General features: G+C 63.6%; 57 protein-coding genes (1 of these 57 cut by a window edge). 21 read left to right on the forward strand and 36 right to left on the reverse strand.

The annotated features are described in order from the left end of the window. A protein-coding gene (locus H6P80_RS05295) for an acetate--CoA ligase family protein (protein ID WP_328804935.1) crosses the window boundary here: on the reverse strand, positions 1-1,698 show its 5' portion. 429 nt of this gene lie to the left of the window's left edge; 1,698 of the gene's 2,127 nt are visible here — the first part of the coding sequence; it begins with the start codon at positions 1,696-1,698; the stop codon falls past the left edge of the window. Next, complete coding sequence (locus tag H6P80_RS05300; protein WP_185800269.1) at positions 1,688-2,539, reverse strand: p-hydroxycinnamoyl CoA hydratase/lyase; 852 nt, start codon at positions 2,537-2,539, stop codon at positions 1,688-1,690. The genes H6P80_RS05295 and H6P80_RS05300 overlap by 11 nt, the downstream gene beginning before the upstream one ends. 311 nt (positions 2,540-2,850) lie before the next feature. Between H6P80_RS05300 and H6P80_RS05305 the strand changes: the two genes are divergently transcribed. Continuing rightward, a complete protein-coding gene (locus H6P80_RS05305; protein ID WP_235973722.1) occupies positions 2,851-4,281 on the forward strand; it encodes an aldehyde dehydrogenase family protein in 1,431 nt (476 codons plus the stop codon). Positions 4,282-4,353: 72 nt separating this feature from the next. On the opposite strand, the gene H6P80_RS05310 is transcribed toward H6P80_RS05305, so the two are convergent. Continuing rightward, positions 4,354-5,295 (reverse strand): alpha/beta fold hydrolase, encoded by a 942-nt coding sequence (locus H6P80_RS05310; RefSeq protein ID WP_185800270.1) that lies wholly within the window; start codon positions 5,293-5,295, stop codon positions 4,354-4,356. Positions 5,296-5,828: 533 nt separating this feature from the next. Here H6P80_RS05310 and H6P80_RS05315 point away from each other — a divergent pair. Genes H6P80_RS05315 through H6P80_RS05325 form a run of 3 tightly spaced genes read left to right on the forward strand, consistent with a single transcriptional unit; the run spans position 5,829 to position 8,024 of the window. Then, positions 5,829-6,086, forward strand: a complete 258-nt coding sequence (locus H6P80_RS05315) for a Zn-ribbon domain-containing OB-fold protein (protein ID WP_235973723.1) — start codon at positions 5,829-5,831, stop codon at positions 6,084-6,086. Positions 6,087-6,093: 7 nt separating this feature from the next. Beyond that, entirely contained in the window at positions 6,094-7,239 is a 1,146-nt protein-coding gene (locus H6P80_RS05320) for a thiolase family protein (protein WP_185800272.1), read from the forward strand. After that, the gene (locus H6P80_RS05325) at positions 7,236-8,024 is read left to right on the forward strand and encodes an enoyl-CoA hydratase-related protein (protein WP_185800273.1); all 789 of its coding nucleotides are present in this window, start codon (positions 7,236-7,238) and stop codon (positions 8,022-8,024) included. Before H6P80_RS05320 ends, H6P80_RS05325 begins: the two co-directional genes overlap by 4 nt. Positions 8,025-8,030: 6 nt before the next feature. On the opposite strand, the gene H6P80_RS16465 is transcribed toward H6P80_RS05325, so the two are convergent. Both H6P80_RS16465 and H6P80_RS05335 read right to left on the reverse strand, forming a co-directional pair. After that, entirely contained in the window at positions 8,031-8,327 is a 297-nt protein-coding gene (locus H6P80_RS16465) for a DUF4286 family protein (RefSeq protein ID WP_235973724.1), read from the reverse strand. A gap of 182 nt (positions 8,328-8,509) precedes the next feature. Then, positions 8,510-9,868 (reverse strand): MFS transporter, encoded by a 1,359-nt coding sequence (locus tag H6P80_RS05335; protein WP_185800275.1) that lies wholly within the window; start codon positions 9,866-9,868, stop codon positions 8,510-8,512. A gap of 109 nt (positions 9,869-9,977) precedes the next feature. Between H6P80_RS05335 and H6P80_RS05340 the strand changes: the two genes are divergently transcribed. After that, positions 9,978-10,847: an amidohydrolase family protein gene (locus H6P80_RS05340; protein ID WP_185800276.1), complete on the forward strand. Its 870-nt coding sequence runs from the start codon at positions 9,978-9,980 to the stop codon at positions 10,845-10,847. Between the two features lie 18 nt (positions 10,848-10,865). Here the strand turns inward: H6P80_RS05340 and H6P80_RS05345 are convergent, their stop codons facing one another. Beyond that, positions 10,866-11,642, reverse strand: coding sequence for an EthD domain-containing protein (locus H6P80_RS05345; RefSeq protein WP_185800277.1), 777 nt, complete (start codon positions 11,640-11,642; stop codon positions 10,866-10,868). Between the two features lie 225 nt (positions 11,643-11,867). Here H6P80_RS05345 and H6P80_RS05350 point away from each other — a divergent pair, with 225 nt between their 5' ends. Genes H6P80_RS05350 through H6P80_RS05360 form a run of 3 tightly spaced genes read left to right on the forward strand, consistent with a single transcriptional unit; the run spans position 11,868 to position 13,937 of the window. Continuing rightward, a complete protein-coding gene (locus tag H6P80_RS05350) occupies positions 11,868-12,617 on the forward strand; it encodes an EthD domain-containing protein (protein WP_185800278.1) in 750 nt (249 codons plus the stop codon). Positions 12,618-12,656: 39 nt separating this feature from the next. Further along, positions 12,657-13,307, forward strand: coding sequence for a 4-carboxy-4-hydroxy-2-oxoadipate aldolase/oxaloacetate decarboxylase (locus tag H6P80_RS05355; RefSeq protein WP_235973725.1), 651 nt, complete (start codon positions 12,657-12,659; stop codon positions 13,305-13,307). A 27-nt stretch (positions 13,308-13,334) separates the two neighbouring features. Then, positions 13,335-13,937 carry a glutathione S-transferase family protein gene (locus tag H6P80_RS05360; protein ID WP_185800279.1) on the forward strand — a complete coding sequence of 201 codons (603 nt, stop codon included), beginning with the start codon at positions 13,335-13,337 and terminating at the stop codon, positions 13,935-13,937. Positions 13,938-13,943: 6 nt separating this feature from the next. Here the strand turns inward: H6P80_RS05360 and H6P80_RS05365 are convergent, their stop codons facing one another. The 5 genes from H6P80_RS05365 to H6P80_RS05385 all read right to left on the reverse strand — a co-directional run bounded on the left by H6P80_RS05365 (position 13,944) and on the right by H6P80_RS05385 (position 18,324). Beyond that, the gene (locus tag H6P80_RS05365) at positions 13,944-14,927 is read right to left on the reverse strand and encodes an amidohydrolase family protein (protein ID WP_185800280.1); all 984 of its coding nucleotides are present in this window, start codon (positions 14,925-14,927) and stop codon (positions 13,944-13,946) included. A gap of 2 nt (positions 14,928-14,929) precedes the next feature. Further along, positions 14,930-15,313, reverse strand: a complete 384-nt coding sequence (locus H6P80_RS05370; RefSeq protein WP_185800281.1) for a RidA family protein — start codon at positions 15,311-15,313, stop codon at positions 14,930-14,932. A gap of 11 nt (positions 15,314-15,324) precedes the next feature. Continuing rightward, positions 15,325-16,317 (reverse strand): DODA-type extradiol aromatic ring-opening family dioxygenase, encoded by a 993-nt coding sequence (locus H6P80_RS05375; protein ID WP_235973726.1) that lies wholly within the window; start codon positions 16,315-16,317, stop codon positions 15,325-15,327. Positions 16,318-16,451: 134 nt separating this feature from the next. Beyond that, positions 16,452-17,627, reverse strand: a complete 1,176-nt coding sequence (locus tag H6P80_RS05380) for a CaiB/BaiF CoA transferase family protein (RefSeq protein ID WP_185800282.1) — start codon at positions 17,625-17,627, stop codon at positions 16,452-16,454. Between the two features lie 22 nt (positions 17,628-17,649). Next, a complete protein-coding gene (locus H6P80_RS05385; RefSeq protein WP_185800283.1) occupies positions 17,650-18,324 on the reverse strand; it encodes a glutathione S-transferase family protein in 675 nt (224 codons plus the stop codon). Between the two features lie 111 nt (positions 18,325-18,435). Here H6P80_RS05385 and H6P80_RS05390 point away from each other — a divergent pair, with 111 nt between their 5' ends. The 6 genes from H6P80_RS05390 (at position 18,436) to H6P80_RS05415 (ending at position 23,319) form a co-directional block, all read left to right on the forward strand. After that, a complete protein-coding gene (locus H6P80_RS05390) occupies positions 18,436-19,185 on the forward strand; it encodes a GntR family transcriptional regulator (protein WP_185800284.1) in 750 nt (249 codons plus the stop codon). A gap of 186 nt (positions 19,186-19,371) precedes the next feature. Beyond that, positions 19,372-19,899 (forward strand): carboxymuconolactone decarboxylase family protein, encoded by a 528-nt coding sequence (locus H6P80_RS05395; RefSeq protein ID WP_221892877.1) that lies wholly within the window; start codon positions 19,372-19,374, stop codon positions 19,897-19,899. Positions 19,900-19,947: 48 nt separating this feature from the next. Then, on the forward strand, positions 19,948-21,252 hold the full coding sequence (locus H6P80_RS05400; protein ID WP_185800286.1) for an aromatic ring-hydroxylating dioxygenase subunit alpha: 1,305 nt from the start codon (positions 19,948-19,950) through the stop codon (positions 21,250-21,252). Continuing rightward, positions 21,249-21,902: a glutathione S-transferase gene (locus tag H6P80_RS05405; RefSeq protein ID WP_185800287.1), complete on the forward strand. Its 654-nt coding sequence runs from the start codon at positions 21,249-21,251 to the stop codon at positions 21,900-21,902. Before H6P80_RS05400 ends, H6P80_RS05405 begins: the two co-directional genes overlap by 4 nt. A gap of 71 nt (positions 21,903-21,973) precedes the next feature. Further along, entirely contained in the window at positions 21,974-22,645 is a 672-nt protein-coding gene (locus tag H6P80_RS05410; RefSeq protein WP_185800288.1) for an RraA family protein, read from the forward strand. Further along, complete coding sequence (locus tag H6P80_RS05415; RefSeq protein WP_185800289.1) at positions 22,642-23,319, forward strand: RraA family protein; 678 nt, start codon at positions 22,642-22,644, stop codon at positions 23,317-23,319. Before H6P80_RS05410 ends, H6P80_RS05415 begins: the two co-directional genes overlap by 4 nt. A gap of 44 nt (positions 23,320-23,363) precedes the next feature. Here the strand turns inward: H6P80_RS05415 and H6P80_RS05420 are convergent, their stop codons facing one another. The 19 genes from H6P80_RS05420 to H6P80_RS05510 all read right to left on the reverse strand — a co-directional run bounded on the left by H6P80_RS05420 (position 23,364) and on the right by H6P80_RS05510 (position 41,467). Then, a complete protein-coding gene (locus tag H6P80_RS05420) occupies positions 23,364-24,758 on the reverse strand; it encodes a class I SAM-dependent methyltransferase (RefSeq protein ID WP_185800290.1) in 1,395 nt (464 codons plus the stop codon). 4 nt (positions 24,759-24,762) lie between these two features. Beyond that, on the reverse strand, positions 24,763-24,984 hold the full coding sequence (locus tag H6P80_RS05425) for a hypothetical protein (RefSeq protein WP_185800291.1): 222 nt from the start codon (positions 24,982-24,984) through the stop codon (positions 24,763-24,765). 35 nt (positions 24,985-25,019) lie between these two features. Continuing rightward, entirely contained in the window at positions 25,020-25,247 is a 228-nt protein-coding gene (locus tag H6P80_RS05430) for a hypothetical protein (RefSeq protein WP_185800292.1), read from the reverse strand. Positions 25,248-25,394: 147 nt separating this feature from the next. Continuing rightward, complete coding sequence (locus tag H6P80_RS05435; RefSeq protein WP_185800293.1) at positions 25,395-25,922, reverse strand: cyclic nucleotide-binding domain-containing protein; 528 nt, start codon at positions 25,920-25,922, stop codon at positions 25,395-25,397. Positions 25,923-25,925: 3 nt separating this feature from the next. Then, entirely contained in the window at positions 25,926-28,421 is a 2,496-nt protein-coding gene (locus H6P80_RS05440; RefSeq protein ID WP_185800294.1) for an ATP-binding cassette domain-containing protein, read from the reverse strand. Beyond that, the gene (locus H6P80_RS05445; protein WP_185800295.1) at positions 28,422-30,557 is read right to left on the reverse strand and encodes an NHLP family bacteriocin export ABC transporter peptidase/permease/ATPase subunit; all 2,136 of its coding nucleotides are present in this window, start codon (positions 30,555-30,557) and stop codon (positions 28,422-28,424) included. Beyond that, a complete protein-coding gene (locus H6P80_RS05450; RefSeq protein WP_185800296.1) occupies positions 30,554-31,828 on the reverse strand; it encodes an NHLP bacteriocin system secretion protein in 1,275 nt (424 codons plus the stop codon). The genes H6P80_RS05445 and H6P80_RS05450 overlap by 4 nt, the downstream gene beginning before the upstream one ends. Before the next feature lie 71 nt (positions 31,829-31,899). Then, the gene (locus H6P80_RS05455) at positions 31,900-32,994 is read right to left on the reverse strand and encodes a hypothetical protein (protein WP_185800297.1); all 1,095 of its coding nucleotides are present in this window, start codon (positions 32,992-32,994) and stop codon (positions 31,900-31,902) included. A 72-nt stretch (positions 32,995-33,066) separates the two neighbouring features. Then, positions 33,067-33,297 carry a phage tail protein gene (locus tag H6P80_RS05460; RefSeq protein WP_221892878.1) on the reverse strand — a complete coding sequence of 77 codons (231 nt, stop codon included), beginning with the start codon at positions 33,295-33,297 and terminating at the stop codon, positions 33,067-33,069. A gap of 101 nt (positions 33,298-33,398) precedes the next feature. Then, the gene (locus H6P80_RS05465; protein WP_185800299.1) at positions 33,399-33,638 is read right to left on the reverse strand and encodes a hypothetical protein; all 240 of its coding nucleotides are present in this window, start codon (positions 33,636-33,638) and stop codon (positions 33,399-33,401) included. Positions 33,639-33,675: 37 nt separating this feature from the next. Beyond that, on the reverse strand, positions 33,676-33,852 hold the full coding sequence (locus tag H6P80_RS05470; RefSeq protein ID WP_185800300.1) for a hypothetical protein: 177 nt from the start codon (positions 33,850-33,852) through the stop codon (positions 33,676-33,678). Between the two features lie 99 nt (positions 33,853-33,951). Next, on the reverse strand, positions 33,952-34,197 hold the full coding sequence (locus H6P80_RS05475) for a hypothetical protein (protein ID WP_185800301.1): 246 nt from the start codon (positions 34,195-34,197) through the stop codon (positions 33,952-33,954). A gap of 63 nt (positions 34,198-34,260) precedes the next feature. Next, positions 34,261-34,422 carry a hypothetical protein gene (locus H6P80_RS05480; protein WP_185800302.1) on the reverse strand — a complete coding sequence of 54 codons (162 nt, stop codon included), beginning with the start codon at positions 34,420-34,422 and terminating at the stop codon, positions 34,261-34,263. A gap of 105 nt (positions 34,423-34,527) precedes the next feature. Continuing rightward, the gene (locus H6P80_RS05485; protein ID WP_185800303.1) at positions 34,528-34,737 is read right to left on the reverse strand and encodes a hypothetical protein; all 210 of its coding nucleotides are present in this window, start codon (positions 34,735-34,737) and stop codon (positions 34,528-34,530) included. A gap of 48 nt (positions 34,738-34,785) precedes the next feature. Continuing rightward, complete coding sequence (locus H6P80_RS05490; RefSeq protein WP_185800304.1) at positions 34,786-34,980, reverse strand: hypothetical protein; 195 nt, start codon at positions 34,978-34,980, stop codon at positions 34,786-34,788. Between the two features lie 67 nt (positions 34,981-35,047). Beyond that, entirely contained in the window at positions 35,048-35,281 is a 234-nt protein-coding gene (locus H6P80_RS05495) for a hypothetical protein (protein WP_185800305.1), read from the reverse strand. 70 nt (positions 35,282-35,351) lie between these two features. Next, positions 35,352-36,842, reverse strand: coding sequence for an efflux transporter outer membrane subunit (locus H6P80_RS05500; protein WP_221892879.1), 1,491 nt, complete (start codon positions 36,840-36,842; stop codon positions 35,352-35,354). A gap of 44 nt (positions 36,843-36,886) precedes the next feature. After that, positions 36,887-38,299, reverse strand: coding sequence for a sulfatase-like hydrolase/transferase (locus tag H6P80_RS05505; protein ID WP_185800307.1), 1,413 nt, complete (start codon positions 38,297-38,299; stop codon positions 36,887-36,889). A 93-nt stretch (positions 38,300-38,392) separates the two neighbouring features. Beyond that, on the reverse strand, positions 38,393-41,467 hold the full coding sequence (locus H6P80_RS05510; protein WP_185800308.1) for a TonB-dependent receptor domain-containing protein: 3,075 nt from the start codon (positions 41,465-41,467) through the stop codon (positions 38,393-38,395). Positions 41,468-41,617: 150 nt separating this feature from the next. On the opposite strand from H6P80_RS05510, the gene H6P80_RS05515 reads away from it, so the two are divergent. Next, complete coding sequence (locus tag H6P80_RS05515; protein ID WP_185800309.1) at positions 41,618-42,589, forward strand: LysR family transcriptional regulator; 972 nt, start codon at positions 41,618-41,620, stop codon at positions 42,587-42,589. A gap of 23 nt (positions 42,590-42,612) precedes the next feature. Here the strand turns inward: H6P80_RS05515 and H6P80_RS05520 are convergent, their stop codons facing one another. After that, positions 42,613-43,455, reverse strand: coding sequence for a beta-etherase (locus H6P80_RS05520; RefSeq protein ID WP_185800310.1), 843 nt, complete (start codon positions 43,453-43,455; stop codon positions 42,613-42,615). Between the two features lie 56 nt (positions 43,456-43,511). Continuing rightward, positions 43,512-44,420 (reverse strand): glutathione-dependent disulfide-bond oxidoreductase, encoded by a 909-nt coding sequence (gene yghU / locus H6P80_RS05525; RefSeq protein ID WP_185800311.1) that lies wholly within the window; start codon positions 44,418-44,420, stop codon positions 43,512-43,514. Between the two features lie 172 nt (positions 44,421-44,592). Here yghU and H6P80_RS05530 point away from each other — a divergent pair, with 172 nt between their 5' ends. Further along, positions 44,593-45,096 carry a DUF3237 domain-containing protein gene (locus tag H6P80_RS05530; RefSeq protein ID WP_185800312.1) on the forward strand — a complete coding sequence of 168 codons (504 nt, stop codon included), beginning with the start codon at positions 44,593-44,595 and terminating at the stop codon, positions 45,094-45,096. A 123-nt stretch (positions 45,097-45,219) separates the two neighbouring features. Here the strand turns inward: H6P80_RS05530 and H6P80_RS05535 are convergent, their stop codons facing one another. Further along, positions 45,220-46,155: an SDR family oxidoreductase gene (locus tag H6P80_RS05535; protein ID WP_185800313.1), complete on the reverse strand. Its 936-nt coding sequence runs from the start codon at positions 46,153-46,155 to the stop codon at positions 45,220-45,222. A 148-nt stretch (positions 46,156-46,303) separates the two neighbouring features. On the opposite strand from H6P80_RS05535, the gene H6P80_RS05540 reads away from it, so the two are divergent. Next, complete coding sequence (locus H6P80_RS05540; RefSeq protein WP_185800314.1) at positions 46,304-47,767, forward strand: carotenoid oxygenase family protein; 1,464 nt, start codon at positions 46,304-46,306, stop codon at positions 47,765-47,767. Here the strand turns inward: H6P80_RS05540 and H6P80_RS05545 are convergent. Continuing rightward, a complete protein-coding gene (locus H6P80_RS05545) occupies positions 47,764-48,819 on the reverse strand; it encodes an aromatic ring-hydroxylating dioxygenase subunit alpha (RefSeq protein ID WP_185800315.1) in 1,056 nt (351 codons plus the stop codon). The two genes, H6P80_RS05540 and H6P80_RS05545, sit on opposite strands and share 4 nt — an antisense overlap. 83 nt (positions 48,820-48,902) lie before the next feature. Between H6P80_RS05545 and H6P80_RS05550 the strand changes: the two genes are divergently transcribed. Then, on the forward strand, positions 48,903-49,445 hold the full coding sequence (locus H6P80_RS05550; RefSeq protein WP_185800316.1) for a TetR family transcriptional regulator: 543 nt from the start codon (positions 48,903-48,905) through the stop codon (positions 49,443-49,445). Positions 49,446-49,451: 6 nt separating this feature from the next. On the opposite strand, the gene H6P80_RS05555 is transcribed toward H6P80_RS05550, so the two are convergent. Beyond that, the gene (locus H6P80_RS05555) at positions 49,452-50,333 is read right to left on the reverse strand and encodes a hypothetical protein (RefSeq protein WP_185800317.1); all 882 of its coding nucleotides are present in this window, start codon (positions 50,331-50,333) and stop codon (positions 49,452-49,454) included. An 89-nt stretch (positions 50,334-50,422) separates the two neighbouring features. Here H6P80_RS05555 and H6P80_RS05560 point away from each other — a divergent pair, with 89 nt between their 5' ends. The 3 genes from H6P80_RS05560 to H6P80_RS05570 are packed head-to-tail and all read left to right on the forward strand — an operon-like array spanning position 50,423 to position 53,766. Beyond that, positions 50,423-50,812 (forward strand): nuclear transport factor 2 family protein, encoded by a 390-nt coding sequence (locus H6P80_RS05560; protein WP_185800318.1) that lies wholly within the window; start codon positions 50,423-50,425, stop codon positions 50,810-50,812. Positions 50,813-50,836: 24 nt separating this feature from the next. Further along, positions 50,837-51,598 carry an SDR family oxidoreductase gene (locus tag H6P80_RS05565; RefSeq protein ID WP_185800319.1) on the forward strand — a complete coding sequence of 254 codons (762 nt, stop codon included), beginning with the start codon at positions 50,837-50,839 and terminating at the stop codon, positions 51,596-51,598. Beyond that, positions 51,598-53,766, forward strand: a complete 2,169-nt coding sequence (locus H6P80_RS05570; RefSeq protein ID WP_185800320.1) for a PQQ-dependent dehydrogenase, methanol/ethanol family — start codon at positions 51,598-51,600, stop codon at positions 53,764-53,766. Before H6P80_RS05565 ends, H6P80_RS05570 begins: the two co-directional genes overlap by 1 nt. 3 nt (positions 53,767-53,769) lie before the next feature. Here H6P80_RS05570 and H6P80_RS05575 read toward each other — a convergent pair whose 3' ends face one another. Further along, positions 53,770-55,254: an aldehyde dehydrogenase gene (locus tag H6P80_RS05575; RefSeq protein ID WP_221892881.1), complete on the reverse strand. Its 1,485-nt coding sequence runs from the start codon at positions 55,252-55,254 to the stop codon at positions 53,770-53,772. Positions 55,255-55,278 lie beyond the last annotated feature (24 nt).

The following is a 55,278-nucleotide window of genomic DNA, read 5'->3' on the forward strand; positions in this document are numbered from 1 at the left end:
CTCGAAGGTCGCAGCGATGTCTTCCGGTTTTTCAAGCCCGAGCGCAACGGCGCCGATATCGCTTTTGTGCGACAGCGCGGAGGCCTGTGCCTTCATTGCAACCGGCCTGCCGATTTCTGCTGCTGCGGCGACGGCATCTTTGGCGGACGTTGCCAGCCGGCCTGCTGGGACCGTGAAGCCGGCCGATGCCAGCAGCGCCTTTCCGAGATATTCGGGCAGAACTCCGGAGGTATCGGGCAGAGCGATCTTGACGGCGTCGTTGCGACGGTCGGTCACTGGCGAATATCGCCCGGCCTCGTGCAGCCGGGCAAGTGCGCGCAACGCCCGGTCTGGCGACCGAAACAGCGCAATTCCGGCCTCGTGCAACAGGCTCGCAATCTCTGGTGCAATAGCGCTGCTGTCGCCCAGCATCGTATAGACAACCGGCTTTTCGGATCCGCGGATATGGGGCAGCACGGCTTCGGCCACCTTGAGCCCGAATTCCTGCGTACCCGGCATCAGTGCCATGAGCACCGAGCCGACATTGCGGTCGGCGAGCAGCGCAGCCGCCGCTTGCCCAGACAGATCTGGTTGCTGTAGCCCCTGCGCGGTGATGTCGAGCGGGTTCGATACATGGGCGAAGTCCGGCAGCAGTGCCGCGAGCTTTTGCCCGGTCGCGCCTTCCAATATGGGCAGGTCCAGCTTCAGCCGGGCGCACATATCCGCCGCTAGCCCCTTGAAGGCGCCGGATTCCGTCACGATCGCTGGGCCCGCCTTGGGCAATGCCGCGGATCGCAGCAAGAGTTCGATTACGTCGCCCATTTCATCGAGCGTTTCGACAAGAATGACGCCGGCTTCGGTGACAAGAGTCCGCATCACGGCATGGTCGGTGACGAGCGATCCGGTATGCGAGGCTGCGGCTTCCTGTGCACCTTCGCTTTCGCCGGGGTGGATCAGCACGATCTGCTTGCCGGATTGCCGGACGGCTTTCGCAAGGGCGAGAAAGCGCTGCGGATCGCGCAACTGCTCGGCGAACACCGCGATGACGCGGGTGGCATCGTTGGCAGCGGCAAATTCGACGAAATCGTTGATCGACAGCACCGCCTCGTTGCCGGTCGATATCGTGTAGGACACCGGGAGCTCGCGCGCCGCGCAGGACAAACGGATATTGCCGACCATGCCACCGCTCTGGCCAAGGATGGCTACTGCGGGCGCTGCGATCTCGGCCGGGCGCTGAACGCCGAAAGAAAGGGGCGTCCCGTCGATGAAATTGGTCAAGCCGATGCAGTTGGGCCCCAGCAGCGCCAGCCCGCCATCGCGCGCGATCTTCGCAATACGGTCTTGCTCGATCCGGCCTTCGGCGCCCATTTCGGCAAAGCCGGACGAATAGACGACGGCGGCGCCGATGCCGCGCTCGACGCAGCCGGCCACCGCATCGCCGATACCGGCGCCCGGAATGGCGAGGATGGCAAGATCGATGTCCGGCGGCAGATCCGTCAGGCTCGTCACGCTTTCGCGCCCGTCGATTTCTCCGCCTTTCCGGCTGACCAGATGGATGTCGCCGGCAAAGTCGAACCGCTGAAGATTGGCGAGCACCCGGCTACCCGTCGATCCCGGCTTGGCCGAAGCGCCGACAATCGCAATCGATCGCGGCCGCATTAGGCGCTGCAACTTGTCTCCCTGCGCATCGTCGATTCCGGCGAGGACATCAGTCTTCACGGTTATAGCCCTGCAGGCCGGGCTTATAGCTTTTATCGTCGAGGAACTGTTTGAGCCCCTTGTCGCGCCCGCCTGATTTGTCGGCGAACTTCGTCTGTCCGCCCTTGGCGACGAGATAATCCTCCGCGACATCCCAGCTCATATCCGCGACTTTTTTTAGCGCGATCTTGGCGGCATTCAGGACGACCGGGTTCTTCGACAGCAGCTCCAGCGCCAGAGCCCGTGTATGAACGCGCAGTTCGGACAGCGGCACGGCTTCACAGACCAGCCCCATCTGGGCTGCCTTCTCGCCGGTAAAGTTACGGCCGGTCATGACATAGAGCGCTGCGTCCTGGGGACGGAGCCTTTCCTGAACGGCCTTGGTCACATTGCCACCGGGGATGATGCCCCAGTTGATTTCGGATAGCCCGAACACGGCTTCGTTTGCTGCGACCGCGAGGTCGCAGGCCACGAGCGGCGTGAAGGCGCCGCCGAAGCACCAGCCGTTGACCATCGCAATGGTGGGCTTTCCGTAATGCATGAGCTTGCGCCATTGCCACTCCTGCGCCGTCTGGCGAATCTTGCGCACGCGCGCAGGTGGCAGGCCGTCGGTCTCCCGGAAATATTCCTTCAGGTCCATGCCGGCGGAAAAGGCTTCGCCTGCTCCGGTCAGCACGACGACCCCGCAACGTTCGTCGACCTCCAGCTGTTCGAGGATTTCGAGCATCTCTGAATTGAGCGTCGGACTCATCGCGTTGCGCTTTTCCGGGCGGTTCAGCGTTACCCAGGCGATACCTTCGTCAAAGGAAACGTCCACGCAGGACATCGACAAATTCGGACTATCGGCAGATGGGCTGCTCATGGGACGGCTCCGCTCGCTGGGTGAAAGACGCTGAAGTATCTATTCGATTTGATATGAAAGACTAGTATTATAGTCAATTGATCTCGACTTAAATGGCTGCAATTTGGCCCGATCTAATCCGGCCCGTGCCGCAGCGCTATCACTTGAGATCCGCCGCTGGCGGGATAATATGCCTCGATCCATACCCGCTTGCGAAATTGCAACAAGCCTGTTGAAAAGACATAAAAGTCATATATATGACTTTTGATAGCGCAAGATGCCCATCTATCGGAGATGGCGCGAGCATGCTGCAGTCGGGTGAGATTTCGTAAATGCAGGCACGATCGAAGCCAATTCCAAACTATGGCCACCTGATCGACGGAGCCGTTTCCGACGGCGAAGCTCAGATGGTCGTGATTTCCCCGGCGACCGAAAAGCCGGTCGCGACCGTGCCCGATGCAACGCGATCGGAGCTTAGGTATGCGCTCGCTGCAGCGGATAAGGCATTTGCTTCGTGGAGCGAGACGGACTTTGCATTCCGCCGTGAATGCCTTTTCAAATTTGCCGAAGCGGTCAGGCGCAATGAAGACGAGATCGCCGAAGCGCTGACTCGCGAACAGGGCAAGCCGCTTGCGCAAGCGCGCGGCGAGATAGCCAAGGCGATGGCTGCCGTCGAAAAATTCACGGCAATAGAGATCGAGCCGCAGATAATTCGCGACACTGCAGAGGACCGAATAGAGCTCCATTACCGACCGCTCGGCGTGGTCGCCGGCATTACGCCGTGGAACTTCCCCGTCATCCTTGCCGCGCAGAAAATCGCGCAGGCACTTTATACGGGCAACACGATGGTCCTGAAACCGTCGCCCTACACACCCGTTGCCACGCTGCTTCTCGGCAAGGCGTCTATCGGTGCTATCCCGCCCGGCGTCCTCAATATCGTGTCGGGTGGCAACGCGTTGGGGGCGTGGCTGACATCCGCTCCCGAGGTTCGAAAAATCAGCTTCACGGGATCCGGACGGACCGGGCAGGCCGTTCTCAAATCCGCCGCCGCGAATTTTGCGCGCGTCACTCTGGAACTGGGCGGCAACGATGCGGCGATAGTTCTTCCAGACGCGGATATCGACAAGGCCGTTCCGAAAATTTTCGCCGCCGCGTTCAACAATGCCGGGCAAATCTGCATGGCGATCAAGCGTTTATACGTCCATGCGGACATCTATCACGCCGTAGTGGCGAGGATGGCCGCCATGGCGGACGCGATCCAGTTGGGGGACGGGATGGATCCCGAAAGCGATATGGGGCCGGTGCAGAACCGCCCCCAATATCAGAAATTGCTCGGCATATTGGACCATACCCGTCGCTGGACCGAGGGTCGTATCGTGGCCGGGGGGCATGTGCTCGAACGGCCAGGCTATTTTCTCCGCCCGACGATCGTCGCCGATATCGCGGAGGGCAGCCGGCTTGTCGACGAAGAGCCCTTCGGCCCTATCCTGCCGATTATCCGCTTCGACGATGTGGACGATGCCATCAGGCGTGCCAATGCCAGCGATTTCGGCCTGAGCGGCTCGGTGTGGACGGCCGATACGGAACGTGGCGCCGAACTCGCAAACCGGCTGGACGTCGGTACGGCCTGGGTCAATCGTCATGGCGGCGCGGATGCCGAGAGGCCGTTCGGCGGCGCCAAGACGTCCGGCATAGGGCGCGAACATGGGTTACTGGGTCTCCACAGCTATATGGAGCCGCTGTCGCTCCATGTCGGCAAATAAGGCGGTCCGGGCGCCGAATTCCAATTCAGCGGCCCTTCCGGAAAGGATGTTGGGAATGCCGTCGGGGGCAAATCAGCCGCCGATAAATTCCAGTACAGCCCGGTTGAATGCCCGGGGCTGTTCCCAATAGGCTGCATGGCCCGCTTCGCCTATCCCGACCATCTCGGCGTTGGGCAGCCGGGCTGCCAGATCGCGCATGAGCGATGGCGGCATGTACAAATCGGCATCGCCGGTCATCAGCAGGATCGGAAAGGGCAACCGGGCGAGCGTATCGGGCGTGACCTCGACAGACCGAGGCTGGCGCACCGGATCTCCGGGTATTGCCGCGCGCTGCAATTCGATCCAGCGTGCCGTTCCTGCCGGATTTCCGGCGCGGTAGGATGGCCCAACCTCGCGGAATTCGGGCGGCAGATCGTGAAAACCGGGCGGTAGTATGGCCCTGGAAACACGAACGAAATCTGGGTCGGTAATGCCGCACCAGCTCGAGGCGATGGTCAGGCTATGCAGGCGATCGGGATGGAGAATCGCGAAGTCCGCCGCGGTGAAGCCGCCCGCCGCCGTGGCAACGATGTGGCAGCGGTTTATTTCCAGCGCGTCGAGCAAATGCCGAAGATCGTCGACGGCTGATCCCAGCGAGCTGCCGGCCGGGAATTCCGAACCCTGATGCCCCCACCGGGAATAGCCGATAACGCGATACCCGGCGTTTGCCATGACGGGTTGTTGATAGCCCCAGGTCATGGCGCTTCCGGTGTTGGCGTGGAGCAGGACGATCGCGGGTCCGTCGCCGCCGGTATCCCAATAGTAGAGCCGGCCTCCTTCGATTGCGATGTGGCCACTATGCGCCGGTGCCTGCGGCGGCTCGGCGTCCCATTCGGTTTGGGCGGGCAATCGATGGGGAGGGGCGCTCTTGGCGCGGGCGGGCAGGGAGATGGCGGCGCCCAGCCCGATAGCGCCGATTGTGGAGAGCAAGGTCCGCCGCTCGAGATTCCCTTGGCGATGATTTTTCTTGTCCATCCGTTTCGCTTTCCGCTTCGGTAGCTCTGGCCTGTAAATTGAGCGGGGTCACCCGGCGGCTTCCCCCCGGTTTTCAAAAAGACCGGTCCATGTATGATACTATCCGCTGTTCATAAAATCCATAAAGCTGGTTGATACAAGCCAGGTTTCTTGCTGCTTGCAAAGCGAGGCACGAGCTTGGCGCGGCCGGGAAGGCGCGCGATTTCTTCGAACAATTGCTGGCTCTCTTGGCCTTCCGATGGCGATTTCTAGGAATCGCGTAAAAGCAATCTTCGGTCACCGTGGCTGAAATAATTCGAGGATGAGGGAGTTGATAAAAACCATAAACCTGCTCTATTGAAATCAACCATAGCGTCGGGAGAATATCATTGGGAACGTCAGGAAGTTCAGTGCCACGGCCGGTGAGGGCCGGCTTGTTTGAGGGAGATATGACTGACCTGTCTAGGGTCGGTCTGGCGGGCAGTCGTTGCGGCCAATGCTCCGAAACGACGCTCGGCGAAAATGGGCGATGCCCGAATTGTGGGAGCGACGACATGGCTCCCGTACGCCTTTCGGACCGCGGTACGGTCTGGACCTATACGGTCGTGCGCCATCGCCCGCCGGGCGACTATAGGGGACCGGAGAATTTCGAGCCCTTTGCGCTTGGACTGATCGAACTGCCCGAAGGCCTTCGCGTCGTCGCGCCGATTGAGGGTGATCCGGCGGATGTGTCGATCGGCCTTGATGTCGAATTTACCCCGCGGCTGCGCCCGGACGACGTCGTCGAATTTGCATATCAACCGGTGAAGTGAGGCGGAAATGACAGACACAGTTATCATCGGGGCGGGCATTCATCCTTTTGGCCGCTTCGACAAATCCGCCGAAGATATCGGATCTTACGCCGCGGCAATGGCGCTCAAAGATGCCGGGGTTGCCTGGTCCGACATCGACGCATCCTATCTCTCGCGCATGTATTTGCCGGCGACCTCGGGCGCGCGAATCCTTCGCAAACTGGGCGCGACGGACATGTCGATCGTCGATGTCGAAGCGGCTTGCGCGAGCGGCGGCGTTGCGCTGCGCCAGGCCGTGCTGGCTATCAAGTCCGGCGAATGCGATGTCGTGATGGTTCTGGGCGCGGAAAAGATGCCGCGCGGCTTCATGGATCCACGGATGATCTATGCCGACTGGCAGATCGAAATGGGCATGTCGATGAACCCCTCCTATTGGTCGATGCGGGCGATGCGGCACATGCATGAGTTCGGGACGACCGAGGAGCAGATCGCGAAGATCGCCTACAAGAACCATCTCAACAGCGTGCACAATCCCAATGCTATGTATCAAAAGGAATTCTCGATGGAGGAAATCCTTGGATCGACCATGGTGTGCGACCCGATCCGCAAGCTGGAGATTTGCGCGCCGGATGACGGCGCGGCAGCCGTCATCGTCGCTTCAGAAGACTATGCCCGCAAGATCGGTGCGCGCGCGCCGATCAGGATTGCGAGCTGCGAACATACCGTCGCCCGCTATTCGGCGGATTTCCGCTGCCCGGCGGACAGCATGAGCGCGACCGCGCACAATGAGGGCCCGACGGAGGTCACCGCGCAAAAGGCCTATGACAAGGCCGGGCTCGGGGCCGAGGATATCGACTGTTTCGAGGTCCAGGATACCGACGCCTTTTGCGAGCTGGAGATTTACGAAGAGCTCAAGCTCTGCCCGCTCGGCGAAGGCGGCCGGCTGATCGACGAGGGCGTAACCACGATGACCGGCGCCCATCCCGTCAATATGAGCGGGGGCCTAATCAGCAAGGGCGAACCGGTCGGCGCGTCCCATCTCGGCCAGGTGCATGAACTGGTGCAGCAGCTGCGCGGCGAGGCGGGCCCCCGTCAGGTGGAGAATGCCAAGGTCGGCCTGGGTCATGTGCTCGGCGCCGGCGGCAATTGCGCGGTTACGATCCTGCAGAAATGAGCGACGCAAAGCCCGTCCGGCTGGAGCGGTCCGGAGCCGTTGCCTCGTTGATTCTCGATCGGCCCGAACGGCGTAATCCGATCAATGCCGAAGCCCATGCCCTGTTGCGCGAGGCGCTCGATTCCATCGCCGACGATCCCGGCGTGCGGGCGCTCGTCCTGACAGGAGCTGGCGGCTATTTCTGCAGCGGGCAGGATCTTGCCGAGCGCTATGGCATGCTGGCCGAAGGCGAGGTCGATCTCGAAGCATCGTTGCGTGAAAACTATAATCCGTTGATCCGTCGCCTGCTGGCGCTGCCCTTTCCGGTGATCGCAGCGGTCGAGGGCATCGCGGCCGGCGCCGGGCTCGGCTTGTTGCTCGCGGCGGATATCGTGTTGGCAGGCCGCTCGACGCGCTTTCAGTTACCGTTCAGCCGTGTCGGTCTCGGCCCCGATTCCGGGCTGAGCTGGACGCTGGCGCGGCAGGTTGGCGCGAACCGGGCGATGGCCCTGCTGCTGACCGGGGAGCGGTTCGATGCCGAGCAGGCCGAACGGTGGGGGGTCGTCTGGCGCGTGATGGATGATGGCGATTCCGCTGGCGAAGCCGAAGCCTTGGCGGCGCGACTGGCAAAGGGACCGCGCCTCGCATTGGCGGAGACCCGCCGCCGCGTGCACGAGGCCGCGAGTTTCGATATCGAAGAGGCGCTGGATGGCGAGGCGGCGATGCAGGGAAAGCTCGGCCTGCATCCCGATTATCGCACGGCGGTCAACGCCTTCATGGAAAAGCGCGAACCGGAATTCGAATAGCCGGCCCTAGGGCAGCGGTTCGAAAAGAAAACTGCGGTAATCGCGAGTGAAGCGCTTCATCCACGCCGTCCAGGGTGTGCGTGCGGCGGTCAGCCAGGCGTCGCCCTGCGCGACTTGCGCCTGATCGAGTTCATACAGCGCGAGATAGGCCGGTTTCTGCTCCGCAGAACGGTAGCGGCGTGCCCGCCGTACCCCCGGAAGGGCGGCCAAGCGCGGGACATGTTCGCTATCGTACCAGGCGTTGAACTCCTCTTCTGCGTCCGCCGGGATAGCGGTGAAGTTGCAGAGCAGAACGGACGACATATCCGGGTCTCCATCCTCTCCCGCTATGCACGCGCCTTGCCATGCAAAGCCGGCGGCGGTCCTGTCGGCAGGGCCGAGACGAAGGTCCAAAGGCGTCTCATCCGCGACGCCGCCACCGCCTTGCCGCCTTTGTCCGCGCCAGCGCGCGCCCGGCATCGGGGCGTCGGCAATCAGAAGCTCGATCATGCCGTTTCGGTAGCGGACGGCGCCTTACCCTCCGCGTATATGCGGGCCGCGAGAATCCCGACAATCGCGATGGCAGCGGCGCCCAGCGTGGCGGCTCCGGCATAGATGAGCATATAGGAGGACCGCTCCAGCCCCATGCCGATGACGATGCCCCCGATCGACGGACCGAGTATCGCCCCGAAGCGGCCGATGCCGACCGCGAAACCGACTCCGGTTGCCCGGATCGATTCCGGATAGAGCCGCGCGGCGGTGATCATCACGCCGGTAAAGGTCGCCTCGATCGAGAACATCGCAAGCAAGGCAAAGGCAACCAGCGCCTCCGGGCTATCGAACACGCCGAACCCGACCATGGCGACGGCGGCCATAAGGAATGTCACGCACGCCGTGCGCGGTGCCCCGAAGCGCGTCGCGAGAATACCCATGGCAAGCACGCCGAGCGCGGACGCGAGGCTGGTTGATATGCCCACGGTGGCCGCCGTTTCGGCGTCGAATCCGGCGAGGACCAGCATTTGCGGCTTCCAGCTCGTCAGGAAATAGCTCACGAAATAGCGCAGGAACGCGGCCATCCAGAGGAACAGGGTGGCGAAAAGAAGCGGCTTTGCCAGCAGGGCGGCGATGGCGATGGGGGAGCGCCGGTGCGCAGTCGTTTTCGGCGGGAGTTTTTCGAGTGGCGCGACCTTCAGCCTTGCAAGCAGCTTGTTGGCTTTCGGCAACGCGTTGCGCGGTTGGCGGCTGGTAAGGAAGTAGAGAGATTCCGGCAGCAATATCGCAGCGGCAAGCGAAACCAGAGCGGTGATACAGCCGGCCGCGAAGAAGATTCCGCGCCAGCCATATTCGTCCAGCATCGTTGCGCCGAGCAGCCCGGCCAGCGCCGCGCCCGCCGCGAAGCCGATATGCACCAGCGCGAGGAAGAGATTGCCGCGCGCCTCGTTCGAATATTCGATGACCATGACGCTGAGCGACGGCAGCAGCGATCCGACTGCGATTCCCGACAGGCAGCGAAATATCACGAGCATTTCTACCGAATTGCTGAACGACATGCCGAACATCGCCAAGGTGCTGACGAAGGTTCCCAATATAATCAGCGGGCGGCGGCCGATCCGGTCCGCCTGGGGCGACACGAGCAGGGCGCCGATCATCAGGCCGGTCGCGCCGGCGCCGTGGATCAGGCCCAGCGCTTCGGCGGGCAGGTTCCAGTCCTGGACCAGCACCGGCGCCGCGAAGGAGGTGACGATCGCATCGAGCCCGTCGCAGATGTTGATCAGGATACACAGCCCGACCACCATGAGCTGGTAGCCGGAAAGCGGGGCATCGGCGGCTAGTGCGCGCGCGCCTGAAGTCGGGGCAATCGCCATGGCATCCTCGTTTCGGTTTTCGGCCTTACCGGCTCTAAAAGTTCATTGAACTAGTACAATGATATTTGTTAGGTGCAAACACCGTTCGACGAAAATAGCAAAGAGCCCGATGACCGAACCCCTGATCTTTTCCGCGCCAAGGCGCCCGCTGCCCCCGGGAGCCTGCGATACGCACGCCCATGTCTTCGGCCCGTTCGAACGCTTCCCGCTGCCCGAGGGGCGATCCTATACGCCGCCGCTCCAGCCCGTCGAGGCGCATCAGGCGATGCTCGAGAGCATGGGCTTCGACAGGGCGGTGATCGTGCAGGCGTCGGCCTATGGCACGGACAATCGCTGCACGCTGGACGCGATCGCGCGAAACCCCAAACAGCGCCGCGGCATCGCGGTGGTCGACGAGACCTTCGACGACGCCCGGCTGGCGGAGTTGCGGGATGCCGGCATGCGCGGCGCGCGCTTTACCGAGATCATCAGCAAGACGACCGGCAAAAGGCTGGAAGGCGCGAGCGGATTCGATGTGCTGGAAGCGGTGGCGCCCAAATTTCGGGAGCATGGCCTGCACGCCCAGATCTTCGCGCCGTTCGATCTGCTGATGGAGAATTTCGATCGGCTGCTCGCGCTCGATCTGCCGCTGGTGCTCGATCATCTTGCGCGGGTCGGACCTTCGGACCGGACGACCGACGATCCGGAATTCCAGCGGCTGCTCGCCATGCTGCGCGAAGGGCGGATCTGGGTGAAGATGATCGTCTTCCGCAACAGCCGCCTGCCCGGGGACTATTCGGATGTGCGCCCGTTTCACGATGCCATGATCGAAGCGAATCCCGACCGGTTGGTCTGGGGGACGGACTGGCCGCTGCTCAACATATCGCCCCAGCCCGATGCGGGCCCCTTGCTCGATCTGATGGACGAATGGACGGCCGGCGACACTGCGTTGCGCGACAAGATTCTGGTCGATAACCCGCAGATTCTCTATGGTTTCTGAAGCTCGGGACTGATCGACTCAACCCAAGCTGGGTTCCATGGCGACATGCTCTTCAACATAGAAGAGTTCATGGGCATCGAAAAAGGCCAGGCGATGGGCGAGCCCCGGCTGGATGGTGGTGCGCGCGGCTTCGAAGGTTTCCCAATCGGTCCACCACATTTCCGCATAGCCGTCCCAGGCCATGCTCGGCAGGCGGACGCCGGTACGGAAATTGAGATAATAGTCGCACAGCCCCGGCTGCTCGGCGGCGTCGTGCGCGTGGCCGAGCCAGTCGTCGAAGAAAGAGGCTTCGCTGGTGCCCGGATGCCGCCCGACAAGGCCGATCCGCTTGGCCGTGCCCCGCGGCCGATCTTCGGCGCGGGTGACGATCGGGATTTCGCTCGTGGTGAAGCCCATCGCCGGGCCATCGGCAAATTGCCGCCAGTTATAGGCCAACGCCTGCAGCAGTTCCGGATCGCCTTCGTCGAAGGCGTGGCGATAGGCGGTTTCGCTCGTGAACCACATTTCGACGATGCCGTCGAACGAGGCATCGGGCGAACGGGAAGGATCGACCTGGTTGAAGGATAGCCCGCGTATGCCCGGAAGATCCAGCAACAGCGGCGCGCGATCGGTTTCCCATTGCAGGAGGAGCGCATCGCGCGAAAGAGCGTCATGCGCGCGCAGAAATTCGGTGACCTTGAAGCCGGGTCGCGCATCGGGAATCAGGGCGCGCGCCGGGCTGGCGGCGGCCAGCGCCGCGCCGACCAGAACCATATTCGCTTCGCGCCTCTTGAGATCGAAATCACGGATCGCCATCGCAAACCTTCCCGTTCCTTGCCTGGAACCTTGCCAGCATGATTGACTGCCAATGAACTAGTTTGCTAGTCTTTTCAAGTCGCGCAACGACGCAAGCGCCATCCACCCGCAAGGAATTATACGCATGAAACGATCCGGATTCTCGAAACGCAATTCGCACAGCCCCACACCGGCGCCGCATTTCGAAGACCGGCAACCGGCCTCCGCCCGGAAGCGGGCTCGCTGATGGCCAATTCACCCTCCGCGGAAGCAACACCGCTCAGCAAATCCTTGTCCTTCATCCGCCGCAAGCCGGACACGACGCCCGATCAGTTCAAAGCCAAGTGGCTTGGTGAGCACGGCCCCGGATCCCTTAAAATACAGGGGATTGAGGGCTTCGTCCTCGGTGAGGTCATCGAGGATGCGGGCCGCGCGCGGAGCCGGGCGGGCGGCGCACCCGAACTCGACGGGATTGCAGAATCCTGGCAGGCGCCGGGGATCGATCGCGCCGCGCAGGCCAAGGCCGACCCCTTTGTCCGCGACTGGCTTGGCGCTGCGCCAACCTATATCGGGGCGATTAACATTTTCGTCACGCGCGAACATATCTTTGCGCCACCGATGCGCGGCGGCCATAAGGTCATAACCTTGATCTTTAGGAAGCCCGAACAGACGCGTGAGGATTTCGTGCGGCATATGCTCGAAGTGCATGGCCCGCTATCGATGAACGTGCCCGGCCTGCGCGGTTATGTGCTTTCGGAGATCGTGCGCCGTCCCACCATGCCGGCCCTGCCCGAGATCCCGGGCCTGGGAGAAGTCGACATGATCGGCCAGAGCTGGATGTCGAGCGATCCCGCCGAACAGACGCCGGATTCGGAAGGTCGCCGTGCCTGGCTGGAGGACGGAAAGGCCAATTTCGGCTCCTTCATGCGCTATGTGACGCTCGAGCATGATTTCATCGCGCCGCCCTATGCTGGACCTGGCAAGGCTTCTGTGTGAGCAACGCGCAAAGCGCTGCCATTCGAAACGAGAGAATAGATGACCGCTTCTGATACGAACCTTGCAGGGGGCATGATCGACCGCGCGCGCGCCTTGGGCGCGGCGACCTTGCACGAGGCCGCGGGACGGATCGGGGCTTTGCCCTCGGCGATCAAGCCGGTCGATCCGGCAATGCGCCTGGCGGGCCCTGCCTTCACGGTAGTGGTGCCGCAACTGGATAATTTGTGGATCCACCGCGCACTGTATCGCGCCTCGCCCGGCGATGTGCTGGTCGTGTCGACCAGCGGCGGCATCGAAGGCGGATATTGGGGGGATATCCTGAACGAGGCGGCGATCGCGCGCGGCCTGGCCGGGCTCGTGATCGATGGCGGCGTGCGCGACAGCGCCGGCCTTGCCGCGATGGCTTTCCCGGTCTTTTCCAACGGCATCTGCATTCAGGGGACGATCAAGGGGTTCGATGTTCCGTCTTGCGTCCAGCAGCCGCTGACCATCGGTGCGGTCGAAATTGCGCCCGGCGACCTTGTCGTCGGCGACCGGGACGGCGTCGTCGCGATTCCCGCGGCCGATGTCACGAAAGTGCTGGAAGGCGGAGAAGCGCGCGAGGCGGACGAACAGCGGAAGATCGAACAGATCAGGGCCGGCGTCAGCACGCTGGAGCTATACGGGTTCGGAGACGATGCCGATGCTTGAGCCGAAACGGCGTAGACGGGCGTTTCCATGAAGCTCTTCTGGTCTTCCCGTTCGCCGTATGCGCGCAAGGCTTTGCTCGTTGCCCATGAAGTCGGCCTGGCAGACCGGATCGAACCCATCTCCATCGCAATCCCGCAGCGTGAGGAAAATCCGGCGCTCGCCGCGGCGAGCCCGATGCGGAAACTCCCGACATTGGTGACGGACGATGGCGAGGCGATCATCGATTCCCCGGTCATCGCCGAATATCTCGATACTCTGGGCGGCGGCAAATTGGTGCCGCGCGGCGACGGACGCTGGAGAGCCCTGTCGCTGCAGGCGATGGCCGACGAAGTGCTTCAGATCCTCCTGCTGTGGCGCCGCGAGCTGCGGCGGCCAGAAGCTGCGCGTTCGGCGCCGCTGCTGGACGATTTCGCGGTTCGGCTAGACCGGGCGCTCGACTGGCTGGAGGCGGCCCCGCAGTTCGGCAAGGATTTCACGATTGGCGAAGCGACCTGCGGGATCATGCTGTCCTATCTCGATTTCCGCTTTGCCGAGCGGCCGTGGCGGCCGGGCCGCGAACGGCTGGCCGCCTGGCATGAGAGCTTCGAGGATCGCCCCTCGGCGGTGGCGACCCGCTTTTCGGACGGTTGATCGCGGTCAGCCGAAGGCCTTGGTGTAGACCTTGCGCGCGGTGCCTTCGAAGATCTTGGCCTTGTCCTCGGCCGAGAGAAAATCGATCCTCTCGATCACCGGCTTCAGATCGTCGAGATCATGGCCCCAATGCGGGCTTTTGACCGATCCCGTGCCGGGCCGTTCGGTGCCGAACATGCAATTGTCGGGGCCGACGATCTTGAAAAGCAGTTCCAGCCCTTCTTCGGAATAGAGGCAGGTGTCGAAATAGAGCTGGCGCAGTTCCTCATCGAATTCGCGGCCTCGCCGCCAGGCGCCGGCACGGAAACGTCCGATCTGATAGGGGATCGCGCCGCCGCCATGCGAGATGACGATCTTGAGCGTCGGGAAATCCTTGAACACGTCCGACTGGAGCAGCGACATCACCGCGACGCTGCCCTCGTTGATGAATTTGAGCGTATAGCTTTCGCGCGGATGGCAGCAGCCCGCCGAATGGATAAGCGCGGGAACGTCGAGCTCGACCAGCTTTTCGTAGAGCGGATACCAGAAGGGATCGCCGAGGCCCGGTGGCGGAACGCCATCACCCTCCATCGGATCGGGATTGAGGATGCAGCCGATAAAGCCCAGATCCTCCACACAGCGCTCCAGCTCCTCGACGCAGTTTGCCGGGCTGGTATCGCGATATTGCGGCAGGCCGGCGACCGCCTTCAGCCGGTCGGGGAACATCTGGCAATGCTGGTGGATCAGGTCGTTGCAATAGCGCGTCCAGAACAGGGGCACGTCGCGCGGGCTAAGCGAATGCATCTGCAGATAGGGGCGGGGCGAGATGAATTGCACGTCGGTGCCGACCTCGTCCATCTTGGCGATCAACCCTTCGGCGACGGGGCGCGAAATCTCGTCCGCGGGCAGTTTCGTGCCCATTTTCGGATTGTTGCGGCTGCCGGCGAGCTTGGCCATCTTTTCATAGTCGGCCTTGCCCAGCACGACATGGGCGTGGGAATCGATAATCATGGTCAGTCCTTTGCGTAGGCAAGTACGTCGAGCTGGATGAGGACCGCGCCCCTGAGCGCGACGGTCTGCGTGTGGCGGGCGGGGCGATGGGCCTCGTCCGGATAATGTTCGAGCCAGACTTCGTTGATCGCGTCTCGCGCGCCGTCATCCTTCACATAGAATGTGATCTTCGCGACATCGCCGAAGTCCATCCCGGCCTCTGCGAGCACGAGACCGAGATTGTGGAAGCAATTCCTGACCTGCCCGGCGACATCCTCGGGCATGATCTTGGTCTCGCCGTCGCGGCCCATGATGCCCGAAGTCGCGAGCAGCGGCCCGACGCGGCAGCCGAGCGGAATGGGCTGCGGATGCTTGATCGATTCGATGTTGATGCTGCGCTGGCGCATGCCTCTCTCCTTCATTTCCATTCGGCGAAACAGACGCCGGTGCCGGTTCCCGCCTCGGTGCGGTAGCAGGGCAGATAATCGCAACGCGTCAGTTCCAGATGGGTGCAGGCCCCGGCCGCAGTGATCCAGTTGCGGATTTCCGAATTGCCCGAATTGAGCTTCGCCCGGTCGAGATTGGCCATGGCCTCGGTATCCTTGCGCTGCATCGCATCGATTACCGCGCGGTCGAGATCCTCGTCGACGGTGAAATGGCTGAGCCCGCCCGATGCGATGATGCCGACGCGAATGTCCTCGGGATAGGATTCGACCGCCGCGCGGATCGCCTCGCCCAGCGCATGGCAGCGCGCCGGCGTCGGCTGGTTGGGCGGGTAATAGGTGTTGAGCGCGACCGGCACGATGGCGAGCGGATTGGCCTCGTCCATCAGCCGGCGGTGGATGAAGCCGAAGGCATGGCCTTCGCCGGCGCCCTCGGGCAACCGGTCGGCGGTCGAGATATCGAATTGCGCATCGACCAGGCTGGCGATCATGTGCCGGGAGAGCGCGGCATCGACCGGGAAATCGGTCTCGCCCTGGTCGACATAATAGCCGCCGCGCGCATTCTGCCACCATTGCAACGGGTTGGGCTTGGCCTTGTGACGGGGATTGTTGCGGATCGTCTCGCCATAATAGAGGAGAATGCTTGGCAGATTGTCCTCGTGATACAGTTCCTTCTGGTCGTCGCCGACGACGATCAGCGTATCGATGCCGGATTCGGCGATCGCCTGGCGCATGCGATCGACCCCTGCGATCGACGCGGTGTAGCGCTGCTCAAGGATATCGGGCCGCACCTGTTCGAGGACCGCGCTGTCCGCACTTTCGAGCAGCGCCTCGTAGCTGGTCGGTGCCCCGGCCTTGTCGAGAAATTTGCCGGTCGCGTCGCGTTCAGCGAACTTCGCCCAGTCCTCCTGCTCGGTGTTGAGCATCGGCGTGTGAGAGGATCCGAAACCGTGAGTCAAACGTGCCATGGCGAGCCTGTTTCCTGTCTGGCGCTGACCGGCAGCAAATCGATTGCGGCGTTCCCGCGAGCCGGTTTTCAAAAGGCCATAGTTATAACCTTTAGGAATTGTCTATCAGCGCGACTGATGCCGCGCAACCATATTTATAGCGACAGCTCAGCGCGTATCTCTTCGTCATGTTCGCCCAGCGAAGGCGGGTGGCGGCGTATCTCCACCGGCGCGTTGGCGAAACGCATGGGGCTGGCGAGCAGCGATAGCGGCCCGGATGCCGGATGATCGATCTTGACCTCGAAGCCCCGATGCACGGCCTGCGGATCGGCGAGAAGATCGGGCACCGTGTTGATCGGCGCGCAGGGAACGCCGACCTCCTCCAGGCGCGCGACCCAGCCGGCCATCGTATCGGTTTCCAGGGCTGCGATAATCTCCGGGAACAGCGTTTCGAGATGGGTCACCCGATCCCCGTTGGTGCGGTATTTGGGGTCGTCGATCAGGTCCGGCCTGCCGATCGCTTCGCAGAATTTCGCATATTGGCCGTCATTGCCGACGACGATCACGACATGGCCGTCCTTGCACGGGAAAACGTCTTGCGGCTGAATATTGGGGTGGCGGTTGCCGCTGCGTTTGGGAGGCTTGCCGGACACGAAATAATTCTGCGCCTGGTTGCACAGCGACCCGGCCATGACGTCGAGCATGCCGATGTCGATATAGTCGCCGTCGCCGGTCTGGTCGCGCCGGGCGATCGCGGCGAGGATGGCGATCACCGAATACATTCCGGTCATCAGGTCGACGATCGGCACCCCCACTTTCTGGGGGCCGGCGCCGGGAAAGCCGTCCGCTTCGCCGGTCACGCTCATCAATCCGCCCATCGCCTGGATCATGAAATCATAGGCGCTTTGCTGCGCGCGGGGGCCATCCTGCCCGAAGCCGGTGATCGAACAATAGACGAGATCGGATTTGATCTCTTTGAGCGATGCATAATCGAGGCCGAACTTCGCCAACCCGCCGACCCGGTAATTCTCGATGACGATGTCGGATCGCGCGGCGAGCGCCTTGACCAGCGCCTGCCCGTCCTCGGTGGAGAGATCCGCGCAGACCGAGCGCTTGCCGCGGTTGCAGGCGAGAAAATAGCCGGCATCGCCCTGGCCTCCATCGGCGGCCGGAAGGAAAGGTGGGCCCCAGCTTCGCGTATCGTCTCCGCTTTCCGGCCGTTCGACCTTGATCACGTCCGCGCCGAGATCAGCCAGTATCTGGCCGGCAAAAGGGCCGGCGAGAATACGGCTGAGATCGAGGACTTTGAGATGGGAGAGTGGACCTGACATGAGCGAATTCTTTCTTGTTGATTCAATCCAGCGCCAGCCGGTTGGCCTTGGCGCTTTCGCGGTTTTCGAAACGCGCCGCCCATTGGCTGAGCCGGTCGCGTCCTGCGCGCCAGCCAAGATCCGGAAAGCGTAAATCGAGATAGGATAGCGCCGACCCCGTGGCGATCTGGCCCAGGTCGAGCCGGTTGGGCCAGCACTCGACTTCGGCCTCCATTGCGTCGAGCGCGACGCGCGCCTTGGTGCGATAGGCGTCGTGAAACTGATCGCTTTGCCGGTCTTCCGGGCGGATCCTCTCCTGCCGCCAGAGTAGGACCGCGTCGAGGAACAGGTCGGCATCCGCCTGGCGGCGCAGCACCTCAAAACGCATCGGGCCGGTGGCTGGAAGCAGCGCGCCATTGCCGGCAAATGCGAGCAGATACTCGCAGATTACCGCCGAATCATAAAGTTTCGTGCCGTCCGCAAGCTCCAGCGCGGGAATCGTTCCGGCCGGGTTGTGCCGCATATATTCGATATTCGGGCGGAGCCGTTCGACGACCGTGCGGTGCCGGGCGATCCTGTCGCCAAGCGCGCATTCGTCGATCACGATCGCGACCTTTCGGACGAACGGCGATTTCGGACTCCAGTGAAGACGGACGGGCGCAGCCAGCGGCGGATCGCCGGGCGAGGGTTGCAAATCCGCTTCGATCTCCGATTCCATAAGGTTATTAAGCTGACCTTTTGAGAGATGTCAAAATCGCGGCTGCGGGCCGGGATGCGGATTGTGCAGCGTGGAGTTTGCCGTATCGGTTTTGCCTGCTATGCTGGTAGGATGGCCAACACCCTGGCAGATCTGGACATATCGCTGACGTCGAATGCGCGCGGAATTCCGCGCTATTTGCAGCTCAGCACGCTGTTTCGCCGCATGATTTCATCCGGCGAATGGCAGGTCGGTTCGCAAATTCCCACGGTCGAGGAACTCGCCAAGGAATATGGCGTGGCCCGGGCGACCGTCCGTCAGGCGCTCGGCATCCTGAATGCTGAGGGGATGATCGAACGCTTCAGGGCAAAGGGCACCTTCGTCACCTATAGGCCGCAGGAACAGCTGTGGTGCGAAGTCGAAACCGATTGGTCCGGCATGCTTCGTTCGCGCGCCGGCGCGACGATCGAGCTGTTGGAAGAGGAGGCGGGCCAGCAGCCGCCCGCGCTCGATCCGGAAGGGGAGCGAGCCCGCAGCTATCACCGGTTCCGGCGTCGCCATTGCCGGGATGGCAAGCCGTTCCTGATCGCCGACACCTATCTCGACGAAACGCTGTGGAAGAAAATCAGCCGGAAGAGCCTGACCAGCAAGACCGCGCTCAGCCTTCTTACGGAAATCCGCGGCGTCAAAATCACCGATGCACGCCAGTCGCTGACGATCGGCGCCGCTGACATGATCACCGCAAGAATGCTGGAAGTTCCGCTCAACGCCCCCGTCGCCCATGTTCACCGCACGGCCATTACGGATACCGGCCGGCTCGTGATGGTTTCCGACGGAACCTATCGCGGCGACATCGTCCGCCTCGACATCAAGCTCAAATAGCGCCGCCGAAATAAGGCTGGACGGAACGATCCTTGCCGCCTAATTGTAAAGGTCATAAAACCGGTTTATATGACTTTATGCAGGGGCTAATGCCTTCTTTTGAGCAGGACTGCCACCGCCGCTTGTCGGCGCGTGGATGTGGTGGAGTGAGATGTGCCGAGAATACCTTTTCCAGAAATAGCCACGATGACCGCCAAACAGCGGCAGGTTCATGACTCGGTCGTAAACGGTCCGCGGGGGCGCATCGTCGGCCCGTTGCGGGCGGCGCTCCATAATCCGCAACTCGCCGAGCATTGGCAGAAATTCGGCGCGGCGCTGCGCTACGATACGTGTCTCGAAAAACGGCACAGCGAATTGGCGATCCTCGTAACGGCGAGGGCCTGCAACTGTTCGTTCGAATGGTTTCAGCACGAGCAACCCGCGCTCGATGCCGGGCTGTCGCCCGATATCCTGGCAGCCATTCGAAGCAATGGCGTTCCGGTTTTCGCCGATTGCGCCGATCGGACCATCTACGAATTCGCCTTTCAGCTCCAACGCACCTGCACGGTGGCCGAAGAGACGCATGCGGCGGTTCGCGACATCTACGGCGTGACCGGCGTCGTCGAGCTTACCGCGCTGGTGGGCTATTATACGCTGGTGGCGATGACATTGAATGCGCACGATTTCGAGCTTCCCGAGGGAGCACCCGACCCGTTCGCACAGCCGGCGGCGTGAGCCTTTTCGAAACGCCGCGGATCAACGGAAATATTTGGTGAAGGACAGATGCTAAGCGAAGAAAAGAACAGGCAGTTCACGCAGGTTGGTGCGGGCACGCCGATGGGCGAATTGCTGCGCCGTTACTGGATGCCGATCGCCGCGGAAACCGAGCTTGATGATCGCGCGACCAAGCCCGTCCGGCTGATGGGCGAGGATCTGGCGCTCTACAAGGATCTGAGCGGCCAGTTCGGCCTTGTCGAACGTCAATGTCCGCATCGCCGCGCCGATCTTGTCCATGGCTTTGTCGAAGAATGCGGTTTGCGCTGCAACTATCACGGCTGGCTGTTCGACGAGACCGGCGCCTGTCGTGAGCGCCCCTTCGAGGACGTTATCTTCAAGGGGAATGAGAGCGTGCGGGAGAAGGCGCGCATCAAGGCCTATCCCGTGCGCGTTCTCGGCGGCCTGATCTGGGCTTATCTCGGGCCTCTGCCGGCCCCCGAGCTTCCCGAATATGAAGCGTTCAACTGGCCCAATGGATTCCGCCAGGTGATCCTCTCGGAAATTCCGTGCAACTGGGCGCAATGCCAGGAAAATTCGATCGATCCGGTGCATTTCGAATGGATGCATTCCAACTGGAGCATCCGCCTGAAGGGAGAAAAGGGCCCCTATGGGCCCAAGCATCTCAAGGTCGGTTTCGACGAATTCGAACATGGTTTCCTCTACAAGCGTATCCGCGAGGATACCGACGAGGAGCATGATCTATGGTCTGTCGGCCGCACCGCGCTCTGGCCGGTCGGCATGTTCCTCGGCGATCATTTCGAATGGCGCGTGCCGATCGACGACGAGAATACGCTGTCGGTGGCCTGGTCCTTCCAGCGCATGCCGGTCGAGAGCGAACCCTTCGTCCAGGATCGCATTCCCTATTGGTACGGCCCGATCGTCGACGAGAAGGGCGAATGGATTTCGAGCCATGTCATGAACCAGGATTTCATTGCTTGGGCGGGGCAGGGCCGTATCGCGGACCGGACCAAGGAGCTGCTCGGGCGCAGCGATGCCGGCGTCGGCCTGATGCGCCGCCGCTTCTTCGAGGAAATGGACGCGGTCGCCCGGGGCGACGATCCCAAGGCGGTCATCCGCGATCCCGACAAGGCCCGAAATATCGCGCTGCCGATCGTCCATGCCGACAGATATCATCAGGGCCTCACGCGCGAGCAGCTGATCGCCCACCCGGTTCTCGGTCGCCATATCAAAGGCTATCCTTATCAATATGGGCAGCCGCAGGCGCTGCTGGAATCGATCTGGGATGCTGCCGGAATCCGCGCCGAGGATCTGGGCCTGAAGGCGCCGGAAATGGCGGGAGAAATGGAATGAAGCTGCATTGGTCGCCAAGTTCGCCCTTCGTCCGCAAGGTCATGGTGTGCGCCCATGCGCTTGGCATCGACGATCGCATCGCCTGCGAGCGCAGCCCGGTCGGCCCGGCCCGCCTCAACGATGCGGTGATGGCCGATAATCCGCTCAACAAGATTCCGACGCTGATCACCGAGCAGGGGATGGCGCTCTACGATTCGCGGGCGATCTGCGAATATCTCGACGATCTGGCGGGTGGCGCCATTCTCTTTCCCGCCGCGGGGCCCGAACGCTGGCAAGCACTGGCCTGGCAATGCCTTGCAGATGGACTGATCGACGTCGCCGTGCTGCGCCGCGACGAATATTATCGCGGCGAGGGGCACCGCTCCCCGGCGCATTATCATGCCTTCAAGACCAAGATGGCAGCGGCGCTGGACGCGATGGAGGCGGCGGTTCCGGCGCTCGAACGCGGCGGGCTTACCATCGGCACGATCTCCATCGGCGTAGCGCTGGCCTATCTCGATTTCCGGCCGCCGGGCGAGGAATGGCGCGATGGCCGCCTGGCGCTGGCGAATTGGGAAGCCGAATTTGCGCGGCAGCCGGCGATGCTCGCCGCTCCGTTTCCCGATGAAGGCGGTGCGCCGAAGCAGTTTCCCTTCTACAAGATCGAATAATCGGCCGGGCCGAAGACCGGCCCCGTAAACCCCTGCGACAGCCCCTGTCGTCATGCCGCGGAGAAATCCCAATGCCAGACATAGAAGAAACCGTCCGACGGCTCTCGGCCCTCGATTGCTGCGCCTTGTCGGACGCGCTCGACAGCCTGCACTTGGAAGGCGCCGTTACCGGCCTCGCCCAGCGGTCCGGCGAGGGGCGCATCGCCGGTATCGCCGTTACCTTCAAAGTGGCGCCGGGCGATCCGCCTCCGGGCCCGCCGCGGCATCTCGGTACCGCGGCCATCGCGGCTTCCGACGGCCATAGCATTATCGTCGTCGAACAGCGTAGCGGGGTCGAAGCCGGGTGCTGGGGCGGCCTTTTGACGCGCGGGGCTCTCGTGCAGGGGGTTCGCGGCGTCGTTGCCGATGGGCCGGTCCGGGATATCGACGAGGCGCGCGAACTGAACTTTCCGATCTTCACCAACCGGACGACGAGCTTTACCGCGCGCGGACGGGTCGTCGACCAGGGCACCAATCTCGATATAGCGGTCGGCTCGGCCACCGTTTCGCCGGGGGATTTCGTGGTCGCCGATAACAGCGCGGTGATCTTCATCAAGCCGGACGATGTCGAGCGGGTGCTTGTCGCGGCGGAGGCGATCGCGGCACGCGAAGCGGCCATGGTCGCGGCGATAGAGGCGGGTACCCCGATCGGCGAGGTCATGTCCGGCGCCTATGAACATATGTTGAGCGAGCCATTGAAATGAGCGACGAACCCGACCGGAATATCGAACGCGCGGCCAAACTGGATACCGCGACGCTGAGCGATGCTCTGGATCGCCTGAATATCGTCGGGCAATGCTACAAGATCGCCGGGCGGGATCCCAATTTCCGCATGGTGGGCCGGGCTTTCACCATGCGGTGCGGCCCCGCCGCTTCTCCCCCCGGAACGGTCGGCGATTATATCGACGATGTCCCGCCGGGCCATGTCGTCGTGATCGACAATGGCGGGCGAGAGGATGCGACGATCTGGGGCGATATCCTGACCGAGATCGCGCATCGGCGCGGCGTTGCGGGAACGCTCATCGACGGCATCAGCCGCGACGTCCGCTTGTGCCGGGAACTTGGCTATCCGGTGTTCAGCAAGGGCCATTGGATGCGCACGGGCAAGGATCGCGTGCAGGTCGAAGAGATGAACTGCGCGGTGAATATCGGCGGCGCGCGCGTCGCGCCCGGCGATATCATCTGCGGCGATGCCGATGGCGTGCTGGTTCTGCCGAAAGACCATGAAGCGGCGGTGTTGGACGCAGCCGAGGAAATCCACGCGGCGGAGGAGGATATCCGGACTGCGTGCCGAAAGGGCATGCGCCTCGACGAAGCGCGCAAGGCCTTCCGCTATCATAGCCTGCAGACACGGCGCGCCGCATCCGACAAGTCATAACGGACGATCGAGGAAAATGGCGGGTACGATCGCGCGCCGCGGCGCTACCCGGCCAGCCCCATGCGGGCCAGCCGCGGTGTGTCTTCCAATATCGTCGATTCCTCGCCCGTCCCGACGCTGACCGGTCCATGCGGCGTGAGCAGCGCGTTGATGTGCAATAGCGTCCGCCCGCCCGCGTTCCAGGCGTTCAGCTTGGCGGCGTCGATCGCTGCATCGGGGGGGTCGACGGGCATGATCTGGCTTGCCGTGAACAGGGCATCGGCGGCGTTCAGGATATCGGCCTCGGTGCAATCGTCGGCCGCCTCGGCGATCGCGGCGAGGCTCGCAGGGCCGTCGGCGAGCCGGTCGATGATCGCATGGGCGGCGAGATTGTCGAACCGCAGCGTTCCGGCGGGCGTTTTCGCAGTGAACTCGGCCTCGTCCGCGTCAACCCGTGCCATCCAGTACCCGTCCAGCCGCCGTGCATCGATCTCGCCCTTGTCGATCCTGTCGAAGGGCGGTTTCGCATAGATGTCGGTGCGGAATTGCGAGTGGAGATCGAGGTCGATGGTCAGTTCGCGGGTCTGCGGATCGGCGATCGATGCCAGCGCCTCGCGCTGTGCCTTTTTGAGGTAGAAATCCTCACGCAACCGGACCGCCATGGCCGATCGGACGAAGCGAAGCCCTTGGGCCTCCGCCGCGCCGACGACGTCGGCGGACCAGAGCGGCTGCCAATGGGCGTTCAGATATTCGTGCGGGAAATAATCGTCGGGCAGCCGGGTCCGCAACTCGTCCATCCATTCGAAATGGCGTTCGCCGATGGTCGGCATGCCGGCCTGGCTCAGCGCGCGCGCTTCCTCGTATGCGCTTTCGAAACGCTCGGTGGGCGTGCCTTGCTTCGAACGGGAGAGCACCAGCAGCAGTTTCTGCATGGCCAGCCGCTGTGTCCATCCGGGCAGGCAGTTATAGCCGATCGTCGCGACGCCGCCGGCGGAAAGGTTGCGCGCGATCAGCGTCAGCACGTCGCGCCGATTCTCCGGGCTCACCCAGCTGAGCACGCCCTGGACCGCGATATAGTCGGCCGCGACGGGCTCATGCGCCAGCGTATCGTGGAAGGTCGCGCAATGCAGTTCGACATTGGCGATGCCGAGTTCGTTCGCGATTGCGCGACCGCGCTCGATATGGGCGGGCATGGCGTCGATGCCGACGAAGCAGCTTTCGGGATAGGCCGCGGCGATGAAGATCAGGCCAAGCCCGTCGCCGCAGCCGATATCCAGCATGGTAAAGGGGCGGTGCGCTTTGCCGCCCGTGCCGCGGGGCGGCGCTATGCCGTCCCGCAGCAGCAGGTCATCGATCCAGGACGGCGCGAAGGCAGCGTGGTAGGCGCTCGGATAGAGCGAGTCCCCGATATAGCCTTCGATGTCCGGCCGCCCCGTTCCGTCAACGTGAGAACGGGCCAAGCGCTTAGCGTTTCGGCGTCGTCTTGGCGATCGGCGGGCTGACCTTTTGCGTCAGGCTGTCGATCTTATAGTCCAGGTCTGCCGCCGCGTTGAGCGTCGGCCCGTTGCTGGTGAGGAGCCGGAGATAGACTTCGCCGCCGGCAACCCCGGCGAGCTCCGCCTCTTCGAGTTCGACGGTGCCGGCCTTGCTCACTTTCTCGCCCGCGCTTTTCTTTGCCTTGCTCATCAGGATCGCTCCTCGTTGGAAATGGAGGCCGGGTCTCAGAGTTTGAGGGTCTTGGACGAAAGCGCTGTCTTGTACGCCTGATCCTCAATCTTCAGCGTCCGTTCGCCGATCGAATTGGCGTTGAATTCCAGCGATTCGCCTTTGATGTCACCGATTTTGAGATAGCCGATGCCACCCTGGACGTCGCCGAGTTCGTTTTCGTCGAGTTCGACGGCGCCGGATTTGGTTACCTTGCCTTCGGTCTTCTTCGTTTCCTTGGTCATTTCGATTACTCCTTTCGCAAATCGATAAGCGCGACCCTAGGAAATCTGTGATCCGGCGCTGTGTCGCGGATCACTGTTTGCCGGTGTTTGCCCGGCTTTCGACTATGCAGTTAGCATAAAAATCCGCGATTTTCATGCGATTCGGTTTCAACCGACCGCTCCATGTTCCTCGTCCATCAGCGCGATCAGGCGGACCATGCGGTCGCCTGCGACATGGACGATGTCGAGCAACCTTTCGTCGATTTCACCGTCGCCTCCGCCGCTGCCCGCGACATCGGCGGTCAGCGAGCGCAACCGGTCCGACAGGAAGGTGGCGAGCGCCTTGAAGAAGCGGCCCGCGAACGCCGGGTTGGTGCCAAGCTCCCTGTCGAGCGCGTCGCGCGGAACAGCCAGCAGGCGGCACGGTTCGGAGGCGATCACATCGGTATCGGGCGGGCGTTTTTCGACGAAGGACATTTCGCCGATCACATCGCCGACGCCTAGGCTAGCCACGACGGCGCCGTTCGCCAGCCGCACGTCCATCGCGCCCGCGGTGAGAAAATAGAGGGCCTCTACGGGCACTCCCGCCCTTACCAGCCTTTCGCCCTCGCCAAGTTCGACGATCGAGCCGGCTTTCGACAGGAAGACGACGTCCTCCTCGGCAAGGTCGCCCAAGATGTACAGTGCCTTGCGCATTGCTCATTCCTCCATCAGCTGGCGGCGCGCGAGTGCGGCGAAGGCGCCGTCCGCGGCCATGAGGTCTTCATAACTGCCCTGCTCGGCGATCTTTCCCTTTTCGAGCACGCAGATGCGGTCCGCATTGACGATCGTCGAGAGACGGTGGGCGATGGTGATCCGGGTTGCGTCCATATTGTCGAGCGTTTCCGCGACGAGCGCCTGGCTCTGATTGTCGAGCGCGCTGGTCGCCTCGTCGAAGAACAGGATTTTCGGTCGGGCGACGAGCGACCGGGCGATCAGGATGCGCTGGCGCTGGCCGCCCGAAAGCACGGCCGCACCCTCGGTGATCGGCGTGTGGATGCCCATCGGAAAGCTTTCGAGATCGCGCGCGAGCCCCGCCTGGGCGGCGGCGGCGAGGCATTGCTCGAGGCCCGCATCGTGCGAACCGCGGATGTTGTCGATGATCGAACCGGCGAAGAGCGAGCTCGACTGGAGGACGACGCCGGCCTGGGCGCGGAGCAGCGAGAGATCGAGGTCCGCAAGCTCCTTGCCGTCGTAATAGATCGAGCCCTGGCGCGGGGTTTCGAAGCCAAGCAGCAGCCGCAGCAGGGTCGATTTGCCCGATCCCGATGCGCCGACGACCGCGAAATGCGCGCCGGCGGGGATGTCGAGCGAAACGCCGGAGAGTATGGGAGGCAGGCTCTCGTCATAGCCGAAACTGATATCGCGCACTTCGATGGCGCCGCTGAGATCGCCCGGATCCTTGCGGCTGCGGGCGATTTCCGGTTCGGCGGTCAGGATCGGTAAGGCGCGGTCGATTTGCGGCTGGGCGGCATAGAGTTCGATCAATTGCGCCGAGAGCGATACAAAGGCGCCCTGAAAGGAACCGAAAGCGACGAGGAAGGCGATAAAACTGCCGGGCGCCATCTCGCCTTGCGCGAAGGTCGCGACGCCGGCGAACAGGGCGACTTGCGTCAACACCTGCCAGCTGTCCGAAATCGCGCTCGAATAGCCGGTGATCACGCCGGCGCGATATTCGAGCACGCGCTCCTCGCCATAGGAAGCGGCCCAGCGCGACAGCGCGCGGCGTTCGGCGGCGGCGCTCCGCAATTTCGCGACCGCGCCGATCATCTCGTAGCCCTGTTCGGCCAGCCGCCCGTCGATGGCGAAAGCCTCGCGGATCAGCGGCATCTGCAGCAGGCGCGTCACCGCGACGATGCCGATATACACCGAAACCAGCGCCAGGGAGATCAGCGCCAACCCGATCCCGTAATAGGCGAGCACCCCGAAATAGAAGATCGAGAGTATCGCGGAGAGCCCGGCGGAAAGCGCGATGGAAAGGATCAGCGCGCGAATGCCGTCGATGCCGGCAATACGCTGGTTGAGATCGCCCGCGCTATATTCGCGGAAGAAGGAGGCGGGCAGGCGCAGCACCCGGTCGAATATGCCGGTCGAAAGCCGCGCGCTCGTCTTTCCCTGGATACGGCTCGTCGCCATGCCGCGTAGCGTCGACAGCAGGTAGGTGATCAGGCCGGCAAAGAGCAGGGCGAGGCCGACCGCGACGAGCAAACCCGCATCGCCCGAGGGCGCGATATCGTTGAGCAGCCATCCGGTGGCGAGCGGCACGATCGCGCCGAGAATCGCCATCAGTGTCGCGGCAATGCCGATGGTCTTCAACTCGTCGCCATTGCGAGCGAGCACATGCCGGGCGAGCGACCAGAAGCCGGTAATGCCGTCGGGCAGCGGAGCGGATATGGCATAGCCGGTGCGGTCGAACCGCGTCGCGCCGGGATCGAGCGGCGCGCCCGAGGCAAGCCGGTAGCCGCCGCTTTTCCAGATGGCGGAAACGAGCGCGCCGCCTTCCCCCTCGCGCAGGACAAGCGGCCCCTGATCGTGGAGCTGCCATTTGCCGGTGAGCGTGAGCTTGCGCACCGAAAGCCCGTAGCGATGGGCGAGCCGGGGGGTGTCGGCAAAGCCGAAGGCCTTGTCCCCGGGCCGGGTATCGGGAACGGGCACCTTCAGCGCGCGCGCGCAATCGCGCAGAATATCGGCGAGGCTTGGTGGCGGCGGTTCGTCCGTTCGCGATTCCGCATCGACGGTACGGAGCCGGGCCAGTGCCGCGGCGTCGCGTTCCGCGGCTTGCGCGTCGAGGGCGGAATAGAGCGCGGCGTTGAAGGCTTGCGGCGTGGCGCTTTCGCCCGGGACAGTGCCGATAATCTCCCGCCAGCGGGCGAAGAGCCGATTTTCCTTCCCTGTATCGAGCGGCGCTACGGTAAGCGCGCCGCGCGCAACGAGAAGGAAGACGGCGTCCTCCGGTGCCGCCGGGAAAACCGGATCGCCGGCTTCGACGATGCCGAGAAAAGACTGGCGGGCAGGGGTTCTGAGAAAAAGTTCGGCGACGCCTTCGGCGATGAGGAAGGCGCGACCGTCGCGCGCGCATTCGATCGGCGGCCCGGCGGCAAATTCCTGCCTGTCATCGCCGGCTTCGGGGCCGAACAGGATCGCGCGGCCGGCCATCTATGCCTCCACCAGCCGCGCATAGGCGCCGGTGCCGCCGAGGAGCGCGTCATGGGTGCCGCGTTCGGCGATTCTGCCCTGGTCGAGCATGATGATCTCGTCGCAGTCGCGGATCGTGGAGAGGCGGTGGGCGATAACGATGCAGGTGATTCCGCGCCGCCGGATCGCCTCCATCACATGATGTTCGGTGACGGGGTCGAGCGCGCTCGTCGCTTCGTCCAGGATCAGGATCGAGGGATTGGTGGCGAGCGCGCGGGCGATCTCCATCCGCTGGCGCTCGCCGCCCGAAATATTGGTCGCGCCCGGCGCGAGTTCGGCGTCATAGCCGCCGGGAAGAGCGAGGATGCGCTCGTGGATCGCGGCGTCCTTCGCGGCGGCGATGATATCCTCTTCGGGGATCGTCGCGTCCCAGAGCGTGAGGTTGTCGCGCACCGTGCCCGCGAACAACACGACCTCCTGCCGTACATAGGAAAGCCGCGCCGCAAGCACCGTGCGCGGCCATTCGCGGCGCGCCCGCCCGTCGATCAGCACGTCGCCCGATTGCAGTTCGACGAGCCCACCGATCATCTTGCCGACCGTCGACTTGCCCGATCCCGATGCGCCGACCAGCGCCACCCGCTGCCCCGGCGATACGTCTATCGTCAGCCCGTCGATCAGCGGCGGATCGAGCGGGTTATAGCCGAAGCTCGCGGCGTCGAGCTTCAGCGCCCCGCGCGGCACCGCGTCGATCGGTCGCGCGCCGCTTTCGTCGAACACCGGATCGGCCTTCTGGTCCAGCGTATCGTCGAGCCGACCCAGAAAGGTGCGCACTTGCTGCAGTTCAGCGCCGAACGAGGCAAGCGCCGTCACCGGCCCCGAAAAGCTCATCGCCAGCGCCTGGAAGGCGATGAGTTCGCCCAGGGTGAATGCTCCCCGCATCACCAGATAGCCACCGCCCACCAGCGTCGTCAGCACGATCAGCGTGGAGATGAGCCCGGGCAGCGGGGCGGTCCAGGCGCGTACCGCAGCGGCCTCCTGCATGCCGTTCACCGCGGTCGCCTGCAATCCCGTCCAGCGCCCGAAGAGCATCGTTTCTCCGCCGCTCGCCTTGTAGGTCTCGATATCCTTCAGCCCCGCGATCCGCGCGCCCATCATCTTGCCCTGGTCGATGGACACCTTGCGGTATTTCTCCGAGATTACCCGCGCGGTGTAGACCAGCACCAGCGCGTTGAGGCTGGTGAGCAGCAGGATGACGAGGGTCAGCGGGATACTGAAGAACAAGAGCACGATCAGGTAGAAAACGGCGAGCAGCAGGTTGATCGCCGCCTGGATCATCTGGCCGGAAAGCAGGCTCACCAGGCCTTCGTTGAGGCGCACCCGGTCCGCGATCTCGCCGGTAAAGCGTTGCTCGAAAAAGCCGATCGGCAGGCGCAGCATGTGATCGAGCAGCTGGTAGCCGGTCCGCCCGCGCATCACAGCGCCCAGCCGGGTCAGCGCGATTTCCTGCAGGCTGACCAGCCCGAAGCGCAGCAGGCCGGTTATCGTCATCCCGATCAGGAGCGGCCACAGCCAGCTGTCGAGCGAGCGGACGAGCACATAATCGACGAAGATCTGGTTGAAGAAGGGCAGGGCGATGCCGGGTACCACCAGCGCCAGGCTGGCGAGGAAGACGAACAGCAGGCCGAGCTTATAGTCTTCCATCCGGGCCGCCAGCGATTCCACGATAGAGGGCCGGCTGTCGCCGGTTTCGAACGCATCGGTCGGCACGAAGGAGAGGACCACCCCGGTAAAGCTGCGCGAGAATTCCTCCATCGGCTCGCTGCGATGGCCCGAGGCGGGGTCGTTGAGGAAGACCTTGCCGTCCTTCATTCCTTCGACGACCAGGAAATGGTTGAAATTGACGAAGGCGATCATCGGAAAGCCGATATCGGGCAGCGTTTCCGGTTCTGCCTTCAGCCCCTTGGCTTCCAGCCCGAAGCTGCGCGCGGCTTTCAGGATGTTGGAGGCCTTGGCGCCGTCGCGCGAAATGCCGCACATCCCGCGCAATTCCTCCAGAGGTACGAACCGGTCATAACCGCCGAGGATCATCGCCAGCGCGGCCGCCCCGCACTCCGCCGCCTCCATCTGGAGGACCGTGGGCGTGCGAAACACCGTCACTCGGTCACGCGTTCGCCGCTGCCCGCAAGCCCGGGAAAGAGCACCGCGATGAACGGGCGGCGCTCCAGGATCACATTCGCTTCCAGCATCGTTCCGCGGGTGATCGCCCAGGCGGGGCCGTCCGAGGACGACCAGAGGAACTGGCCGCTCTGTTCCGCCCGGTGCAGCCGGACGCGAACCTCGATCGGCGCGCCCTCGACCGACAGCTCGTCGACCAGCCGGTCGTTCTGCAGCACCCGGCGCATCGCCTCGCGGCTCGCCGGGAAGACCGCGGTCGAAACAACCTCGCCATGGATATGGCCGTATATCTCGCGCTCGGCGGTGGTCGGAATGATCTCGACCGTCATGCCGGGGGCGATGCGCTTGCCGGTCGCCGGCCGGGCATAGAGCACGGCCTCATAGCTGTCGGCGCTCTCGGCCCCGCTGTTCCGGCTGTCGATCGTCGCGACGGTTTCGCCGGCGGCGATCACATCGCCGGCATTGGCCTGTATTTCGAGAACGTCGCCGCGCTGGGGCGCGCGCAGCAGCACCTCGTCATCGGTCTGGGCACGCAATTGCGCCAGTTCGCGGCGGCGCTGGGCGACCAGCTGGCTTTCGCCGAGCCGTTCCTCGCCGCGCTCGTTGCGGCGCTGGGCCGTCGTCACCCCCAGCTGCATCCGTTCCTGCTCCAGCCGGCGCAGCTCTGCGCGCAGCTCGTCGCGCGAAGCGATGATGCTCGCCAGCTCCTCCTCCGTCGCGGCATTCTGTTCGACGAGCCCGCGCATATTGGCGACGGTTTCGTCGCGCGTTTCCAGAAGGCGGCGGACTTCGGCGGTGCGGGACCGCAGCGAGGCGAGCATCGCGCGCTCGGCCGCGCTCAATCCCGCATCGCCCGTTCGATAGGTGCTTTCGGCGGCGGCAGCCTGCGCCATCGCATCGCGCAGGGCAGCCTCCGCCGCGCGAATTTCGCGTTCGCGGCTGCGGCGGGAGAGTCGCGCGACGACATCGCCGGCCTCCACCGTATCGCCGGGGCTGACGAGAATTTCCTCGACCCGCCCTTCATATTGCGCGGAAACTTCGGCCAGTCCCTCCGCGCTGATCAGGATACCGCGCGCTTCCACCTGTACCGGCACCCGGGCAGTGAACCCCCAGACGAGCGCGAACAAAATGACGGCGCCAACAATGGCGAGGAATATCCAGTTGGCGGGGCGGACGAGCTGGAGCGGCTGGTCGAGCCGATCCGGGCTCGCCATGCTGTCGATCGCTTCCTGCCTGAAAATCTGTCTGGCCATGGCCCTGCGGCGACACCTCCCCCGGTCGGTGCGACCCGATCCCTGTTCAATATACGCCGAATTTCCGGGAGTCAGCTACGCCGGAGCACATTTGTCAAGCAATGGAGCCCGCCCAAATTTTCCGCGAGCTTCTGCGCCTCGCCGATCATTCGCACTTCGAAGCCGAAACCTTCCCAGATTTCGCGGTTCTGGCGGTCGGTGATTTCGAGCTCGGGCCAGTTGTCATGGCCATAGGCGGGAAGCCAGACGATGTCCGGTTCGCGCTGGACGAGCGCATTGTTGGAGGAAGCGTAATACCAGGTGCGCCGCCGCTTCTTGGGATCGTCCATATAGATCATCGGCAGCGGGTTGCGGGTGACGGCGAAACCCCGTGCTTCCAGATCTGCGGCGATGGCATTGAAGCGGTTCGCAAGGCAAAGCGGGTGCGGCGGCAGCCCAAGCATCTCTGCCGCCATCGCCGGATCGCCGACCAAAATCCGTTCGCCGCCGCCTGCGCCTTTTCCGGCAAGCGTCAGGAACATATCGATATGGAAAACCGGCTGCCGGGTGCCTTCTTTCGCGCGATAATGGAAAATCTCCCGCCATTCTTCCTCTCCGGCATGGGCGGTGCGGAAGGTTTCGGACGGGGCGTCGTCGGCCGAACCGATCGGCACGATTTCGCGGCGATCGCCCTCCAAATCGCGCAGCGCCGTTTCGAACAATGCCGCGCCGTCATCGCCAAGGGCCGTCAGCGTATCGACCCCGACGAAGAGATGGCTTTCCCCGACAAGGATGTTGCCGCCTTCGAAGGCGACCGGCGAGGGCGCGGAAGCGAGCTCCGTCTTTTCCGCCAGCGTGGCGGCGGCGCGGAGATCGTCGCGGCGTTCCAGTTCGGGTGTGGTGAGCAGCGCCGGCGCGCCATTGGCTGCCGCCGCGATTAGCGGATCGCGCGCCCAGGGCGTGATGCTGATGTCCGGAATTTCGACGATAGCGAGGCGGGCCGGGTCGCAGGGCCAGCGCGCGATATGCGGCTGCGCGCCGGGTTCGGCGGCGACGGTGATCGCCGCATCGGCAGGCAGGCTGGCCACCAGCGCGCCATAGATCGCTGCAAAATGCTCGGCTTCATATTCGGGGGCGAACAGCAGCAGGTGGCGGATCGGTCCGGCTGCACTGCATAATAGATGCACAAAAGCTTCCCGGCTGTCTCCGGAGTTTCAAGGCGTCGGTGTCGTTGTCGCCACCCGACGCCCCTAACCGGTCTATTTTTTCACAAAGACGATTTCCTCGGTCACCACGCTCTTGCCGGTTCCCGTGATGTTCGAACCTGTGGTGTGGCCCGAACTCAAAAACTCGTCGGCCGTGCCGTTCGCGCCACCGCCACTTACCTTGCTCGGCCAGGCATTCTCAAGGTTCCACTGCTTCACTTCGCCGCCAGTCACCTGATCGAGCTCCTTTTCGCCGAGCTCTTTGGCTTTCTTGTTTTTGGCCATCATCTGTCTTTCTCACCTGGCCCGGGGCGGGATGCCTCGGGATCGGGCTCTGCCGCCCGAATGGGACGGAAATCCGCCGCATACCGGACGGTATCGGCTCGCTATTTGCGGATCTTCGTGCCCTTGGTCGCTCGCACGCCAAGCCTGTCGGTGGCGCGGATGCCGGCCCGGATTCCGACCTCGTCGGTGGTCAGTCGCGGCTTCACGCCCTCGATCTCGACCTTGAAGTTGTAGGCGCCGAACAATTCTTCGGTGCCGCCGCCCTGTACTGAGTCCAGGTCTTTTTCCTCGAGCTCGACGGTGCCGGCCTTGGTCACTTTGTCGTCGGTTTTCTTGGTCATCGTGATTCTCCGTGAAGTTGGGGTTTGGTCCGAAGCCTTAATTCGTCTGATCGTCTGGGCTGGCGAACGTCTTGAGCTGGGTGTTGGTTTTCACCGTGGGGGTCGTAGATCGGGCCGCCTCTCGCGCCGCCTGTACGGCCGGCAGGAGAAGGGCGCCGCCCTTTACCTGATCGAGCTCCTGCTCACTTAATTCCTCTTTCTTCTGTTTCGCCATGATAAAATTCCTTCCCCGATTCGTTGTCCTGTGAAGCGGTATCGGTGAAAACCCGGGGCGCCGCTGTGATCGCGATCACGCGCTCGGGCTTTGCTGCCCTCAGTTCTTCTTACGCGCGCCACCTTTGCTCTGCTGGACATGGGTCAGCTCGTGCCCGTCCAGCGTAACCGCTTGATCGCTGCCATCCTGTTGCGGAAGGGGTGACGGGATGAAGGGCATCGGCGGACCGGGGATCTTCACCACTTCGCTAGCACCTGCCGAAACCTGATTGAGCGCGTTTTCGTCGAGCTCGACCGCGCCGGCCTTGGTCACCCGATCCTGCTTACCCTGCTTCATTTTCGTCATGTCCGGCTTCCTTCCGCAAACAGGGCGGCTCCTTCGCACCGGGCAAAGGGGCCGCCGATTGCCTTATTCGTCCTCGAAAACGCGCTCCATCTGCTTGGGCTCGGGCTTCTGGATGCCGCCGCGCAAGATGCCGAGGTCATCGCCCAGAAGGCCCTTGGTGCCCGCGCCCTGAACCTCGTCGAGATCCTTCTCGTTCAGCTCTTCGGTCCTTTTTTTCTCCGTCATCTTCATTCTCCCTTGATGGTGAAACACAGTGCGAACCGATCAGGGGCCGCCCGGAACGTTTCCGGGGCAGGCCGTAATTTTCGTGTGCCGTCTTTTGCGAGCCGCTTATTCGGCTTTGACGTTGTTGGTGCCGTGGCCCGAACTCAAAATATTCGATCCCGTCGTGTGGCCCGAACTCAGGAAACCGTCCGCCGTGCGAACCGAGCCATCGCCGGATTTCGTGGCTGCCGGCTTCTGGATTTCCATGTTCCCGCCGCCCTGCACGTCATCGAGTTCGGCATCCTTCAGTTCTTCGGTCTTTTTCTTGTCCGTCATTGTCTTTCTCCTGCCTATGGTTGGCGTGGCGCGGATTTCGCTTGCCGTTTAATATTTCACTTCTTCGGTAGGCCGATCGTCCGCATCGCCCGAAGTGCTCCAGCCCTTTCTGCCCGCCGGGCCGAAATCGCCGTCGACGACGAGAGTTTTTGTGGTCTGGATGTCGCCTGTGGTTTTGAGGCCGCCTTGGACGTCCTCCAGTTCGGCGTCGTTGAGTTCTTCGGCTTTGGTCTTGTCAGTCATGGTCAGTCTCCTGTTGGTGTTCAGTGTGCTTCGTCTCTTGTGTCCGGTTTTCGTGCTTTCGCCCGGCCTAAATGCCGCTGCCGCCGCCCGATGCGGCGGTCTTGCCGGCGGTTTTCGGCCCGACAATTCCATCGACGTCGAGATTCTTCTCGGTTTCGCCGATGAAACGGGCGCTGCCGCTCGTATGCTTGATTTTTTCGAAGTTGAGCGAGAAGCTCTCGACCGGCACGGAGTCTCCGCCGCCCTGGACGTCGTCCAGTTCGGTTTCGCTAAGCTGTTCCGTTTTGTGTTCTTTTCCCATCGTCGATCTCCTTTGCGGTGATTTCGACGACCCGATTAGCTCAGCCTAGCATAACCGCCTGTGATTGGCATCACTGGTCCGCATTTTCCCGATTTCGCGCGGCCAGCGTGATTGCGGGATCTTCCTCCAGCCCGCCGCCGATGGCGAGATGCAGGTCGATCCGGTTGAACAGCCTCGCCCGGCGGGCGGAAAGAAAGGCGCTGCGGGCGTTGAGCGCGCGCTGCTGGCTTTCGAGCACATTGAAGAAGGATTCGATGCCCGCACGGTAGCGCAGGGTCGAGATTTCGGTTGCCTGTTCGGCGGCCTGGGCGGCCTGGCCGAAAGCGGTTTCCTGATTGGCGATGATTCCGTCGACGGCGAGCGCGGTTTCGACCTCGAACAGCGCCTGTAGCGCGGTCTCGGCATAGGCCTCTATCGCCTCGTTGCGCTCGCCCTCCCGGAATTCGAGCTGCGCGCGCAGCCGCCCGCCCTGGAAAATCGGCTGGAGCAGCCGCCCGGCGATCGACCAGACAAGGGTCAGCGGATCGAACAGGCCGGCGAAGGACGCCGCGGACGTGCCGGCCGATCCGGTAAGCGTGAGCGACGGCAGGAAAGAGGCTTCGGCGGCGTCGATACGAAAGCCCGCCGCCTCGATCCGGTGCCGCGCCGAACGGACATCGGGCCGCCGGTCCAGAAGTCCGGCCGGAACGCCGGCGGGCGGCGGCGGCGGCACGTCGGGAAGCGAGGCCGCGAGCGTGTCGATGCCGTCTGGATAATCGCCGACGAGGATTTCGAGCCGCCGGATCAGGCGCTGGTAATCCTCGCGCCGCTGTTCCAGCCCCGCGCGCGCCGTCTGCTGGTCGGTGATCGCGAGCGCGGCAAGGCTCTGCGGCGTAACGCCGGCTTCGACACGCAGGTTCAATTGGCGGATCAGCTCGTCATAGGTGGCGAGTACCCGCGTCGAGAGTTCGACCTGCGCCTGGGCTTCGACGACGGCGAGATAGGTGCGCGCGGTTTCGGCGGCGATCAGCTGGCGCGTTGCCTGAAGGTCGGCGGCGCTTGCCCGGTATTCGGCGCGCGCGGCGGCGCTTTCGGACGAGATGCGCCCCCAGATATCGGCCTCCCAAGCGACATCGATACCAAGATCGAAACGGGCGGGGAGGGACGGCGCGCCCTCGATGCCACGTTCCTCGGCGCCGAATGTCGCGCCGGCCTGCGGGTACAGGTCCGATTCCTCGATCCGGGCCGCGGCGCGCGCCTGTCGCAGCCGCTCGATCGCCTGGCCTATCGAAGGGTTTCCCGAAAGCGCGCGCTCGACGAAGCTTTCGAGCAGCGGATCGCCGAAGCTTTCCCACCAGCGCCCGTCAATCTCCACCGGTGCCGCGGAATCGGCGGAGGTGAATTCGGCCGGCACGGCATCCATGATCGCGGGCCGGCTCTCGGCGGTGCGCGGCGCGCAGGCCGCTACCGGTATCAGCAGCGCCACCGCGCCGCACAGCGCCGCGCGGCGTCGACCTGCCGGAAGAAGCCCGATCGGCACGGTCAGCGCCGGGGGGATGCGAAAGCGTTCATCGCCGCGCACGATATTGGGTTCCCGGGGCAACTCAAGCCCCGACGAAAGCGCGGCTAGTTATCGATGCCGAAATGATCGGCCAGCATCGAGCCGGTAAATCCGTAGGACGGCGCATCGGGATCGTTGGGCAGCATCGTCGCGTTCCACGCCTGCCATGCCTCGACCAACTCGGCATAGGTGTCGGGATAGCGGTCCTTCAAATTCGCGCGTTCCAGCGGATCGGCGACGACATCGAATAGGAATGTGTTGCCGGCGATCTTCAGATATTTCCACCGGCCGATGCGCGCGGCTTCCTGGCCATGATTCTTGAAACGCCAGAAAAGCGGGCGTTCGGCCATGGCGTTTCCGGCGATGGCGCTGCGAATATCGACGCCGTCGCTGGGGTGGCCGGCGTCCTGCGCGCCCCCCGCCGCCGCGACGAAGGTCGGCAGCCAGTCCATCGACATGATCTGCTGCTCGCTCTCCGTGCCCGGCATCGAGACGCCCGGCCAGCGGACGATGGCGGGAATGCGCAGCCCGCCCTCCAGCAGCTCGGTCTTGCGGCCGGTAAAGGGCCAGACGTCGGAAAAGCGCTCGCCGCCATTGTCGCTGGTAAAGACGACAACCGTGTCCTGATCCATGCCGAGCTCGGAAAGCTTGGCGAGGACGCGGCCGACCTGGGTGTCGAGCGAGAGCACCATCTCGGCATAGGTTGCCATGTCGCCGCCGTCATAATGGATATGGGCGACGGGATCGGGCAGCGTGGCGAGCCGTTCGGATTCGGCCTGGTCGCCGGGACCTTCCCAAGGCCAATGCGGTGCCGTGAAATGCAGGCTCATCAGGAAGGGCCGCCGGTCGCGCTGCCGCGCCTCGAGCGTTTCGATCGCGCGCTCGGCGAGCATCTCGGTCATATAACCGGTCTCGTGAATCTCGGTCTCGCCATCCCAGAGATCGTGCGTATTGGCGAAATCATGGCTGAAATAGTCGACCCCGCCGCCACGGAGCCCCCAGAATTCGTCATAGCCGCTCTTGAGGGGGCCGAAGTCGGGCAGATTGCCGAGATGCCATTTGCCGATCAGGCTCGTCGCATAGCCTTGGTCGCGCAGCAGCGACGCGATGGTCGGATGGGAGGGCGGCAACCCGACATTGCGGTCGCCCAGCGGCTCTTCGAGGCCGATCGGCAGGCGATATTGGTAACGCCCGGTCGCCAGCGCGACGCGCGTCGCGGTGCAGACTGCGCTGTTGGCATAGGCATGGGTGAATTTGGTGCCCTGCGCCGCCAACCCGTCGAGAACGGGCGTTTCATAGTCGCGCCGGCCATAGCAGGAGAGGTCCGCATAGCCGAGATCGTCGGCCATTATGAACAGGAAATTGGGCCTGCGGCCCGGCAGATGCGCGAAGCTAGTCGCTGCCAGGGCCGCCGTGCCGAGCGCACCGGCAATCGCCGTGCGGCGGGTGATGCCTGGGGTTTTCGGTCGTTCTGTCATGATCCTCGCAGTTCCTTGCCGGGGCAGGCGGACATGCCAGTGGGTGGATGCTATCAGCCGGCATGCCCGCCCCCCAATTCGCTCTTCTTGCGCCTACATCCGGACTCTGACGCCGAGTGTATAGCGGCGACCCAAGACGTCGAAGAGCGACGGATTATATTGCTGCGAGTAGCCGAGGAACACACTGTAATAGGGCGTGATCGGCGGATCTTCGTCGAACAAATTTGTCACCTGCCCGAAGATTTCGACCGATGTGCCGCTGTCGAACTGGTGCTCATAGCTTAGCCGCGCATCCGCATAGAAGGCGGAACTGACGCTGTTACGCTCGATATCGACACCTTCGACAAGGGCGTTCTCGATCGTGCCGCCGTCGATATAACGGCCCTGTACGAAGGCCGAGAAGCCGCCATTGTTATAGGTCAGGCTGCCGGTCGCCTTGAAGTCCGGCAGGGCGTAGGCGATGCCGTCCGACTGCTGGAGGCCGGTCTGGCCGGCGCGATCGATCGTCTGCGTGCCGGCGAGCGTTTCCGAATTCTCGTCGAGCCAGCTTGCATAGAGGCGCGCGCCGATCGCTTCGCCGCCGCCGCCGAACAGTGCGATGTCGCGCTGATAGGCGACTTCCAGATCGACGCCGCTGACGACATTCTCATCGACATTGATGAAGACGTCGCCGACGAGCACCAGCCGGTCGGTAGCGATATCGCGGGTGATCAGTGAGCACAGGTCGGTCGCGCCTGCCTCGCACTGGTTGACCACCGCCTGCACGCCGAGCTGGCCGATCGCCCCGCCGATTTCGATCCGGTACCAGTCGAGCGAAATCGACAGGCCGTCGATAAACTCCGGCTGGAAGACCGCGCCGACGGTAAAGGTATCGGCCTCCTCCGGATTGACGTTGGGGTTGCCGCCCGAAAAGCGGGTGACGTTGATCGCGCCGTCGCCCGGATAGCGGGGATCGGTGATCGTCGCGACGCCGCCCGTTCGGTCGAACCGTTCGGAAAGATTGGCGGCGCGGACATCGCGCGAATAGGTGCCGCGCAAGCGGATGCCACCGCCCAGCTGCAGGTCGAGGCCGGCCTTATAGGCCCAGACCGTGCCCGATCCCGAATAATCGGCCCAACGCCCGGTTAGGTGAAGGTTCGCCTGCTCGATAAAGCCCGCATCGGCGATGAGGGGGACGAGCAATTCGCCGAACGCTTCCTTGACGTCGATCGAGCCGAGGATGTTCGAGACCTTGGAATATTGGACGCCGACCGTGTTGGCGCAGTCCGCCGGGTTCACGCCGCGCAGCCCGGCGGCGATCGCCTCTGGATCGGTGTCGCAGAGCACCGGATGGCCGTTGACGTGATCGGACGACTGGTTGGTCGAATCGCGTACGATCTGGCGGATCCGGTCTTCGCGATAGGAGGCGCCGAAAGCGGCGGAGATCGGGCCCGCCCCCCAGCCTTCCCAAAGCTCGCCGCTGAACGACAGGTCGACGACATGCTGGCGCAGCGTGGTGATGCTCACCTTGGCTTCCTGTGAGGTATAGCTATCGGTGATGCCCGGCCCGAATCCGCCATTGGCGAAGAAGAGCGGCGTCGTGATCTGCTCGCCCGGATCGTTGCCGGTCACATAGTCGACCGCGCCGGGCGTGGCGTTGCCGCGGCCGAACAGGTTGAGCGGCTGGCAGCCGGGAAACTGGTCGTTGAACAGGCTCGTCCGGCAGACGATCGAGCCGGTGGCCGGATCGACCACGGCATCGACCGCTGCGAACAGCCGGTCGACGCGCAGACCGACCTGATAGGCCCGGCGCTGGTTGTGGCCATATTGGTAATAGGCGTCGATCGTCCAGTCATCGAGGAACCCGCCGGTATCGAGATCCCACTGGAATCCGGCGGTGACCGAATTCATCACATTGCGATCGCGCAGGGTGATGTCGGCGCCGATATCCTCGGCGCTGCCCTGCCGCCGCAGGGTGAAGGACTCGAGCCCTTCGGTAATCATCGTCTGCCGGATGGCATCGGGCAGATAGGCATTATCCTGAAAAATCGTGACCGCGGTCGGCGTGCCCTGGATCGATCCGCGCGGCGTGTTGTAGCGGAAGGTTTCGTTGCTCCCCCGGATATATTGGGCGAACATCGTGAAGCCGTCGGCGACTTCATAATCCGCATAGGCATAGATCGCGTCGCGCTCGATATCCGGATAGATGGTCTGGACTTCGGCGCCGATATCGTCGCCGCTGCCACCTGCGCTGCGTGCCGGCGGCACGCCGGGCCGGGCGGTCGTCGGGCTGCCCGTCATGAACGGCGCAAAGGTGCCGTCGGACCGGAATTGCAGCATGTCGATCGCCGAACCGGGCGCGAAGATCAGGCCGTCGAACGTCGCGGCATTGGAGATGACGTTGGGCCGGATCAAGAGCTGGCCGTTCGCATCGGGCACGGTGCCCCAGGCATTGTACCAGTCGCGGCCGTCATAATTGTGGACCCCCTCCTGCTCGAAGCGCTCGGCGGAGATCAGGAAATGGCCGCGGCTGCCGATATTGGTGCCGAAAGCGCCGGAAATCTCGTAATATTCGGAATCGCCGCGCGAGGTGATGCCTGCCTGGGCGGTCAGCTCCAGCCCGTCGAAATCGGTGTCGAGGATGAAGTTGACCACGCCCGCCACGGCGTCCGTTCCATAGGCGGCGGACGCGCCGCCGGTGGTTGTCGCGATGCTGGCGATCAGCGCTTCGGGGATCACATTGGTATCGACGCCGCCAAAGGCGTTTGCCGAGATGATCCGCCGCCCGTTGAGCAGCGTCAGCGTCCGGTTGATGCCGAGGCCGCGCAGATTGAGGTTGCCATAGCCGCCGCGCTCGAACCAGCTGGTGGCATCGTTGGGTGTCTGGTTGCCATAGAATTGCGGCAGCTGGCTGAGCCCTTCGACGAGCGTGGTTGGCGCCATCGAATCGAGCGCCTCGGCCTGGACGGCGGTTACCGGAACCGGCGTCTGCATACCGTCCTGCCGGATGCGCGAGCCGGTGACGATGATCGGGGAGCCGTTGCCGGTGTCGGCCTGGGCCATCTCCGTTTCCTGCGCCTGTGCGGCGGTGGCGCCGAGGCCGAGCGCGAGCGCGCTGGCTCCGCAGGCGAGAATCCGGCGCGGAGCGCGGCGCGTTCCGATGGCGATACGATCTGTCTTGCGGTGCATATAACCCCTCTCCCTGTTGGCCCTGGACGGGCCTTTTGCGGCTCAAATCCGCTTGCGGAGACGGGAAAGCAACGCATGCCCGAATGATGACAGCCGATAAGGTACAGGTTATAACTATTCCTTCGGAGGACGGCAGAGGGGCTCGGAATTATGGGTTTTTCATACACTTTGAGGCAGTTGGAAGTTTTCGAGGTCATCAGGGAAAATCGCAGCTTTCGCGTGGCGGCCGAGCAGCTCGATATCTCTCAGGCCGCTGTCAGCAATCATCTGAAGACGCTCGAAGAGCAGCTCGGCATTTCGCTGTTCGTCCGCGAGCCCGGACGGCGCCCGAACCTCACCTTGCAGGGCATGGCCTTTGCGCGCGACCTCCAGCCTTTCCTGGCCGCGGCGGCGGTCCTGAACGGCCACAAGCGCAGCCCCGAGGACGCGGAGCCGGCCTATCGGTATAAAATCTATGTCGGGCTGAGCCTGCTCGAAAATTATGTCCGGCCCAAGCTCGACCGCTTCCTTCAGGCCAATCCCGAAATCGATCTCGAATTCCAGGCCGAAACGCCGGGCCCGGCGACCCTGCGCAAGATCCTGGAAAACCGGTTCGATTTTGCGCTGCTCCACATTATGCCGCAGCAGGAGATCGATGCGGCGACCCGGGTGCTGAGCTATTGCCGCGCAGGAATTTTCGCGCATCGGTCGATCCTGCCCAAAGCGCCGGGCCAGCTGACCATCGAGGATATAGGCAAGCTGCCCTTCGTGTTGCCGCGACCGGGAACCGAGCAGGAGAATTCGATGCTGGAGGCGCTGAGCAGGGTCGGCATCCAGCCGACGAAAATCGCCGGGCGCACGCAATATTATGACGTGCTTTCCTGCATGGTGGAGCAGGGCGTCGGGATCAGCGTGCTCTGCGAAGCCTTTATCAGCCCCGAAAAACGCGGAGAGGTGGAGAATATCTGGCCCTATGAGCCCTGGCGGATCGCGGTGCGGCGCTCGCCCGGACTCCGGGAAAAGACGGCCGATGCGGTCGAGACGTTCCTCGTCGACTGTATTTTCGAGGACGGCAACTATCCGGCGCTGGAGCCGGATGCCGAACCGGGCGTATCGCGGGCAGAGACGCTCGCCACCGGCTAGCGGCGGGCGCTCTCCCAGTCTCCCTAGGCGTTGACGGCCTCGCCCTTGATCGCGGCGGTTTCGGCACGCGTCGATTCCGGCCCGGTATTGCGCTTGTTGAGCCCGAATTCGCGCGGGTTGTGATCGAACAGTTCGGGGTCGCCCGGGCGTTGCTCGAGCCCGAAAATGTCGGACAGGCCGGGATGCCGGCCAAGGCCGCCATAGAGATCGAACCCGCGATCCAGCCAGTCCCGGAGCGGATCGTCGCTCGCCAGCGCCGGCGTGTCGGCGACCGAGGCGAGCCACAGGAAACAGCCGAGCAGCCGGTGATCGACATAGTTGGGCGCCTCGCCGCCGAACCAGTCATTGCTGCGCAGGGTGCCGCGCAACAGCTCCAGATTGGCTGAGATCTGCGGCAGCCGGTCCTCGCGCCCGACGACGATGTCTTCGAGCTTGCCGCCCATCATGCGGGCCCGGGTCTCGGTGACATATTCATGATCGACCTGGAGAGAACGATCGCGATAGCTTTTGACATAGCAGGTCATCCACGGACCGACCGCCGTGCCCCACAGCCAGCCTTCGATGAACTGGGCGGAAACCTTGATGCTGGGATCGCCGATCAGGGTGGGCCGGTCCGGATATTTCTCGTCGAGATATTCGGCGATCAGCCAGCTATCGAGCACCCATTCGCCATCGTCGACGATGGCGGGCAGCCGTTCCGTCTTGCCGCCGGTACGCTCCATGATACCGGTGAAGCCGCCGGGAACGACGTCCATGTCAAAGCCCTTATGGCCGAGCGCCAATTTGATCGCCCAGACGAACGGGCTGATCGTCGCGCCCGATTCCAGCTGCAGGTCGTAAAGCGTGATCTTATTGTTTTCTGCCATATTATCCTCTCCCTGCGCTCCCTTTGGCGGGAGCGTCATTCCCTTGGCTTATCCTTCTAGACGGCGGTTTCGGCGTCCTGTTCCTTCATCGCGGCGCGCACCTTGTCGATGTCGGCGGCGCTGTGGCGGTTGGCGACGCGGAATTCCTCGGGTCCCCAGGTCAGGTTGACCTGCCGCCCGCGCAGCACGGGCTCGCGCCCGCCGATCTGCTTCACCCACCGGGCAACATTCTCATATTCGTGGACAGAGAGGAATTCTGCCGCGCTATAGGCGCCCTGCATGATCGCGCCATACCAGGGGAAGATCGCCATATCGGCGATCGTATAGTCGTCGCCGGCCATATACTCGTTCTTCGCCAGATGGGTGTCGAGCACATGGAGCTGGCGCTTGGTTTCCATCGCGTAGCGGTCGATCGCATATTCGATCTTGAACGGCGCATAATTGTAGAAATGGCCGAACCCGCCGCCGACAAAGGGCGCAGAGCCCATCTGCCACATCAGCCAGTTCATCGTGCGCGCCCGCGCATAATGTTCGGTCGGCAGGAAGGCGCCGAACTTTTCGGCAAGATAGAAAAGGATCGAAGCGCTCTCGAACAGGTCGGTATGCGGATCGGTGGAATGGTCGCGCATCGCCGGGATTTTCGAGTTGGGATTGATCTCGACAAAGCCCGATCCGAACTGGTCGCCCTCGCCGATGCTGATCAGCCAGGCGTCATATTCGGCGTCCGAATGGCCGGCGGCGAGCAGCTCCTCCAGCATGATGGTGACCTTCACGCCATTGGGCGTACCCATCGAATAGAGCTGCAGCGGATGTTCGCCGACCGGCAGCTCCTGTTCCTTGGTCGCGCCGGAAACCGGGCGGTTGATGCTGGCGAACGCGCCGCCGCTCGGCTGTTCCCAGGTCCACACCTTGGGGGGCACATAGCCCGTCGGCTGGTTGTTGGCAGGGTCGTCGGCATCGGCCATGGATCGCTCCTCATTTGCTATTGTTGGCTTTGATAGCGTTCTAGCGTTTCGCGGCAAGGGTGCCAGCGCGATGTTCTTGGGCGGCTGTTACCCTAGCTTGCAACGCAGCTTCGTTGTAACAGGCCGATCGGTTTCAACGATAACAATTGATAACAAGGCCCGGAGAGACGCCATGGACGATATCCTCTCGACGCTCGGCAATCCCCATCTCGAATTCGCGTTCGAATGCACGCTGAAATTCACCCGCGTGCAGACGATCCCCGACACGCCCAATGGCGGCATGCGCTCCGCCGTCTATGTCGACGAAGGGCATTTCGAAGGGCCCCGGCTGAAGGGTAAGGCGGTGCCCAATTCGGGCGGCGACTATGCCTATTTCCGGCCCGACGATACCGCCGTTTTCGACGCCCGCTACATGCTCGAGGAAGAAGACGGCTCGCTGATCCTGATGCGCAATCGCGGCTATCTCTGGGGCCGGGAGGCGGACACGATGGACCGGCTGCGCCACTGGGCGTTCGAGGGCGGAGAGCCCGTGGCCCATGCCGATTATTACCTCCGTGCCCAGCCGAGTTTCGAAACCAGCGCCGGGAAGCATGACTGGCTCATGAAACATGTCTTCATCGGTGTCGGCGAACGACGCGCCGACGGCAATTTCGTCCGCTATTTTGCGCTGACCTGAGCGGCGGCGTTTGCCTAACTTCACAAACGTCACACATCGCGTGGCGGAAACGCGTAATAAAGTTTCCTACAAAATCAGCTGTCTAAGCGCGTTTCCGACATATCGAGCCAAACATAGCCGATCCTATTTTTCAAGCGATTCGTTTGCGGCCGCCTTCAGCGTCTCCGCATGCTCCTCAATCATCTGCCGTACGCTGCGCGGCGGGTGGCCGGTGAGCGTTTCGACGTCGGTCGTGCAGATTTCGAGAAAGCCTTCGCGGATCGCCCGGCCGAAGGTCACCATGTCGTCGCTGTTCCAGGGGATCCCCTTCACATAGTGATCGTCGACCGGGCGGCGGGGAATGCCCATCGCGTCGAACATCGCATATTGGGCCTCGTCGTCGACGGCGACATAGTCGAGCGGCTTGCCGGTGATTTCGGCCATCAGCGCCGTCACTTCCGCAAAGCTCTGAAGCTCCGACCCGGTGATGTTGTAGATATTCCCCTCATGACCCTCGCCGGTCAGCACCGCGACCGCGCATTCGACGCAATCGTCGCGCCAGACCATCGCCTCGCGCCCTTCGCCGGCATTGCTGATCCATTTGCCGGTCGCCATCACGCCGGGCCCGGCCATCACGATCATCGCATCGGCATAATGGGCGTCGCGCAGCATCGTCCATTCCATGCCCGAAGCGCGGATGAGCTTCTCCGTCTCGATATGGTCGTGGCGGACATCGGCCGGATTGCCGGGATCGTCGATGCCGATGAAGCTCGTATAGAGGATATGGCGGACACCGGCCGCCGCCGCGGCGTCGATCGCCGCCTTGTGCTGCGCCACCCGCGCGCCGACGCGCGTGCCCGAAATCAGCAGCAGTTTCTCCCCGCCCGCAAAGGCCGACCGTAGGGACTCCGGCTCGTCGAAATCGCCGCGCCGGACGTCCGCGCCGCGTTTGGCGAGGTCGGCGAGTTTCGCGGGGGTGCGGGTGATGAGGATCAGCTCCTCCGCCGCCACTTTGGCGAGCAGCTTCTCGACGGCGGCGCGGCCATATTGGCCCGATGCCCCGGTGATCACGATTTTCACGGGCTTTTCTCTCCTCCCATTTTCGCTAACAATCGTTAGCGAAGACGAGCGAGTCAAGAAATGGGGAGCAACGATGCGCCGAGTTGACGGCGCGCCGAAAAATACTATCAATTGTTATAAAATAACCGTCGCGTAACAGGAGAGGGCGATGTCGGATTTTCCGCGCACTGTGCAATTCATGGGGCTCAACGAGCCGATCCGCTGGGAGGGGTCGACCCCCGAACTCGAGATCGAGGGCGAAATTCCGGCGGAGATCCAGGGCGCCTTTTTCCGCGCGGTGCCCGATCCCGCCCATGTGCCGTTCGTCGAAAACGATGTGCTGCTGTCGGCCGACGGCATGGTCAGCCGCATCCTGATCAAGGATGGCAAGGTTTCGCACGATTGCCGCTATGTCCACACCGCGCGCTGGCAGGCCGAGCATGAGGCGGGCCGGGCGCTGTTCGGCCGCTATCGCAATCCCTTTACCGACGATCCGAGCGTGGAAGGCGTCGACCGCACCGTCTCCAACACCACCCCGGTCTGGCATGCGGGCAAGCTTTACCTGACCAAGGAAGATGGCCGCGCCTATCGCGTCGATCCGCATACGCTGGAAACCTTGGGCAGCTGGGATTTTGACGGGGCGCTGAAATCCGAAACCATGACCGCACATGTCCGCATCGACCCCGAGACGAAGGAAATGTTCTTCTTCGGCTATGAGGCGGACGGGCTGGCCTCGAAAAACATCGCCTATTGCGTCGTCGATCCGCAGGGCAATCTCGTTTCCGAACAGAGCTTCGACGCGCCCTATTGTTCGATGATGCACGATTTCGCGATCAGCGAGAAATATGCGCTCTTCCCGGTTTTCCCGACGACATCCGATATCGACGTCCTGAAGGAAGGCGGCCCGCACTGGATCCACCACCAGGACTGGGACAGCTGGATCGGCGTCGTCCCGCGCGGCGGCAGTGTCGAGGATGTCCGCTGGTTCAGGGGCCCCAAGGGCGTCCATGTCTATCATATCGTCAATGCGTTCGACGAGGGCGGCAAGGTGCATATCGATATGTGCCAGTCCGATTCGAACGCCTTCGGCTTCATCCGCGAGGATTCGGGCATCACTATTCCCCAGCACGAACTGGGCGGCGGGCTCGTCCGCTGGACGCTGGATATGGACGGCGACAGCGAGGAGGCGGAGGTTGCCGTGATCGGCCCGCCCGGCGATCTTCCCCGCGTGCGCGACGCGGATATGGGCCGGCCCTATGCGATGGCCTGGTACGGCACGATCGATCCCGAAGGCCCGCCGCCGCTGATGGGTGGGCCGGTCGGCATCGCCTTTACCGCTTTGCTGGCTTTCGATCCGGCGCGCGGCGTGGTCGGCGGCTATACGGTGCCGCCGATGCATGCGATCCACGAGCCCGTGCATGTGCCCTCATCGCAGGAGGGCCATGGCGGCTGGCTGGTCGCGACGGCGGACCGGATGAACGGGCCGGACGATTATGACAGCGAGCTCTGGATCTTCGAGGCCGACGCGATCGGCAAGGGGCCGATCGCCAGCGCGAAATTCCCCGAGCGGATCAAGCCGCAGGTCCATGGCTGGTGGGTGCCGCTCGCCGATTACGAGGCGGCGAAAGCCTAGGCCGCCTCCGCCTTGCGCGCTTCCTCGCGCGCGAGCTTTTCGACGAGGCGCTGGTAGAGGGTGACGCCCTTGTCGGCGCTGGTCGGCATCACCCGGGGTTCCGGGGTCGCGCTGATGACCCGCTGCTGGGCCTCGATCATCGTTTTGTCTTCCGCGAAGGCCATCGCCGCGACGCCCATCAGCGTATCGCGCAGTTCTTCGTCGCCATGGTCGCGATGCGGGCCCCAGGAGAAGAAATAGCGCGCCGTCTTCTCGGTCATCGCGGTCACCGCCTGGCTGGTGAAGGTCACGCCGACCGCGCCTTCGAGATCGGGCGGCGCGCCCATGCCCAGCTTCTTCGCCGTGCCCTCGGGATAGCTGGCGCCGCGCATCAGCAGGATACCGGGCACCAGATAATCATAGGACGACCAGGCATCGACGGTGACGCCCTTCCGGCTGCGCAATCCGCCCTGCGAGGGCACCCAGCGTTCGAAGCGCACGCCGCGTTCGAGCGGCGTCACCCGGGGCCGGGTGCGCGCCCAATCCTCGGTCGCGCCGAAGCTGTTGGCGTGGACATAGGAAAGATGGCTGAAATCGCAGAGATTGTCGTGGATCAGCTCGGCGCAAGCTTCATAGTCGAGCTGCCCGCGGCCGAGGATATAATCGGGATCGTCGAAGCCGATGGCGGGCGGGATCAGCGCCTCGTCCGCCCGCTCGGGATCGCCCATCCAGACCCAGATCCAGCTATGCTTTTCGGTAACCGGGTAACTTTTGACGCGCGCCTTGGCGGGGACGAGGTCCTGCCCCGGTATCTCCGCGACCTTGCCGTCGGGTTCGAACAGCAGCCCGTGATACATGCAGCGTAGCCGATCGCCCTCGCACCGGCCCAGCGAAAGCGGGGCGAGCCGGTGGACGCAGCGATCTTCGAGCGCGACGAGACGCCCGGACTCGCTGCGATAGAGGACGACCGGTTCGCCGAGGATCGTGATCGCGAAGGGCGTGGCGGGCTCAAGATCCTGTTCCCAGGACGCGACATACCAGGCGTTGCGAACATGCGGCGCGCTATAGCTCATGATCCCCTCCGTAACTTAACGGTGTTAAATACAAAGCACCGCCCCGCATTGTCAATCGCACGCAATGCCGCCAAGCAAGCCGCATGAAGCTCGATCGCGACCGGATCGTCGAAGAGGCGTTCGCCCTGTTGGAGGCCGACGGGCTCGATGCGTTCAGCGTGCGGCGGCTGGCGACCCGGCTTGGGGTGCAGCCGCCGGCGCTCTACTGGCATGTCGAGAGCAAGGCCGAACTCGTCACCCTGATGGCGCAGCGGCTCTATGCCGAAGCGCGGGCCGGCCATGAGGGGTTGGAGGAATGGCGGGACTGGCTGATCGCCTTCGGCCACGCAATGCGCGGGCGGTTGCTGGCCCATCGCGACGGCGCGCGCCTGTGCGCGGTGGCCGAGCCCGACCGCGCGGCGACGGCGGAAACGCGGCAGGCGCTCGCCGCGCCGCTGATCGCGCGCGGATTGGGCGAAGATGTCGCGCTGTCGCGGCTCGGATCGGTGATCGCGCTTGCGCTCGGCTGGACGATCTACGAGCAGAATGGCGGGATGCACGATTATCTCGAAGCGCTGTTCGATTTCGACGCGAGTTTCGCCGCCAGCCTGGAAGCGATGATCGCGGGCTTCCCGCGCGAGGCCTGACTCGGCCTAGTCGTCCCAGGGCGAGGGCATGTTGTAGGGCACGGTGAAGAAATTCGCCTCGATCTGCCAGAGCATGTCGTCCTGGATCTTGAACAGTTCTAACAGGTTGAAGCTGTGCGGGCGGCGGACCAGCGAATCCACCCAGGTGCCGTCGGTCAGTTGATAGCGGTCGAGCTTGCCCGAATGGTCGATGAAACCGGCGCCGAGCACCAGCCCGCGCTCCTCGTCCACCAGCGGGAAGCGGCGCGCGCGCAGCCGGTCGTCATAGCGGTAATTGCCCATCCGGAACTGTTCCTCGCAGCCCAAAGCCGCGACCGGGACGATATCGCCGAACTCGGGATTGTTGGTCGTCTGCACGCCATTTTCCACCCGCTGGCAATCGGGGTGGAACTTGGTGTGGATTTCGCCGTCGTTGAGCTCCAGCGTCTCGAAATAGCCGTTGGAAAGCTCGATCATCCGTTCGCGCGTCGCCCGGCGTTCGGGCGCGACCTCTTCCTCCAGGATCGGCTTGCGGTACCATTTCTGATTCTTGAACTGGATGCCGCTGTCGAGCTGGCGGACGACGATCGTCTCGACCTCGGAGATGGCGTAATCGGGCGTCACGCCGATGCGGACGGTGAAGCCCGATTCCTCATGCGGTTCGATGACGCTGCCGAAATGGCCGACCTGGCCCTGCCGCGTATCGGCGAAGCGCAGGTCGTAATCGCCGCGCGATGAAATCGTGTTCCACAGCCCGTCGCCGACATCGATCATGACGTTGTTTTCGCTGTGACGGACCGTGTCGGCCCATTCGACCTGGCCCGGGTCCTGCGCTTCGAGCGCGGCGAGATAGCGGTCGAGCACGGCGTAGAGTTTCTGCCGGTCGAATGCCGGGCTTTGGTCGGTCATCATATCCTCTCCTCGTGGCTGAAACCCATATCCCGGCTTGCGAACCATAACAATTGTTGCAATCAGGAAAGAAAAGCGAGGAGAGGATCATGGCGCGCACCGCCGAGGAACAGGCGCTGGCCGACAAGGCCGTCGGGCTCTACCGGGACGTGCTGATCCCGATGGATAAGAGCAAGGTCGACGACTATGTCGCCGCCGATTACATCCAGCACAGCTCACTGGCCGAACCCGGCGTTCAGGCGCTCAAGGACTGGCTGGACAAGGTACGCGTGGAATCGCCCGATGCGACGCAGGATATCAAGCGCGTCTTCGTCGAGGGCGATCATGTGATCTGCCATGTCCATGTCGTGCGCTGGCCCGGCGATCCGGGTATCGCCGTGTGCGATATCTTCCGGTTCGAGGACGGCAAGATCAAGGAACATTGGGACGTGATCCAGTTCATCGACGAAAATCCCGTCAATCCGAACTCGATGTTTTAGGCACCGGGGGGAGGGAGCTGAGCCATGGCCAAACGTTTCGACGGCAAGACCGTTTTCATCTTCGGCGGCAATAGCGGCATCGGGCTCGCCAGTGCGGAAGCGTTTGCGGCGGAAGGGGCGAAGCTCGCAATTACCGGGCGCGACCAGGCGACGCTCGACGCTGCCGCCGAAAAGACAGGCGCACTCGCCATCCGCAGCGACATGGCCGATCCGGCGGCGAGCGGGGCGGCGCTGGCACAGGCCGCCGATGCGCTCGGCCCGCTCGACGTGGTATTCGTCAACGCGGGGGTCGGCGGCTTCGCCGCGGCGCCCGATGTCAGCGAGGAGTTTTGGGACCATATCCATGACGTGAACCTGCGCGGTGCCTTCTTCGCGGCGCAAAAGGCGCTGCCGCATATGCGCGACGGCGGCGCGATGGTGTTCACCGGCTCGACCGGATCGGTGATGGGGCTGCCGGGCAACAGCGCCTATGCCGCCGCCAAGGCAGGGCTGCGCGCTGTCGTCCGGATCCTCGCCGCCGAGCTGCTGCCGCGCAAGATCCGCGTCAACATGGTCAGCCCCGGCCCGACCGAAACGCCGCTGATCAACCGCAATCCCGGCATGGGGCCCGAAGTCGTCGATCAGATGCGCAAACATATGATCGCCTCGGTGCCGATGCACCGGATGGGCGAACCCGAAGAGATCGCCCGCGTCGCGCTGTTCCTGGCGTCCGAGGATGCCAGCTTCATCACCGCGGCCGACATTTTCGTCGATGGCGGCGTCGTCGAACTGGCCTACGCGACGTGATGCGCTGGCTAGCCCTCTTTATTGCTTTCGCACTTGCCGCCTGTTCCTCCCAGCCTGAAGTCGGCGCCGGGGCGGATTGGCCGTTGTCCGGCGGCGATGTCGGCGGCACCCACCATTCACGGCTGACCCAGATCGACCGGTCGAACGTCGATCGGATCGGCCTCGCCTGGGAGTATGACGTCGGCACCAATCGCGGCCTCGAAGCGACGCCCATCGTCATCGACGGCGTCATGTATACGAGCGGCGTCGCGGGCCGCGCCTATGCGCTGAACGCCGCGACGGGCGCGGAAATCTGGGCGTTCACGCCGGACGTGGACATGCAGGTTAACCGCACCGTGTGCTGCGACATGGTGAACCGGGGCGTCGCCGTGCACGACGGCAAGGTGTTCGTGGGCGCGCTCGACGGGGTGCTTTACGCGCTCGACGCGGCGACCGGCGCCATCGTCTGGCATGCCGATACCAAGGACGGCTCGGGGCGCGGCATCAACATCACCGGCGCGCCCGAAGTGGCCGGGGATGTCGTAATCATCGGCAATGGCGGCGCGGAATATGACGTGCGCGGCTATGTCACGGCCTATGATGTCGAGAGCGGCGAAGAGCGCTGGCGCTTCTATACGGTGCCGCGCGATCCCGATCTCGGCCCGCAGGATCATCCCGATCTAGAAGCGGCGGTCGGGACATGGGACCCGGAAAGCCGCTGGGATATCGGCGGCGGCGGCACGCCCTGGGACGCGATCCATTACGATCCCGAATTCGATGCGGTCTATGTCGGCACCGGCAATGGCGGGCCCTATCACCGCGCGCTGCGTTCGCCAGCGGGCGGCGACAATCTCTATCTCTCGTCCATCGTCGCCCTCGATCCCGAAACCGGACGCGTCAAATGGTATTATCAGGAAACGCCCGGCGACAGCTGGGACTATACGGCGACCCAGCCGATGGTGCTGGCCGAACTGGAGATCGAGGGCGAGCTGACGCCCGTCATCCTCCACGCCCCGAAAAACGGGTTCCTCTATGTGATCGACCGGCGCGACGGATCGCTGCTCGCCGCCAACCCCATCGTCTATACCAATTGGGCCGACAGCATCGACCTCGAGACCGGGCGTCCAAACTTCACGCCTGAAGCCGCCGATTATTCGCAAGGGCCGCGGATCGTCTATCCGGCGAGCCCCGGCGCGCGCAACTGGCACCCGATCTCCTTCGATCCGGAAACCGGGCTGCTCTACGGCGCGGTGCTCGACATGGCGAACCTCTACATGCTGCCGCCGGAGCCAGATCCGTTCCGCGGTCGGGCGCTCAACAGCCAGGCGGGGCTGATCTTCGGCCCCGATATCGCGGGGATATTGCCGACCTTGCCGCCGCCCTTTCAGGAAGCGATTGCAGCGCTCCCGGCATTCGAGCGCGTGCAGCAGGAGGGCAGCGTGTCCGAACTGCGCGCCATCGATCCGCTGACCGGCGAGACGCGCTGGGCGCACCGCAATCTCAACTGGCAGGACAGGGCAGGGGCGCTGACCACTGCGAGCGGGCTCGTCTTCTACGGATCGATCGACGGCAATCTGCGCATTTTCGACCGCGACACGGGAGAGCTACTGCGCACCATCGAAACCGGCACCGCGATCATCGCCGCGCCGATGAGCTACGAGGTCGACGGCGTTCAATATGTCGCGGTGATGGCGGCATGGGGCGGGGGCGGCTATCCGTTCGTGCCGCATGGCAGCGCGCCCTATCGCTACGGCAATCAGGGGCGGATACTGGTTTTCCGGCTTGATGGCGCCGAGGTGCCGATCCCCGAGGAACTGCCCGAGATCGAGCCCGCGCCCGAACCGCCTGTCCAGTTCGCCGATGCAACGCCCGCGATGATCGCGCGGGGCCAGACGGTGTTCTTCCAGAATTGCGGCATCTGCCATTCGAACCAGCCGCGCTCGATCACCCCGGACCTGAGGCGCATGCAGCCGGGCACGCACGAGGCGTTCGACCGGATCGTGCTGGAAGGTCTGCTGGTGCCCAACGGCATGCCGCGCTGGGACGACATCCTCTCGCCCGCAGACGTCCATGCCATCCATGCCTGGCTGATCGCTTCGCAGGCGGAGACGCGGCGGCGCGAACTGGCGCTGCAGCGCGCGGGCGAACCTCTCGACGCGCCGTCGAGCACAATCCTGTCCAACTATTGAGGCTTAGGCGTAACCCGCCGGAACGCCGTCGAGCAGCACCGTCTTCGTTTCCAGATAGCTCATCAGCCCGTCGGGCCCGCCCTCGCGGCCGATGCCCGATTGCTTGAAGCCGCCGAAGGGCAGGTTGAAATCCGCCTTCATGCCGTTCTGGGCGACGCCGCCCGCCCGCACCCGCTTGGCGACGTCGAAGGCCGCGCTTGCATCATGGGTCAGCACCGATCCGTTGAGGCCGTAATTGGTCTCGTTGGCGATGCGGATCGCGTCTTCGGTGTCCTCGCAGGGGATCAGGCTCAGCACCGGCCCGAAGATTTCCTCCTGCGCGATCACCGAGCCATTATCGACATTGGCGAACAGGGTCGGTTCCATGAAATAGCCGCGGTTGAGATCGGCCGGGCGGGCGCCGCCGCAGACGAGATCGGCGCTTGCCTTGCCTTTTTCGATATAGTCCTCGACGCGGTGGAGCTGCCTTTCCATGGCGAGCGGACCCATCCGGGTTTCCGGATCGCCCGAATGGCCGATTTTCACCTTGGCCATTTCCCCGGCGATCGCCTCGGCGAGTTCGTCGTGCCGCGCCTTGGGGACGATCGCGCGGCTGAGCATCGCGCAAACCTGCCCCGACAGCACGGTGATCGTGCCGGTGAGCAGCTTCGCCGCTTCCTCGGTGCCGAAATCGTCGAGTATGACGGCGGCGGACTTGCCGCCGAGCTCCAGCGTGCAGCGCGCGATCCGCTCGCCGCACACGCTGGCGATCCGCTTGCCCGCCAGGGTCGATCCGGTGAAGCTGACCTTGTCGACGCCGGGATTGCAGACGAGATGGTCGGAGGCCTCGCGGTGCGCGCAGACCATGTTGATGACGCCGGGCGGGATGCCGATCTCGTCGGCCACCTCGGCGATGATATAGGTTTCGAGAGGGGTTTCGGGCGAGGGCTTCATCACCACCGTGCAGCCCGCCAGCAGCGCCGGGGCGATCTTGCCGGTCATGATGCCATAGGGGGAGTTCCACGGCGCGATCGCGGCGACGACGCCGACCGGTTCCCGCCGGATCACCGCGAAGGCGGCCAGTTCGGTCTGCGCGCGTTTTTCGAATTCGAACTTTTCAGCCAGCGCCACGGCGTGATCGAGATTGGCCGTGCCGTTGCCGACGAGGATCGGCGCGAAACCGGCAAGGCCGCCGATCTGCGCGGTCCAGGCTTTCGCCATTTCCGGCTCGCGCTTGCGCAGCCCTTCGGCGAGCCGGTTCAGATAGTCGGCGCGCTTTGCCGGCGCGAGATGCGGCCATTCGCTCGTGGCGAAGGCTTTGCGGGCCGCGGCGACGGCGGCGTCCATGTCCGCCTCGCTGCCCTCGGCGACGCGCGCGACGACTTCCTCGCTGTCCGGCGACACGATCTCTATCGCGCCGCTCTTGGCGGGCGCGACCCATTGGCCGTCGATATAGATTTTATCGGGATGGGCGATGCTGACGCCCTCGGGAAGAATCCAGTCGGTCATGCGCTTATCCTCTCGGTTTTCGGT

Source organism: Parasphingopyxis marina (genome assembly GCF_014237875.1).
Taxonomy (GTDB): Bacteria; Pseudomonadota; Alphaproteobacteria; order Sphingomonadales; family Sphingomonadaceae; genus Parasphingopyxis; species Parasphingopyxis marina.

Excerpts from the sequence above, each read along its gene's own strand:
- H6P80_RS05300 (WP_185800269.1), bottom strand. The coding sequence starts at position 2,539 with ATGAGCAGCCCATCTGCCGATAGTCCGAATTTGTCGATGTCCTGCGTG.
- H6P80_RS05305 (WP_235973722.1), top strand. The coding sequence starts at position 2,851 with ATGCAGGCACGATCGAAGCCAATTCCAAACTATGGCCACCTGATCGAC.
- H6P80_RS05310 (WP_185800270.1), bottom strand. The coding sequence starts at position 5,295 with ATGGACAAGAAAAATCATCGCCAAGGGAATCTCGAGCGGCGGACCTTG.
- H6P80_RS05315 (WP_235973723.1), top strand. The coding sequence starts at position 5,829 with ATGGCTCCCGTACGCCTTTCGGACCGCGGTACGGTCTGGACCTATACG.
- H6P80_RS05320 (WP_185800272.1), top strand. The coding sequence starts at position 6,094 with ATGACAGACACAGTTATCATCGGGGCGGGCATTCATCCTTTTGGCCGC.
- H6P80_RS05325 (WP_185800273.1), top strand. The coding sequence starts at position 7,236 with ATGAGCGACGCAAAGCCCGTCCGGCTGGAGCGGTCCGGAGCCGTTGCC.
- H6P80_RS16465 (WP_235973724.1), bottom strand. The coding sequence starts at position 8,327 with ATGTCGTCCGTTCTGCTCTGCAACTTCACCGCTATCCCGGCGGACGCA.
- H6P80_RS05335 (WP_185800275.1), bottom strand. The coding sequence starts at position 9,868 with ATGGCGATTGCCCCGACTTCAGGCGCGCGCGCACTAGCCGCCGATGCC.
- H6P80_RS05340 (WP_185800276.1), top strand. The coding sequence starts at position 9,978 with ATGACCGAACCCCTGATCTTTTCCGCGCCAAGGCGCCCGCTGCCCCCG.
- H6P80_RS05345 (WP_185800277.1), bottom strand. The coding sequence starts at position 11,642 with ATGGCGATCCGTGATTTCGATCTCAAGAGGCGCGAAGCGAATATGGTT.
- H6P80_RS05350 (WP_185800278.1), top strand. The coding sequence starts at position 11,868 with ATGGCCAATTCACCCTCCGCGGAAGCAACACCGCTCAGCAAATCCTTG.
- H6P80_RS05355 (WP_235973725.1), top strand. The coding sequence starts at position 12,657 with ATGACCGCTTCTGATACGAACCTTGCAGGGGGCATGATCGACCGCGCG.
- H6P80_RS05360 (WP_185800279.1), top strand. The coding sequence starts at position 13,335 with ATGAAGCTCTTCTGGTCTTCCCGTTCGCCGTATGCGCGCAAGGCTTTG.
- H6P80_RS05365 (WP_185800280.1), bottom strand. The coding sequence starts at position 14,927 with ATGATTATCGATTCCCACGCCCATGTCGTGCTGGGCAAGGCCGACTAT.
- H6P80_RS05370 (WP_185800281.1), bottom strand. The coding sequence starts at position 15,313 with ATGCGCCAGCGCAGCATCAACATCGAATCGATCAAGCATCCGCAGCCC.
- H6P80_RS05375 (WP_235973726.1), bottom strand. The coding sequence starts at position 16,317 with ATGGCACGTTTGACTCACGGTTTCGGATCCTCTCACACGCCGATGCTC.
- H6P80_RS05380 (WP_185800282.1), bottom strand. The coding sequence starts at position 17,627 with ATGTCAGGTCCACTCTCCCATCTCAAAGTCCTCGATCTCAGCCGTATT.
- H6P80_RS05385 (WP_185800283.1), bottom strand. The coding sequence starts at position 18,324 with ATGGAATCGGAGATCGAAGCGGATTTGCAACCCTCGCCCGGCGATCCG.
- H6P80_RS05390 (WP_185800284.1), top strand. The coding sequence starts at position 18,436 with ATGGCCAACACCCTGGCAGATCTGGACATATCGCTGACGTCGAATGCG.
- H6P80_RS05395 (WP_221892877.1), top strand. The coding sequence starts at position 19,372 with ATGACCGCCAAACAGCGGCAGGTTCATGACTCGGTCGTAAACGGTCCG.
- H6P80_RS05400 (WP_185800286.1), top strand. The coding sequence starts at position 19,948 with ATGCTAAGCGAAGAAAAGAACAGGCAGTTCACGCAGGTTGGTGCGGGC.
- H6P80_RS05405 (WP_185800287.1), top strand. The coding sequence starts at position 21,249 with ATGAAGCTGCATTGGTCGCCAAGTTCGCCCTTCGTCCGCAAGGTCATG.
- H6P80_RS05410 (WP_185800288.1), top strand. The coding sequence starts at position 21,974 with ATGCCAGACATAGAAGAAACCGTCCGACGGCTCTCGGCCCTCGATTGC.
- H6P80_RS05415 (WP_185800289.1), top strand. The coding sequence starts at position 22,642 with ATGAGCGACGAACCCGACCGGAATATCGAACGCGCGGCCAAACTGGAT.
- H6P80_RS05425 (WP_185800291.1), bottom strand. The coding sequence starts at position 24,984 with ATGAGCAAGGCAAAGAAAAGCGCGGGCGAGAAAGTGAGCAAGGCCGGC.
- H6P80_RS05430 (WP_185800292.1), bottom strand. The coding sequence starts at position 25,247 with ATGACCAAGGAAACGAAGAAGACCGAAGGCAAGGTAACCAAATCCGGC.
- H6P80_RS05435 (WP_185800293.1), bottom strand. The coding sequence starts at position 25,922 with ATGCGCAAGGCACTGTACATCTTGGGCGACCTTGCCGAGGAGGACGTC.
- H6P80_RS05440 (WP_185800294.1), bottom strand. The coding sequence starts at position 28,421 with ATGGCCGGCCGCGCGATCCTGTTCGGCCCCGAAGCCGGCGATGACAGG.
- H6P80_RS05450 (WP_185800296.1), bottom strand. The coding sequence starts at position 31,828 with ATGGCCAGACAGATTTTCAGGCAGGAAGCGATCGACAGCATGGCGAGC.
- H6P80_RS05460 (WP_221892878.1), bottom strand. The coding sequence starts at position 33,297 with ATGGCCAAAAACAAGAAAGCCAAAGAGCTCGGCGAAAAGGAGCTCGAT.
- H6P80_RS05465 (WP_185800299.1), bottom strand. The coding sequence starts at position 33,638 with ATGACCAAGAAAACCGACGACAAAGTGACCAAGGCCGGCACCGTCGAG.
- H6P80_RS05470 (WP_185800300.1), bottom strand. The coding sequence starts at position 33,852 with ATGGCGAAACAGAAGAAAGAGGAATTAAGTGAGCAGGAGCTCGATCAG.
- H6P80_RS05475 (WP_185800301.1), bottom strand. The coding sequence starts at position 34,197 with ATGACGAAAATGAAGCAGGGTAAGCAGGATCGGGTGACCAAGGCCGGC.
- H6P80_RS05480 (WP_185800302.1), bottom strand. The coding sequence starts at position 34,422 with ATGACGGAGAAAAAAAGGACCGAAGAGCTGAACGAGAAGGATCTCGAC.
- H6P80_RS05485 (WP_185800303.1), bottom strand. The coding sequence starts at position 34,737 with ATGACGGACAAGAAAAAGACCGAAGAACTGAAGGATGCCGAACTCGAT.
- H6P80_RS05490 (WP_185800304.1), bottom strand. The coding sequence starts at position 34,980 with ATGACTGACAAGACCAAAGCCGAAGAACTCAACGACGCCGAACTGGAG.
- H6P80_RS05495 (WP_185800305.1), bottom strand. The coding sequence starts at position 35,281 with ATGGGAAAAGAACACAAAACGGAACAGCTTAGCGAAACCGAACTGGAC.
- H6P80_RS05505 (WP_185800307.1), bottom strand. The coding sequence starts at position 38,299 with ATGACAGAACGACCGAAAACCCCAGGCATCACCCGCCGCACGGCGATT.
- H6P80_RS05510 (WP_185800308.1), bottom strand. The coding sequence starts at position 41,467 with ATGCACCGCAAGACAGATCGTATCGCCATCGGAACGCGCCGCGCTCCG.
- H6P80_RS05515 (WP_185800309.1), top strand. The coding sequence starts at position 41,618 with ATGGGTTTTTCATACACTTTGAGGCAGTTGGAAGTTTTCGAGGTCATC.
- H6P80_RS05520 (WP_185800310.1), bottom strand. The coding sequence starts at position 43,455 with ATGGCAGAAAACAATAAGATCACGCTTTACGACCTGCAGCTGGAATCG.
- yghU (WP_185800311.1), bottom strand. The coding sequence starts at position 44,420 with ATGGCCGATGCCGACGACCCTGCCAACAACCAGCCGACGGGCTATGTG.
- H6P80_RS05530 (WP_185800312.1), top strand. The coding sequence starts at position 44,593 with ATGGACGATATCCTCTCGACGCTCGGCAATCCCCATCTCGAATTCGCG.
- H6P80_RS05540 (WP_185800314.1), top strand. The coding sequence starts at position 46,304 with ATGTCGGATTTTCCGCGCACTGTGCAATTCATGGGGCTCAACGAGCCG.
- H6P80_RS05545 (WP_185800315.1), bottom strand. The coding sequence starts at position 48,819 with ATGAGCTATAGCGCGCCGCATGTTCGCAACGCCTGGTATGTCGCGTCC.
- H6P80_RS05550 (WP_185800316.1), top strand. The coding sequence starts at position 48,903 with ATGAAGCTCGATCGCGACCGGATCGTCGAAGAGGCGTTCGCCCTGTTG.
- H6P80_RS05555 (WP_185800317.1), bottom strand. The coding sequence starts at position 50,333 with ATGACCGACCAAAGCCCGGCATTCGACCGGCAGAAACTCTACGCCGTG.
- H6P80_RS05560 (WP_185800318.1), top strand. The coding sequence starts at position 50,423 with ATGGCGCGCACCGCCGAGGAACAGGCGCTGGCCGACAAGGCCGTCGGG.
- H6P80_RS05565 (WP_185800319.1), top strand. The coding sequence starts at position 50,837 with ATGGCCAAACGTTTCGACGGCAAGACCGTTTTCATCTTCGGCGGCAAT.
- H6P80_RS05570 (WP_185800320.1), top strand. The coding sequence starts at position 51,598 with ATGCGCTGGCTAGCCCTCTTTATTGCTTTCGCACTTGCCGCCTGTTCC.
- H6P80_RS05575 (WP_221892881.1), bottom strand. The coding sequence starts at position 55,254 with ATGACCGACTGGATTCTTCCCGAGGGCGTCAGCATCGCCCATCCCGAT.